Raw genomic sequence first — 57,671 nt, 5'->3', positions numbered from 1 at the left:
GAATACGGGTTGGCAACACCGAAACCATTATTGTTCCTAAGGGCGTTTCGCTGTGTGTTACCGCGATTTGCGCGATTTTCTCCCGTACTTCCCAGTGAGCGGCCACGGCTGCTATCCCAGTTCCCGGCAACGCTGCCAGTCGTTCGCGCGCTATCGCTTGTCCAGCTACGGCTGCGTTTAAGGGCGACGCTCGGGGTGTTCCGGGATACATCGCCCGTGCCGGCCCGCGGCTTGAATCGAGGCTCAAGGCCCGGCACCACGTGCGAAACGATGCGCTGGCCGGTGAAGCGTTCAATCTTTTTCAGGTTAACCCCATCCTTGCCTGAGGCAAAGGATACCGCGATTCCCGATGCACCCGCACGGCCAGTGCGTCCGATCCGATGCACATAATCCTCGGCGAATTTGGGTAAATCGAAATTGATGACATGTGTGATACCGGCCACATCTATTCCACGTGCGGCGACGTCAGTTGCCACCAATACCCGCAGCCCACCATGGCGGAGCTTCGTGAGTGTTCGGTTACGGTCGCGCTGGTTCATATCGCCATGCAATGCCGCAGCTTCGTGCCCCTGGGCGGCAAGACTATCGGCCAACATATCCGCGTCACGCTTGGTGGCAGTAAAAACGATCGCCTGTTTCAATGCTATGTCGCGCAGCAGATGATCCAGAAGCCGGCTTTTATGGGACATATCATCTACATAATGCAACCGCTGCTCGATGTTATCAAGCCTTGCTTGCGCTGTTGCGATCTGGATGCGCTTGGGTGATTTCAGCAGACGCGCCGCTACATTGGCGATTGCGCTATCCAGCGTGGCTGAAAACAGCAAGGTCTGGCGATTCGCAGGTGTGGCTGCCGCGATTTTTTCCACATCGTCGATGAAACCCATGTCGAGCATACGGTCGGCTTCGTCCAGCACCAGCATTTCCAGGCGCGAGAAATCGATGCGTCCTCGCTGGATATGATCGATCAAACGGCCAGGGGTTGCGACGAGAATTTCTACCGGTTGCGAAAGCAATTTGTTTTGCAACGGATAAGGCATCCCGCCAAGGATGCTCACGACTCTGACTCGGGCCAGATGTTTACCATATTTTCCGGCTGCTTCGGATACCTGGAGCGCGAGCTCCCGTGTCGGCGTTAATACCAGAACACGCGGCCCGCGGCCGGACACTTTGGAAGGAGAGGCGAGCCGATGCAGCGCGGGCAACATGAACGCGGCGGTTTTACCTGTACCTGTCTGGGCCGATGCCATGATATCGTGGCCGGCCAACAATTCGGGAATGGCTTGTTCCTGGACGGGTGTGGGTGAGGTATAGCCTGAGTCGATAATAGCTTTAAGAATAAGGGGATGCAGGTTCAGTTTTTCGAAGGACATGTTTTTCCTTTAATGAGAACATGGCGACACATAAGTCCGGGTTGCAGGATGGCTCAAAGGGATTCGCTGCTGAATGCTAAAAAACATCCACATTCCATTTAGCGACCACCTCTCGCTGCCCGCGGCTGCTAGTCCGCGTCGAGCGCTGCTTTCCTGAGATTGCTGAACTTAGAAGCGCCTAAAATGCGCGCAAGCCTGATAAGGCTGCTGGAACTGACGGATATGACGGATATACCGCTAGCGCGCTCGTAAAACATCGCCGCTAACCACGGTGCCGCACAATTTCCGCTGGAGACTTGAAATCGAAGGGAGATCAGAAACGGTCAGGAACGATGAATCGGCAAAAAGCAAAAGACCTGTACCAGGCAAAACTTGCACTTTCACCGAAGGGGGCAGTATACAGGAAATTAAGGTTCTTTTAAAAATATTTATGCAATGAAAGGCACCCTTGCGGTCAAGGCATCAGTACGGTCCGCACTATCTCATGGTCCACCGCTATTAGACACTATCAGACGTCAAGCTGTCGCCGCCGTTGCCGTCTCAGCCGGAAGCGCGGGCCCTGAGATGATCTCGCGCTTCAACGCTTCGATCTGAGGCGGGTTCAGCGTTTCGGTCTTGAGCAACTCTTCCGCTGTTCGACCCAGCAGTGCGCGGTTAATTTTCAGGATGCCGGTGGCGCGCTCCAAAGCGTGATCTACGAGGGCACGCACTGCGCTGTCGACCGCATTTGCGGTTTTCTCGCTATAGTCCCGGGTCTGCATCATGGGTATGCCGGGTTGCAGAAAGGCAGCACGCTCGCGGTCGTAGGCAACGTTGCCCAGCGCTTCACTCATCCCGTAGCGCAGCACCATGGCCCGGGCCAAATCGGTAGCGCGGACGAGATCATCGGTGGCGCCTGTCGAGACCTCGTTGAATACCACTTGCTCCGCCGCGCGTCCGCCCATCATTACAGCCATTTTATTTTCCAGCTCCTCCCGCTTCATGAGAAAACGGTCCTCGGTCGGGCGCTGAATCGTATAGCCCAAGGCGCCAACGCCGCGTGGAATGATCGAGACCTTATGTACTTCATCAGTGCCCGGCAGGGCCAGCGCCACCACGGCGTGTCCCAACTCATGAAAGGCCACAACGCGGCGTTCGAAGGGGTTAAGCAGGCGGTTGCGTTTTTCAAGCCCGGCCACGACGCGCTCAATTGCGTTATTGAAATCCGCCATTGTCACTGAATCACCACGTCGCCTGGTCGCAAGAAGGGCCGCCTCGTTGACCAGATTTGCCAGATCCGCGCCGGTGAAGCCCGGCGTTAGCGCCGCGATCTGTTCCGACTTGACATCCGCGCTGAGTTTCACTTTTTTCAGGTGCACAGCCAGAATCTGTTCTCGCCCCAGCTTGTCCGGCCGGTCTACCAACACCTGGCGGTCAAACCTTCCCGCGCGCAGCAGAGCTGGATCGAGAATTTCCGGACGGTTGGTCGCACCCAGCAGCACAACACCTGTTTTTGGGTCGAAACCATCCAATTCAGCCAGCAATTGGTTCAGCGTCTGTTCCTTTTCATCATGTCCACCAAGCGCATAGGCACCACGGGCTCGACCGAGCGAATCCAGTTCATCGATAAAAATGATGGCGGGGGCTATTTGACGGGCCTGCTCGAACAGATCGCGTACCCTTGCGGCACCGACCCCGACAAACATCTCGACAAATTCCGATCCGGAGATTGAGAAAAACGGGACGCTCGCCTCTCCCGCAACCGCACGCGCCAGTAATGTCTTGCCAGTCCCCGGAGGCCCGATCAGCAGAATACCCTTGGGCGCACGTCCGCCCAGGCGGCTATACCCCTGCGGATCCTTCAGAAAATTGATGACTTCGACCAGCTCTTCCTTCGCTTCATCAACCCCGGCCACATCGGCAAAAGTTACTTTAGTCTCTTTCTCCACGAAAACCTTGGCGCGGCTCTTGCCGATCGACATCAGTCCTCCCGTCATCCCGCCAGGATTCATGCGCCGAATGAGAAATAACCATATCCCGAAGAAGAGGGCGGTCGGCAGCACCCAGGACAGTAGATCGCGTACCCAGGTGCTCTGCACTACGCCGGTATACGTCACATTGTGCTTGTCCAGCTTGTCAGCCAGTTCGGGTTCGACGCGCGTAGTGACAAAATCCTTTAACCCATCCGGGCTCTTTTCCTTCAGAGTGCCATAAATATGATTCTCGGTAATAGCGATCTCTCCAATCTTGTCCTGCTCCAGTAGCGTGTGAAAGCGGCTGTAGGGAATGGGCTCAACCTTCGTGTATTCTTTATACAGGTTCTGCACCATCAAAATGCCGAGGATCGCAATAATGATGTACCAGAGGTTGATTTGAAATTTTTTATCCATCGTGCCTTCCCGTTGGCATTGTGCCCATGCATTTAAAAAGACAGTTCAGCGGGGGATCTGTTTCAGCATAGCATATGGCAAGCGCAGCATGGAGCTTGCGGGCGCCATGCATACTATTAGCTGCTTCCCATTCGCCTCATGGGACGAGAGAGCCCATTTCTCGCCGGCGAGTCATGAATTAACTATATTATAGGGACGGGGCCACAGTGGATCCGGCGAACCCTGACTTCATGGCCGGCGTCAGAATTATCCGAAAAAGACCAACACCCAATCAATTAACCATGCAAGAAGTGCCTGACCTCGTTGCTTGTGAAGAATGCGATGCGATCTACCGCAGGCCGACGCTGGGCCGTAAGGAAGTGGCGCGCTGCCGCTGTTGTGGTGCTGAATTGGACCGCGATACGGGTGGTCTCGGCAGGCATGTTCTGCCACTGGCGATTGCTGGTTTGATTATGTACATCATTGCCAATGCTTTTCCGATTGCTGAAATGGAGCTCCGGGGTTTTGTCAGCCGGACTACGCTCATAGGCTCGGTCTTTTCCTTGTACACCGAAGGAATGCCTTTGGTAGCGTTTCTGGTACTGGCGACCACAATTCTGTTTCCATTGATTCAACTTCTGGCTCTGATTTATTTGCTTACCTCGCTGAGCGTGTCCGAAAAGAGATCCGGATATCCCATCGCTGTCAATGTGCTGGGGCGCCTGATTCAATCGTTGCGGCCATGGGTGATGGTGGAAGTGTTTCTACTGGGCGCCATTGTTGCATTTGTCAAAATGACGAGTATAGCAACAGTACTGCCTGGCGTTGCGCTATGGGCATTTGGCGCTCTTACTTTCCTCCTGACATCGGTGCTGTCATTTAATCCTCGCCATATCTGGCGGACATCTTTACCGGAAAGGGGGAATAAAGCATGACAACGGATAGAACCGTTCTGTCAGCAGACCAACCCGTAGAGGCTGAGCCAACCGTCAACGCCTCGCCTATAAGGACTGCGGGGAGGCTAGGTATGGTGTCATGTCATCATTGCGCCATCTTGTGGAAAGACGTGAACGCGCATGGGCGCTGTGGCTGCTGCGGTGCAAAGCTGTATATGCGCAAGCCTGGCAGTCTCTACCGAACCTGGGCTTTACTGATTGCCGCCTGCATAATGTATATTCCGGCGAATACCCTGCCCGTAATGATTACCCTCTCTTTCCCGCGGGCGGAACAGCAAGACACCATCATGAGCGGCATCGTTTATTTCTGGAATTCCGGTTCATGGGTATTGGCGCTTATTGTTTTTATTGCCAGCTTTCTGGTGCCTCTGTTCAAGCTGGCGGTCATCATCCTGCTATTGATAACGACACAGCGGCGCAGTAGCTGGCGCCTCCTTGAACGAGCAAAACTTTATCGCATTGTCGACGTGATAGGCCGTTGGTCTATGCTGGATGTTTTTGTGGTAACGCTATTGACCGGACTTGTACAGATTGAAGGTTTCGCAGTGGTGCATCCCGGGCCGGGCATAGCTGCCTTCGCCGCGGTAGTGGTATTGACCATGTCAGCTTCGATCAGTTTTGATCCCCGTTTGATGTGGGACGTGACTGAACATGAGTCCGAAGACCTATATGAATGAAGATCAAACACGTGATTTCCCGGAATCGATCCCTCAACCCGAGAAGGCGCGCCAGCGAAACTGGATCCCCTCATTAATCTGGCTGATTCCGATACTTGCCGCGATTATCGGAATTTCGCTTGCGGTTAAGACCTGGATTCAGCGTGGCCCCGAAATCACCATTACGTTTCGCTCTGGCGAAGGACTTGAGGCTGGCAAGACCAAGGTTAAGTATAAAGAAGTCGAGATTGGCACGGTACAGTCGATAACGCTTAGCGAAGACCGCTCTCTCGTTCTGGTAACTGCGCAATTGAAGAAGGAAGCCAAAAGTTTTACCGCAGCCGACAGCCGTTTCTGGGTCGTGCGTCCACGTGTGGCAGGTTCCGGTGTGTCCGGGTTTAGCACGTTGTTGTTTGGAGCCTACATTGGGGCCGATGCTGGTGTTTCGACGGAGCAAACAGACAAGTTTACAGGGCTGGAGACGCCGCCAATAGTCACGCGCGATGCTTCCGGAAAGCAGTATATTTTACATGCGGCCGATATGGGCTCGCTGGATATCGGTTCCCCTGTCTATTTCCGTCGGATCAAAGCGGGGCAGGTCACCGCGTATGATCTGGATGACAATGGTGAAGGCATTACCATGCGAATATTTATTAATTCGCCCTACGATAGATTTGTCGGTATCAATACACGCTTCTGGCACGCCAGTGGCTTTGATATGCACCTTAGTGCCGATGGTCTTAAGTTAAAGACCCAATCACTTGCTACTGTTGTGCTTGGTGGCTTGTCGTTTCAATCGCCTGATGGTAATTCCGGCCCCCGCGCCAAAGAGGACACCGCTTTCATCCTGGCGGAAAACGAGACTGAAGCGTTAAAGGAACAGGATGGCGAAGCGGAAATAATATTGCTCAATTTCAAACAATCCCTGCGTGGTTTGAGGCCCGGTGCTGAAGTCAGTTTCCGCGGACTGGTTTTAGGACAGGTTAAATCGATAGGAATTGAATATGATCCCAAGCAGCAAGAATTCAGTATGCCGGTCCTGGTGCAAATTTATCCGGAGCGTCTGGGGCGGAGATTTTCAGAATATCGAAAAGAATCCAAGTACACAGCACAACAGCGTTTGCAGTTTATGATCAATCGTGGCTTGCGTGCGCAGTTACGACACGCCAATCTGCTTACCGGACAACTTTATGTTGCTTTCGATTTCTTTCCTAAAATCGTCGCGGTGAAAAGAGATGTTTCAAGAAGTAAAGCCGATGTGGATGCTTCCCATGCATTGTTGGAGTTGCCCACTATTCCCAGTAGCGCTGAGGAAATTCAAACGCAGGTGTCCGAGATCGCGCTCAAGTTGAGTAAGGTTCCCTTCGATCAAATCGGCGACGAGTTACAGGAATCGTTAAAATTGCTTCAGGGAACGCTGAACAGCGCCGGACAGCTGGCAGAGAAATTGAATAATGATGTGGCGCCCGAAATTACCATGGCAATGAAAGATGTGAGCAAGACCCTAGATGCGGCAGGGAGAGTCTTGTCTGACGATGCCCCGCTGCAGCAGGATTTACGTCAGACACTACAGGAATTAACGCGCGCGGCGGCTTCTCTCCGGGTATTGACCGATTATCTGGAGCGTCATCCTGAATCGGTCATTCGAGGTAGGCGGGGAGATAAATAATGACGCCCCTGGCGCGCGGCATACTGGGCATGATAACAGCATTATTGGCGGCTGGCTGTGCATCCGTTCCGGAAACACGGTTTTATACGCTATCGGTTCCATCCGAGTCCCCGGAGAGAAAAGTCATATCGCGGGATTCGTCTACGCCGATTTTTATTGACATATTGCCCATCAGTGTTCCAGAACGGCTTGCCCGTCCACAGCTGGTTGTACGTTCAACAGGTGCACGGCCGGAAGCACAGCTTTTTATCCTGGAACAGGATCGCTGGTCATCTGCATTCAACTACGAACTGCGGGATGCGTTTGCCGCTGGCATTGCCCGTCAAACTGGAGCTGTAAACGAGGCACGCTCACTTCGTACACCCGGTCAGCCTGGCTACCGGATTGCGATTGAGCTTAGCCAGTTTGATGCAATAGTCGGCGATCGGGTACAGGCGAGATTTGGCTGGACGATTACGCGTTCCACTGATGGACGCAGTGCTATATGTTCTGCAAGGATTACAGAACCGGTTACTGGAGGCATCGAGGGCGTCGTAAAAGGTACGCAACGCGCAGTCGCCAGTGTAACCGCAGACATATCGAAGAATTTGATTGAGCTGGATATGGGCCGTGCTGCAAGCTGTATACGGCCCATGAATCATTGATACGGTTAGCTCACACCATACTCGGCAGAATTTCGCTCAGTGCATCCGTTTAGTGCGTGTATTGAACATAACCTCGCATTTTCTCGATCTGCATCGCATCGGTAGCGGATTATTTTGGAGTCATTCGGAGAATTCTCAACCCTGCCGTGCATCGTCCACGCGACAAGGTCGTGCGGGTATCAGAGAGCGTAGCGTGCCAATCAAGGTAAGAGACCAGATCAGCAGGGCAAACCAGCCCCAGTAACCTGAGATAACCTCAAGAAATCCATAACCGCTCGCCTTGGCCAGGGAAAGCGTACAGGCCGTATACATCCCCATGGGAAAGACTCTGCTCCATGAAGGAGGATTAAAAAAATGGTACTGCCTGCCGAACGCCAATCTCGACCATGGAAAAATTTTTATCCACAACGGTGCTGGACCGGGGACATGGGTAAATTTAAGGATATCCATGACCAATAGGTAGGGTATCCAAAACGTACCCAGGACCCATGCAAAAAAGGTCATCCAAAGTGTAATGGCCCGCATGCTATCCCATAGCGGTATGGCAGGCATATACATAGTTAATTCAGAACCCGTCAGGGTAAGGATAGCCGGGGCGCCCATGCAGATCCAGTAAGGGGCGTCCCAGTCATCCTGTTTAAAACGGCTGAAAAACAATCGGTAAATGATTCGTGCTGCGATAAACAGATACAGGATAAAACCGGCGGCCCAGAAAGACCATATCGCAAAATAGCCATAATCGGCGTGTGCGTCTGCTGGATCCAGCAGACGGACTCCCAGCAGGGCTACGGATACCGTACTTACAACGATGAGCAGGGTAGTGCCATTCAAGGAGTCCCGGATGGATTTTTCGGACATGCCGACGAGATTGAAAATAATAAAACACATGCATATGAGCCAGCCCATCAGCGCTATCAGCCATAACAGGCCCGCTAAGGCGCCGGCCTGAAGGAATATGACAAGCTGCATTCCTACGGTATTGGTTCCAACTACGAATGTCAGAAAAAGCCAGCTACGGGGCAGGGTTCGAAGGTCCGCCAGGAGGTTTGCCGAAAAGAGCAACGCCCTGGCAATCAGCATGATGCAGAACAGCACATAAAATACCGCATTCAGCGTAAACAGAACCTTTGCTATGCCCGGGAAAGCCATCGCCTCAAGGGCAATGGACACAATGCCCGTAGCCATGACCATTGCAAAATATACTGGATGAAAATCCCTGATACCACTGGCGATAACGGCGCCGCACTGCTTCATACAGATGCCATTCGTTATGCGATTGAAAACCCATTCAGGATAGAATATCCGACTTTACGCTTCCCAGCATGACGGAACAATGTGCTCATGGCTCTTTGTTGCTGAATCATGTCTGCTGGCACTGATTGGTCCGGGTGCATCGCTTTGGCATTTTTAGTGATCGCGGGCATTTTAATGGTCATAACCGTGCGGGTCGGTGGATGACACCTTGCGGGCCGCTGGTATTGATCACTCTTTAGATGTGCCTTACACTCTTTGTTTCGACTGAGTCGACTGCTCCTTTTTTTAATCCTTCACTCAGCGGAGGAAATATGGCCACGATCGATCAGATTGTTGATACCGCGGTTGAACTCGGCGAGCGGACATCATGGGAGGCTGTGCGTTTGCACGACATAGCGGCTGCGCTGGGAATCAACCCTGATGATGTGCGCGCTCATTTTCAAAAAAAAGACGACATCGTTGATGCCTGGTTTGAGCATGCGGATAGCATCATGCTCAAAGCGGCGCAAGCATCGGATTTTCCTTATCTGACGCCCCGCCAGCGTTTGCACCGTTTAATCATGACGTGGCTTGGCGCATTTAATCCTTATCGAAAAACGACCAGGCAGATGATTTACGGCAAACTGGAGCCGGGGCATATTCAGGCTCAAGCCGCCGGATTGATGCGCGTTAGACGCACCGTCGAGTGGATGCGCGCCGCCGCCGTACGCGAGGCAACTTACATTCACCGAATGCTGGAGGATTCAGGGCTTGCCGCGATCTATCTGGCGGCATTCTTCTACTGGATGAATGATGACTCTCCTGGATCAACAAGAACCAGCCGGTTTCTTGAGGGATGTCTGATGGTGGCGGATAAACTGGGCCGCATGGTTCGGTTCACCCCGGCAGTCTTGCAGAACGAATAGGTAACGAGCGTCCAAAGCATCCTGACGCATTCTCAATAAGATCTCCTAGATCTCCTCCCCTCCATCGCGGCGGCTAATCCAGAGCTCGTGAATCCGCTTTGCGCAATTTATCCTGCGGCGGTCACCTGCGATATCGGCCCCATCGGGCTTGACAGGCCTTTTGTTGAGCCGGTCGTCGCTCGCGTCATCCTGTCGCTATCCGTCTTCCTCCATCCTCCGTCTTGCCGATCGCCTCCTGCTTCAAATTTCGAGCCCTACCGGTCTCATCGCTGTTGCGCCAACAATTGAGGAAAAAGCCTACCCTGAGCGATCAATCGCTTCCTGTCGGTCTCCAATGCAACAATGAGGAAGATTTTGAGTGGGAAAATGGCGAATTGCTGTTATTCTCCTGTGGCAATTCTATTGCTCCCATCAGCTCATTTGATGAGACGTTTTATATTATGAAATTTTATGTTGCTCGTGCTCTCACTTAAAAGGAAAATCCATGAAGAAGTTGTTTATCGCCGTTGCCACAACGTTAGCGATCGCCAACCCGGCTTTTGCAGCTGTCAACATTAACACTGCTACCCAGGCCGAGCTTGAAACTCTCAAAGGCATTAATGCGGCCAAGGCCAAGGCGATCATTGACTATCGCAAAAAGGCGGGCGCGTTCAGGTCCACCGACGAACTGGAAAATGTTGAGGGCATCAGCCCCGTCACCGTGGACCTCCATGAACTTCGGAAGGATATCTCGCTGACAGGCCCAACGACTCTTAAGAAGGAAGCCAAGCCGGCAGCCAAGTAAGACAAGCAATAAGTCGTCGTCCAATAAAAACTCCCGTTAATCCGGGGGTTTTATTATTTCTGCGCTTACTTCTATTTCTACGCCTTCCATTCCTTGCCCATTTTCGTGTTTTGACACACGACTGAAACCCCGGGCAGATAGCATTGTGTGCTCGTCCGTCTTCTGCGCGCAGGGGGGGCGGCTAAAGAGAGGGAGATCAGCAAAACCGTTCTCATGATTGGCTTTTGCTTTTTTTTATTGAACCAACCAACAAATCGTTCGTCCGTATATGGTGCGGGCGGACTTTCCGGCTACCTGATATAATGCCGCCCTTTTGTTGTTCCGACCGAGGTTTTATCCATGTCACGTCCCATACGCAATATTGCAATTATCGCCCACGTCGATCACGGCAAGACGACACTGGTTGATAAGCTGCTGCATCAGGCGGGTTCTTTTGCTGCGCATCAGCATATTGCCGAGCGTGTAATGGACTCCAACGATATCGAGCGTGAGCGCGGCATCACCATACTCGCCAAGAACTGCGCTGTCGACTACGAAGGCATACATATCAATATTGTGGATACACCCGGTCATGCCGATTTTGGCGGTGAGGTGGAACGCGTGTTATCGATGGTGGACGGCGTGCTGCTGCTTGTTGATGCGGTGGAAGGTCCGATGCCACAAACGCGCTTTGTCACGAAAAAAGCGCTGGCGCTGGGGTTGCGCCCGATTGTGGTGGTCAACAAAATTGATCGCCCCGGTGCGCGCCCTGACTGGGTAGTGAATCATACCTTCGATCTCTTCGATAAGTTGGGGGCGAATGAAGAACAGTTGGATTTTCCCGTGGTATACGCCTCGGCGCTCAACGGGTACGCCACATTGGACCTGAAACAGACGAGTACGGACATGCGCCCGTTATTCGACATCATACTTAAGCACGTCCATGCCCCGGCGGGAAATGCAGACGAGCCGCTGCAACTCCAGATCAGCGCCCTGGATTATTCCAGTTTTGTCGGACGAATCGGTATCGGACGGATCAGTCGCGGCCGACTCAAGCCCGGCCAGGATGTAATGGTAATGGCTGGGGCGAACGTACCCAAAAAGGCCAGGGTCAACCAGGTGCTGGGCTTTCGCGGCATCGAGCGTGTGCAGCTCGATGAGGCACTGGCGGGAGACATCGTGCTGATCAATGGCGTTGAAGAACTCTGTATCGGTGCGACGCTGGCCGATATCAATCAGCCCGAGGCTTTACCGATGCCGGCCGTGGATGAGCCCACGCTGACCATGAACTTTCAGGTGAACACGTCACCTTTTGCAGGAAAGGAAGGCAAATTTGTTACCAGCCGGCAACTGCGCGAGCGCCTGGAAAAAGAACTGCTTACCAATGTTGCAATGAAGCTGGAGGAAACCGGCGACACCGATTCATTCCTGGTTTCCGGCCGGGGCGAATTACATCTCACCATTTTGCTTGAGAGCATGCGGCGTGAAGGGTATGAGCTTGCGGTATCGCGTCCGCACGTGGTGATCCGGGAAATTGACAGTGTCAGATGCGAACCGTTCGAAATGCTTACCGTGGATGTGGAGGAGGTTCATCAAGGCGCCGTGATGGAGGCTCTGGGTGCGCGCCGGGGCGATTTACAAGACATGGTTTCGGACGAGCGCGGTCGGGTAAGGCTGGATTACCGCATTCCCGCGCGGGGGTTGATTGGCTTCCAGTCCGAATTTATGACCATGACGCGAGGGACAGGTCTCATGAGCCATGTATTCGATGAATATGCGCCCATGCGACCGGAAATTGCCGCGCGCCGAAACGGGGTGCTCATTTCCGCCGAGCAGGGTGAAGCCGTAGCGTATGCGCTCTGGAAATTGCAAGAGCGTGGGCGCATGTTTGTCAGTCCCGGAGACCGCTTGTACGAAGGAATGGTGATCGGCATCCACAGCCGCGATAACGATCTGGTGGTCAACCCCATCAAGGGCAAGCAGCTGACGAATATCCGTGCATCAGGAACCGATGAGGCGGTAACCCTGACTCCGCCGATTCAGCTTACGCTGGAATCCGCCATCGAATTCATCGCTGATGACGAGCTGGTCGAGATCACCCCAAAGACTATTCGCATACGCAAGCGTTTTCTACAGGAACACGAGCGCAGAAAAGCTTCGCGAGCCGCCGCATAATACCTGACTTTTCGAAATCGCGGCGCATTACGGCAGTCACGGCCTAGTCTAACCCTAGTTCCTTATTTCGTTCCTTGCATGGATGCTGCATCATAGCAGCTGCTGTGCTTTTCAGCCTGAATGTAAGGAACGGAAGAGGCTTCACATGAGTGAAAAAATCCTGTGGTACATCGCCGATCCCATGTGTTCGTGGTGCTGGGGCTTCATGCCAGTGATCGAAAAAATCCACGCCGAATATGGCGACCGGTTGAAGCTGGAATTGCTGCTGGGCGGTTTGCGGCCCGGCACAAAAGACCCCATGGGCCGCGCGCAACGTCAAGAAATTCTCCATCATTGGGAAGCAGTGCATCGGATGACGGGACAGCCATTCCGGTTTGCAGGGGCGCTGCCCGAGGGATTTATTTATAACACCGAGCCCGCCAGCCGTGGTGTCGTTGCGGTATCCCTGATCGATCGCGGCGCCGTGTTCCCCTTTTTCAGGGCGGTGCAGTCCGCCTTTTATACCGAACAGCAAGACGTGACCAGTTCCCTCGTTCTGGCACAGTTGGCCGGCGGTATGGGATTGGATAGTCAGCGTTTCGCATTGATATTCGAATCCGATATGGCGAAGAACCTGACTCGGGAAAATTTTAATCGCTCACGTTGGTTAGGTGTAAGCGGTTTCCCTACCCTGCTCCTGGACAACGGCGCAAATTATCGCTTTCTTGCCCGAGGTTACCGACCGTCTCAGGAATTATGTTCAGAAATCGATGAGTGGCTTCAGTCATAGCTGGCTTGGAATAGCGTCACCGGGAATTCATGGCTGGCGGAATACTTGCTCATGGCAAACAATGTAAACGCTCAGGCAGCGGCCGCGTTAATAACGCTGTACCGGGTGTGCAGAAATCAGAGCTTCCGCTTCTTTCAAACCCGGCTTATTGAATAAGCTTATTTATATGTTGTTCAGGGGGCTCGATTGTCATTACAAGGTAACTCATGCACAAATCTTCTTTAAATTTTTCTCTTTTTGTTGTTGCACTTTCTCTCTGTATCTCCGCGCCCGCTTTCGCTGACAAGCCCGCGTGGGCTGGCAATCGCGAAGGCGAATATGACAAGGATGGCGACAAACACGAAGGCAAGGGTAAAAATCACAAGAATTACCGCGGGTACCAGAATCACCAGGACGGAAATTGGAATTACCAAGGTGGAAACCGGAATTATCGAGGTAATAATCATTACGCGACGCGCAATTTTGACGATCGTCAGCGAGGCATTATCTATGATTATTTCGGACCCAGATTCCGAAGTGGCCGCTGTCCGCCGGGCCTGGCAAAAAAGTACAACGGCTGCCTGCCCCCAGGGCAGGCCAAACAATGGAGAATGGGATATCCGTTGCCACCGAGTGTGACTTTTTATACCTTGCCTCCCGCGCTGATCGGGCAATTGGGTTATCCGGGCCCAAGATACCGTTACGTACGCGTTGCCGCGGATATCCTTCTGATCGCAGCCGGTACCGGAATGGTTATCGCCGCAATCGAAGATCTAAACTCAATGTGAACCACTACGCCTTGAATACGGCCTGGAAGGCATAGGGAAGGTCAGCAATGATTTAACAGTCTGAATCCAGGCTAAGGCGCGGATACTGAGCGCGAGCCCTGTGAGCGGAAACCTATCCATATTAATGGCGGGACTCGGTGTTCCCGGTTTCATGGTAAGGCGACAACCAAATGTCAGTAGATTTTTGCTATGTTGGATTCAGCGCCTTGCTTCAAGAACTGAATGACCCGTGGGTGACTCACTGCGGGGTTTATTCGAAGGCTCAAAGGCCAGTTCCGCTTGACCAGCCCAGACGCTCCAATAATCCCCGGAATGTATCGCTTGCGATAATAAATGCGATGAGATAAGAAGTTAAGCTTAACAAGACGATTGTGCCAATGGATCTCCATGGGCTCAAGGTGGAATAACGCCGCCATTGCGAGAGGAAGCTCGTATCCTCCAGTGTGTCGGGCCGATTGTATCGCTCCAATTCGGCAACGATATTATGCCGGGCTCTGCGCAGCGCGCTCACGATACCCGTCCGGTACGTGGCATCGATAAGATCGAGCCTCTTGGCTTGGACATCGAAGGAAGACGCATACAAGGCTGCCTTTCTGGCTGCTTCTCTGTAGAAGTCCTGCATCCGTTCCAGATACCGGTCATCCGCGAATAACTCATCAACCGCTTCTTCGATAGTGGAGATATCTTCCTTGCCCGGAACTGGAGGTTTGACAGCACTTTTTCCAGCTGATTTTGGCTTGAGTAGTCTTTCTATCTCTTGTATAAACTCATGTTCCTTTCTTGCGATGAGCTTGAGCCAAATTGCCTCGGCGGCTTGAGGAGAGGGAGGCCGGAAATTTGTTCCGCCATTGCGTGCATCCTCAAAAAGCTTATCAAGTTCAATCTTCGCCGCCCTTTCACACTCGTCGTCTACTGCCTTAAGCCTTACATTGAAAATGCTCATCGTTGTTCTGAAGCGCCTCGAAACCTTAATTGATACAGTGTAGCGTAATTCGCAAAGGCGTTCATGCTGATATGAGTGATAATCTCGTAGGACGCATCTATGTGAAGTTCCCTTAGAAATGCTTCCAGACAAGGGAATCCTATAACAGCTTATATCCGGATTGCGGCGAAAGCATCGTGTTCTTCGACAGCGGCTGCCGCACGACGGATGAGTTCGTAATTGCTCTCCGGTTTCATCATGCCGCCTACGGCGAGGGATATGACCATTGCTTCAAACGGGTAGGTAAGGTGGGCGCGATATCTTTGCATGAGGCTTTCATTATCGATTTGGGTGACCCCGTAATCTCTGAGTTTCTGCGCATAATCAGCAACCAGCCGTGCTTCATGAGCTCGCCGGACCTCAGGGTTAAGAGCGGTAGCCAGGAAATAGGCGATATCTCCGATTCCCTCGCCAAAACGTACCAATTGCCAGTCCAGAAGGCCGGGTTGAGACTGGTTCCAGAATAAATTACCGGGATGACAGTCATGGTGGATAAGCGTCAGTGGGGCGTCCGACAGGAAGCGCATGATGCGGGAGCGATGCCGTGCATAGTGGACCGCCAGCGCATGAATAGCGGACGGCACGGTCTGTCCCGCCCTGCGTAACCCTCGCTTCATCAATGGAACCGCCAAGGCTGTGCCCAAGCAGTCTTCGAGGCGACGTACGGGGCGCGCAAGCCAGCGATAGGTTTGCACGAGATCCGGTTTGTCCCAAAAATGGGCGTGAAAGCGGGCAAGTTGTTCAATAACAAGCGTGGCTTGCTCCGGCTCGAGGATATCGCCGGGGCTGCCGGCAGTCGCCCCGGATTCAGTTACGTCTTGTAAAACCAGGGTTGCGCCTCTGCCGGAATCGCTCTGCGCTGCAAGGAAATCGGGGATGGAAGCCGGCACGGCCCGAGCCGCTTCATTATAGAAGCGCACCTCTGTATGCAACAATCTTGGCAAAGCTGTAATCAGTCTGGCACGCCAGGCCAGGGAGGGAAGTTTCACGAACCACCGCCGAGGCAGGTTTGATGGGCCGTCATGCCCGACTGTCAGGCGAACTCTTGTTGTGGTGCCGATATCGAGCGAGGTAATGCTTACATTCGATACGATAACACCGTCGAGGCGATTATCAACGACTCGTTGAGCCCAGCCTACAGTCAAATCGCTGGGCCGTTGTGCAACAATATTATGCTTATCATGCTTATTATTCTTAATCACTTCTGTATTCACAGAATGCCGTCTATGTGGCAACTGCACTTATAAAATAGCGTTTATTTGGTACAAGTAATGGTTGGGACATGGAAAGGGGAGCCATAGGGCTCCCCTCGGGACCGGCAAACGGAAAGCCTGTACTCAGCGCTACTGCAGCTTCCAGTCCGGATGATAGTGTGTTTCCTTGTCGAAATCCTTCCAGATAAAGTCTGGATAGATGATCGGTTTGGTTGGAATAGGAAACGTCACCAGATCCACGACTCCGGTTAACGTACGCCCGATCCCTTGTACAATTCCAGTAAAGAATCCCACCGGAATACCGTAAGCGGGACCTTTTTTGTTGCTTTCTAGAATCATGTTCTTGGGAACTTCCACTATACCGGTGACGGTATTGGCAACGCCGTGGGCAAGTTTGTTACCAACTTTCTCCGGGTAACTTTCATTTGCTGCCATTGCCGCGTGAGGCGAGAAGAATAGCAATGCGGATACTAACAGCAACGGTTTCAACATGTTTTTCATGGATACCTCCCTAAAGTAGATTAACAAATAAATCCATTGTAATACTAGCATACTGTCGAGATTTATATGTATGGCATCTAACAAATTCAGTTTTTTCAATTTGAAACGGCGATGCATGGTCGAAAATCATCTCCAGAGAAAAAGGGTTGAACTTCATTATATGACGCATTGACGGGATTTTCGCGCAAATTATAGCTAAAGCAGAACGGGAAAATGAAGGGCCTGGGTTATTAGGGCTATTAATTCTGAATAAATGCTTTCGTTAAGAAGAAGAGTCTCAGGAAGATGGCTGGGAGGATCAACATATTTATCGATCGTGCGGGAACATCTTGCTAAGAAAAAGCCCGCGCGGATACCGACACCGAGCTGTCCCCCTTTTTTAGAAGGCTCCTCATTAATCAACAGGCAGAACTCGTGCCAGGGTTGTGACTGCAACCCAATGTCATTATATTGCAGAGCGTTATATACTTTTTTATTTTCCGGTGCTTACCGTCATCGTTACAACTGTAAAGATTTCCGTCGCAGAGGTTTATCGATATTTCTGAAAATTTTATCTGTTTGGCTGGGGATGGCCCTGTTTTCGTGCCTCGATGCGCTTCAGAAAGACACCCATGACTTCACGGTAAAGCGCATCCTTGAGGACGCCGTCTTCGTTGCCCGCATCAACATTGGGGTTGTCATTGATCTCTATAACATAAAACCGGTTACCCACCTGCTTGATGTCAACGCCATAGAATCCATCCCCAATGAGATTGGCTGATTTGAGTGCAATCTCCACCATTTCTTGCGGGGCGTCACCTACCGCGATTGCTTCGGTGGGACCTTCGCTCAGCTTGCGCTGCTGATCGTCGCGCTTGATGACTTGCCAATGCCCAGCGGGAAAGCGATATCTCGCGACAAACAAGATTCGCCGATCCAGTATGCCAACCCGCCAGTCAAAGTCGGTAAACAACCATTCCTGCGCGATGATCAGCACCGATTTCGACATGAGTTCGGTTACCTTGGCAGGCAACTCGGCTTCTGCTTCGACCTTTACCACTCCGCGCGAGAATGAGCTGTCCGGTTGTTTCAGGACGCAGGGAAGGGCGAGCTCGGGGATAATTCGAGCAATATTGTCCCGGTGTACCAATAGCGTTTTCGGGATCGGTATATTGCGCAGCGAGAGAAGCTCAGCCAGATATACCTTATTGTTGCACTTGAGGATGGAATCGGGGTCATCGATGACCACCAGCCTCTCCGCGAGCGCCCGGCGCGAGAAACGATAAGTGTAGTGATTAACAAAAGTCGTGTCGCGAATGAATAGCGCATCGAATTGGGGAATGCGCCCGATGTCGTTGCGCGTGATGAATTCCACCCGCATGCTCAGTTCTTCAGCAGCCCTTTTAAATTTCTCCAGCGCTTTCGCGTTAGAAGGGGGCTCAGGATTACTGGGATCGTGGAGAATGGCCAGATCGAAGCGGAACGGATGCTTCCTCGGTGCCTGACTTCGCCCGGTAAAATAGTCCATCGCCGCACGTACCGCGAATTCGTGATGTTCGGTGGGAATGTCGCTCGCGGCAATCGCCCGCACGTTGCGTACGCTCCATTGATCGCGATGACGCTCGAAGCGGGCGGACAGCAGCGGCGCTTGTAACAGGTTGAAGAGCTGATGGCTGAGCGAATCGTAGTGGCTGCTTATACTTCGGCCGAAGTAGATGCCCAGTACAAAATCGTCCGCCGCGAGCGGCGCCAGCAGGCGCTGGATCATTGCGTTCAGGTCTTCGGTGAGATAACGCACCAGATTTTGCGATTGCAAATCTTCTATGGTTCCCACTTTCGGCAACGGCTTGTGACCGCGCGCTTCGGCAAGCAGCGATACATAATAACCGGAGCTCTGGTACCGATACGATTTGCAAAGGTTGAATACCTTGACAGAGCGGCTTGTGGTTTGATCGGGGAGACGGCTGATACCATTGGCATAAAATGGATCGATCAGGTAGGTCCGGGCCGCAACGACGCTTACACCAGGAATATCCAGAGGCCATTCTGCGGGCTCATCGACAATGATGAGTATATTCATCAGGATAGTCTGCTGCCGGTTTCCGCTGAGCAATCTATCCTCCACGGCCGTCACCGGATAGCGGTCGGCTTATGCCACGCAACACGCGCTAACTTATCAGGTAGGCTGAGGAGCACTTTTTTTAGTTTCGCCCGGAGGCGTGCCGGCGCTGCGCACATTAACGAATTTGCTTAGTGTATCGAACCAGAAGGGAGCTCCTAGCGAAACTGCAAATATAGAAATAGCCAATCCGAACAGTTTATAAAGTGCCCAGCTCGCAAATTCCAGTGATAGCCGGGGTGGCTGAAAATAACCCGGATCAGTTGGGTTACCTGACCATCCGACCGGCAATTGGAGGTTGCGGGCTTTTTCGAGGACAAACTGTATGCGGGTATCTTCACTTTCACCTGCGGGTATAGCTCCGGGGGAGGCGGATTCGGCGCTTTTCGGGCTCGGCTGTGACTTGACCGCATCCTGTGCGGCAGCGACGAGCGAGGCGCGCAGGGCATTATCTTGCGAAAGACGTTGAATGAGCATCACTGTATCGGCATTCGAGGCTACGACAACAATAATCGCCAGGCCAAACAGTACCTGCTGAGTCCATCGCTTATACCAGCCGCCGACCCTGTTCATGGCATCGTTGAACCAGCCCTCCAGGTTTTTTCGGAAGGCTTCTGCCTGATGTTCTATAGCCTTGACCTCGCGCCGCGTCTTATCCACGAGGACGAGAAGCGATTCTTTGGTATTACCTTCGGGCAACCGCTTGAGTCCCTCCTGGATATTGCCCAGCGGATCGGGATACTGGGCCGCGATGGTGCGGCCGAACTCAAGCGCCTCCCTCAAGGTAGCGCCCGCATTCAGGAGAAGAGCTGCTTCTCTGGGATTTTTGGCTGATGCGATAGCTGCGCGCCGTGCGTCCAGCATTTTTAGCGTCGCATTGATTTGATCCGCTTTCATTTTCGCATCTGTTGCGGCGGCTGCAAGTTCGGTATTGCCGTCGGCCTGGTTTGCGGCTTGCAATGCCGCTTCGTACGCGGCCTTCGCCTTGTCCGCAATGGTTTCCAGGGCGGCTCGGGCCTGCGCCTGAGCTTGCCTTGCGAGCTCGGCCGCTTGGGCAAGCTGCGAATTGCCGGGCATGGCAGCGGCTGCCTGCCGGGCTGTCTCGTAGGCGTCATCCGCCTTTTCAGCCTGGGCCAGAAGATCCCCATATCGCGCGGCGATAACCCCCCGTATTCCCAGAATGTCGAGCAGGGCCAGCGAAAAATTTTCCGGCGACATATAAGAGGGCTTGCGGGTCGGCTTATTGGGGTCGACCGCGTGCTGCGAAATACTGCTTATCAGTCCGTGATTGTAGAGCTGCTGTGCCAGCCCGGTGAACGTTGGATCATTGAGAAGGTTTTTGATTCCTTCGAAGAGGTTCTTTCCCCTTTTTTGCAGCAGCGACGCGATGGCCTCATTAATAGCCGTGCAAATAAGGCTGAGGAGCAGGTAGACGAAAATGACGCCAATGGCTACTTCCAATATACTGGAACCGAACATTAGACCTCCGCCAAAAGAGATAATGCATACAATGCATAACCCAGTCTAGTCAATATGGTTATTTGTGGCAAGTGGGTATTCCGGACAGAGAGCGTGCGAGCCAGGCGACATGGACCGTTGCCGTGGACAACATGAGCTGCGCATGGGCTCGCAATTTAATTCCAAAATTGCGATATCTCATGCACAACTTCGGTGCAACTTTGAACAGTGATGCGCAGTCTCATTAGCGCTACCACATCCGTAAATAAAACCTGCGCGGAGCTCACGCGAGACTGATTCGGATGTTTCCCATGTAGAGAATCAACCCGAACCATGACACGACTTTTTGTTGCTGCATTAATTTACGTTGCTGGATTGGCCAGTGCCCCAGGTGTTGCTATTGCCGCCAATTCGGTTGACGCCCCCGATACCATGGCAGAGCGAATGAAACCTTGTACCATTTGCCACGGCCGGGACGAAAAGACTGGCAGAGATGCCTATTATCCCCGCATCGCGGGGAAGCCGGAGGGCTATCTTTTCAATCAGTTGCGAAATTTTCGCGATGGCCGGCGCTACTATCGACCCATGGCTTTATTGCTTGAGAATCTGTCGGACCAATATCTGAGGGACATGGCGCATTACTTTTCCACCCTTAAGCAGCCTTATCCGCCGCCCGAGCCGATGGCTTCCACACCTGAAGAAATCAAACTGGCGCGCAAACTGATCGACGTGGGAGATGCCGCGCGTAAAATTCCGCCATGCCGAGAATGCCATGGCAGAGAACTCATGGGGACGCAGCCTTTTATTCCGGGTTTGTTGGGATTGCCGCGCGCTTATATGATTGCGCAGTTTGGTGCCTGGCGCAGCGGCGGATTGATGCGGCGCCAGTCGATGGACTGCATGTCTGAAATCGCAAAAGAGCTTACCGTCAAAGAAGCCAACGCGGTTGCGGCATGGCTCGCTGCCCAGCCGGTCCCGGCGCATACCGGATCCGGCGTAGGACTTTCCGCCGAGATGTCCAGGCGCTGCAACATCGCTCAGTTGGAAGAAGCGTTGCCGTGAAGCCAAGCCTTTTCATCGTGGTTTCCTTTCTGCTGACGGGCCTGGGCGTTCCTCCCGATCTCTCCAGCGCTCCCGCCGTGCAGGAAAAGGCGGTGAGCGCGGCACCAGCTCCTCAAACAGGTGCAAAACCTGTTGCCAAAGCCGCGGGTGCGGGCCTGCTCGAGGCTCGCGGGGCATATCTTGCGCGCGCGGGCAATTGCATGGGATGCCATACGGCTCAGGGTGGTCGGCCTTATGCCGGCGGCCGGAGTCTTTCCACACCGTTCGGCACGTTTGTTACCCCTAATATAACGCCCGATAAGACAACCGGTATCGGCCGCTGGAGCGCGGACGATTTCTGGAAAGCGATGCACGAAGGCAAGTCGCGCGATGGCCGCCCCTTATACCCCGCTTTTCCTTACACCGAATATACCAAAGTTACGCGCCAGGATTCCGACGCGATTTTTAGCCATCTTCAAGCTCTCCCGCCTGTCACACAAAACAATCCGCCGAGCCGAATCAAGGCTCCCTACAATTTACAGCCGCTGTTAAGCTTATGGCGTACCGTGTATTTCAAGCCGGGCGTTTATCAGGCGGAGCCGGCGAAAAGCGCCGAGTGGAATCGCGGTGCCTATCTGGTGCAGGGGTTGGGGCATTGCAGCGCCTGCCACGAGGAAAGAAATCCGCTTACCGGTACCTGGAGCATCGAGGGCGGCGAGACTCTGGAGGGAGGGCAGATAATGGGCTCAAACTGGTACGCGCCCGCTTTAACCTCGAGCCTCGAAGCCGGTTTGACCGAGTGGCCGGTCGAGGAAATCGTTCAATTGCTCACCACCGGCGTTTCCCCTCGGGCGACTACATCCGGGCCCATGGCTGAAGTCGTCAGACATAGCCTCCAGCATTTGACTAAGGAAGACGCGCGGGCAATGGCGGTCTATCTGAAATCGTTGCCCGAGAGCAAGCCTCGTCCTAAAGCGAACGCTCCTGCCCTTACAGAGCAGGTACGCGGTTGGCTTCAGCAAGGGGCAGATATTTACAAGCAGCATTGCCAGGATTGCCACGGAGACCTGGGTCAGGGCGTGCCCGGTATTTATCCGCCATTGGCGGGTAATCGAAGCGTTACCATGACTCCACCCGTTAATGTAATCCGAAGTGTACTCAACGGGGGGTACCCTCCCTCCACGGCAGGCAATCAGCGCCCATACGGGATGCCGCCATTTGCACAAGTTCTACACGACGGTGAGGTGGCGCTCGTCCTATCGTATGTTCGCAACGCATGGGGTAATCGTGCCAGCCTTGTCACGACGGCACAAGTTGACAGAAGCCGCGAAGGCATGCACTGAAATAACGTCTTCTAATTGATCAGTGATTGTGTCAGGCTTTGGGCAACATTCTCGCGGCTGTAATGAATCTTGCCGACATAGACCGGGATCGAGCGGTCCAGGGATTTTCCGATTTGCACGGATCGAATGATTGAAGACCTTCTCAGTGGTTTACGGAGGTTGATGGAACGAGGTAGGATTTATACAGGTTTATTGGAGAATGGGCCGGACCGGGTTTGACTGGGCTTAAGCCCGGGTCGGCAGGTCTGCCTAGAAAGTATTCGTCACAATAAGGACGGCTTTCGCCGTCTGCTGACGCCTCTACAAGGATAGAGGAGGGTCTTTGGATTTAAGGCGAGGGTCACCCGGACCTGGCGGGCCGGGCGATGCCTCCAGACCGTTCGGTCAGCGTTTCAGTTGACCGCGAATCTCCCCACTTTTGTGCGCATCGCTATGAACATTGACGTAAAGATTCCCCGCCTTGAAAGCATCGTATTGCGCATCGGTCAACTTTGCATCGTCTGGAACGGACCACTCATTATCGGAGGTCTTTTTGAGCGTAATAATATCAGGCCCATTTTTACCTGGCGCGCCCTCATGAATATGGGCGCCCGTCGCCTTGATATTGGAAGTGGTTATCTTGCCTTTGATGGATTTATCGTCGTTGACCGTTATCGTGCCGCTGCCCGACGCGGAAGTTTTGACGGGGGGCACCTCCTGATCGCCGCTCAGGTTAACCTTGACGTCACTAGCGGCCGCTATTCCGACGCCGCCAGCCAGCATGCTGGCCACTAGCGCAACAATGGCCAGTTTGAATCGCGAATTGCGAAAAATTGTTTCCATTTATTTGCCTCCTTCGGGGACCTGATTTGATTTGGATTTTGATTACTTTCGGCTGGCGCCGCGACGCACTATGCAATTGCACCGCTTCTCCGATACGATTGCACAACTTACTTACTGCGTAGCATGGTTACGGCGTCAACGAAGCAGTGTATTGAGTGCCTTGTAATCAGTCCGTACGGTAGCGTACGCAAGTTAACGATTCTCATTCCGTATTCCATTTGCCCGCCAGTGTTTCCCGGCGATAGAATCCCAGGTTGCGCTGTAATAATCACTTTGAAGAGTTGGAGTCGGATCCCGGATGGAGTCAGACCCCATGTTCTCCTGATCCCATTCCTTTGGCCTGATGCTATTTCATCACTACATCCGATTCCTTCGCCCAAACATGATACGCCTCGCTCCACCTCGATCGAAACTCATCCTTACGCCTACCAGCGTCGCAGGCGCCATGAGATATGGCCTCCACAATCGAGCGATTTCAATAAATGGGTTGCTATTTGATGGGGATAGGGTTCGCCTGTGACAGGGGAACGGCGGTGATGCTGTTCTTCGGGCTTCCTTCTATTAATCTATCGGAATAAGTCAGGTATATAAGCGCATTGCGCTTGGAATCAACTACGCGTACCACATGCAGACGCTTGAACAAAATGGACATGCGCTCGGTAAACACATCTTCCTGACGAGGGATTTTTTCGGAAAAATGGATGACTTCCGATACCTGGCGACAAGCAATGGAAGCTTCCGCTTTATCTTCCGCCAAGCCTACCGTACCTTTTATACCGCCTGTCCTGGCGCGGGACACATAGCAGGTAACCCCGTGCACCTTGGGATCGTCATAGGCTTCCACCACTACCCGGTCATCCTTACCCAGCACCCGGAAAGCGGTATCCACCTCACCGATGAGTTCGGCTTTTACCGCAGCAGGGGACACCGTGCAAATAAATGCCAGAACCACCCATCCATCCGTAATTCTGATTCGTGTCATCAGCAGCCTCCTTGTCTAGCAATGAAAATTTAAGTGAATCGTAGATCCCCCGCGGCGCTACAGAATACTTGTTGATTGGCGCATGGGCCGGAACCCAGGGCGTCAGGACTGCGAGGGTAAATCAGCAATATAACGGATTGCGGTGGCGCTTGGGAGGAAGCAGTATGCTGCGCCGCGGCAGGTCACGAAACGCGACAGTCCGGTAAGTTCGATGGGGCGCTTCTGACCTTCCACGGGGATAAGAAATGTGCCGCCCGGGTCCAAGTTATTCGAATTATTCCCGAGAATGGGATCTTTGGTATTGCGCAGGCCGGGTGCGAAGCTTCCTTTATTGGCCCAGTCCGCCATCAGGAATTCGAACTGATCCTTGAGGCTGATCCCGATGAACAGGCCGAGCAAACCTCGCTCGATGCCGTCATGGGGATTGGCCGGGTCATAGGGAGGGCCGTAGGGAAGGCCGCGGCGAATAATGCGGTGTTTCAGGCCGCCGTTGCCCGCCACAATGGAGTTACGCGGATTCATTCGCCGGATGTGCGATCCCAAAGGGCACCGGTATCCGCGGGCATCATCGAAGGCATCGGGTACACTGGTGCTCGGCACATAATCGAAGCTGTTGCGTTTTTCCAGAGGAATTTCTTCGCCCGGCGAAGACGGCGAAAGAGAAAGGGGAACGCCATTGCGCCAGCGGCCGCAAAGCTTGGCGGCAATCAGTTCGCGGTCCAGTCCTGTCTGGCGGGCTGCCTGCGTCAGGAATTGCTCGAAACCATGACAGTCCTGTGCCAGAATGCGAAATGCAACGAAGCTTCCGTTCCGGCCTAGCGCGACAGGGGCGGGGACCGGATAGCTGAAGCCGGAGTATTGGCTTGCATAGCCGAATAGAAATTCCCCTGCGGGCGCCTTGGGCAGCATGTCCGGCATCACCGGCGGAAGCCCGCCATCAATTGTTGGCTGCGCGAAGCCATCCCGGTAACCGAAGTGCGCTTTATTCTCCGGCAGGCTGCGCGCATCATGGGCCGAGAGCTCGGACATTGCGCCATTTGGGATATACATGGCTCTGACCCGGCTGCTTACCCGCTCGAGAATGTCGTCGGCCTGCGCGAAGAGAAAAAGCAGAACATGAAGATCGGAGCTGGCGAAATGGTCTTTCCATTTCTCGGGACTGCTTTCGCCGGTATCTCCTATCCACTCGGCACGGGTAGCTGCGCCTGATGCAAATTCCTCAGGGAAAGTCGCCAGCGAGGAAGCCGGAAGCCCGAGCGCGGCAAGTCCTGCATAGGTAAGCCCGACGTTCAGGCAATACTGCGGCTTTATCGTCCAATCGGTAGCGGTAGCGAGCTGGGGTGCATCGTCGCCGTGGCCATCCGGGTCGCAGTTGCCATCCTCGACGCCATTGACAAGCCGCCCCAGAAATTGTCTGGCCATCCCGGGTTGCGTGACGCTCAAGGCAAATACGCGCAGGACCGGCATCGCGTATGTACGAAGAATGAGGCCCTGAATGTCTGCGTACTGCAAGTCAGGCATAGGTAAATTCAATCGCAACTATCCAGGTGAATTGCTCCCTTGATCCTATCAACGCCCTGGTACCGATGAGCTCACTTGGACCTTCGAATTATTGGATCTCATCGAAGCCCTGCTGATCGGTATTGTCAGATGATCGGCATCTTCACATCTGGCTGAGTGCCGCTTGAACGTCCAACACCGTTGCCTGCGGATAGGCGCTGTAAAATGGCTCAATGCTGCCCAGATCGTTGGCCTTGATGTAGTCACGGAAGGCGCTGCGGTTCTGCTGAATGGGTAAAGGTGGAGCGCCATCCATGTGTTGGAGAAGCGCGTTGAAAACATCGCCAATCTCATCAATAAACTCGTTGAGGTAGTCGTCGAATGACCCGTCATACGTAGTGATTATGGCGAGCTTGGTATTATTTTCGAGGAATACAAAGCGTGCGAAGTGTACGATCTTGAGCTTATCGAGGGCAGCCCAGATGAGGTTTTGTTCTAGCGGTGCCGATTGAATTTTTTGTATCTTGGCATTGAGTGCGTCGAAGTCTTCGGGTGATCGGATGGTCATGACCAAGGTAAGCGGACTCTGGACTGTTTTTCGTCCGGGAGTGGGCGTGTCGGCCCGGCTGGGGATATCTGCGACACGATGGAATAGTCCCATAATTCCTCCCGAAAATAATATGCGTGTTCAATTGTTCAGCCTGGAACGGTTCCATATTATCATTTTATTTATATAAAGATATATGCTGACCGAAATGTTAAAGCCATACAATGAGGCCATAAAATGAGGCTGCAAATGCATCAGGATGTAGTTCGGGCAACGTAGCGTAACCCGACAATTCTTCTTGATTTAAAGTCCTCTCGCAAATTCATGGCCCTACAAGCACCTTCGCCAGAACCCGCAGTGGCACGCGTAGGACGTGGTAAATTGTGCTATTGATTGAGGGTATCGGAAACCGGCTGACTGTATGCCACTTGCCCACCGGGATTGGAGGTTGTGAAAGCGCTATTTCTTTGCCAGACTCCTGGCGAAAGGAGCGTGCAATTCGTATCCGCGCCTCATTCGTTTTTTGGACATCCCTTCCGAAAAACATTCTCGCCCCACGGGGGAATTATTAAAGCTTCATTAGCCTCAGTCTCGGAAACGGAATCTTGATGAAAAAAATTCAGATCACGTTCGCCACCATTCTGTTAAATCTGCTTCTTTTCGATTCACCTTTGGCCGAAGAGGAAACGCTGCCGAAGAAAACATCCGTGAATACAGCCAAACAGTCTGTCGAGCCTCGCGATCAAAATATTCATATCAAAGTTCGCAATGACGGTGAACAAATTATTGTGGATGCAAACTTCATTGTTCCGGTTGTGCCCAAGCAGGCCTGGGCTGTGCTGACCGATTTCGAAAACATCCCTCGCTTTAATTCAGGTGTCCTGTCGAGTAAGGTTACCGGCCGGACAGGCAACAGGCTGCAAGTCTGGCAAAAAGGCATTTCCAAGTATGGTTTCATGAGCTTTTCATATGAATCGGTGCGAGAGATTAATCTAATTCCCTTTAAAAAAATTCAGGAACGCATGATTAGCGGCAGCATGAAGAAAATGGAGGAGGCGACCGAGCTATCACCAGAAGAAAACCAAACGCGCATTACTTATCATGCAATTTTTATTCCTGGCATGTGGGTACCCCCCATGGTGGGGAATGTGTTCATAAAGCACGAAGCGCGAGAGCAATTTCAGCAATTAATCGACGAGATCAGGCGGCGACAGATGAACATTGCTGGACATGAGCCATGATTTGGCGCAAGCGAGGTCCGCAGTAGTCTGATCTCGTCCGCTCAGTCGGGTAAGAGCTGCGGCCGGCCTTTAAACAAAACGATTCACGAGCGGACTACCCGGACGCAATTTTTCAAGAATTTTTTTGTTTTTTTGCATTCCGCAAGGGGCGAGGATTTCTTCGCAGAGTTTTCCAGATTCCTAGGATTCGCCCGCAGCATCCCGAGGTTTCGCAGCGGTCGATGCACGGAGCGGTTCGTTCATTGACTTGCTATCAGGTTCGCGCTCCCCTGTCTGCTCGCGCAGCAAAACCGGAATCTCCACCACCTTATCCGTTACCTTATCTTCAGCCCTGCCGGATACCGTCCCGTTTAAGCCGTCACGGTGTAAATGATAGGCTTTGATCAGCAGCGAAACTCCAATCCAGCCGGCAATCAGAGAAAAAGGGATCACCGTAAGCAAGGGCTGAACCAACGAGAGCACGGCCAGACTTAACAATACAGCGCCCCCAAACAACATGATTTTGGCCTCCGCAGCGCCAAGGACAAGCCTGCTGGTAATGGCAGCCCCGACGGTATTGCCGACGCGGATGGCGCCAGCGGTCAGCCTGCCAGCGCTGCCACCCTTGCGATGGCCCAAACTTTTGTATGATGAGCGCCCAGGCTTTGGTTGTGCCACTGGACGAACGCGGTTCTTTTCACTGAGCACAATTTCCGTAGCGTTATCCAGATCCTTCAGATACATCTGCTCCATTTGATGTGCAAATTCCAAATTTTCCACTGCCACATCCAATTCCCAATTGCCGAGCCAGCTGGACAAATTGAGATTACTTGAGCCGACACGTGCCCAGCGGCCATCCGCGACGGCTGTCTTGGCATGTAACATTGATCCGTTCCATTCGAATACACGCACCCCTGCTTCCAGCAAAGGGCGATAGCCGGCTCGCGAAACGGGTCGAAGAAACTTGAGATCGCCGCTCGATCCGGGAACCAGCAACCGGACATCGACGCCATCCCTTGCCGCGCCCCTCAAAGCCTGTACGTAGCTTGTGGTACCGACGAAGTACGCATCGGTGAGCCAAAGTGTTTTTTGCGCCAGCACCGCTATCAGTTGCTCCAGGCGATAAAGTCCGGCGGTCGCGGCGCTGTCGCCCAGGACGCGCATATCGATCGCCCCGGCCAGGGGAATCGAACCCCGCGACGGCAGCTCGTCCGAAGCCATTTTAGGGCCGACCTCAGCCCAGGCGCGAGAAAAAGACTGTATCACGTCGGCAACGATAGGTCCGCTCACCTCGACGCCCGTGTCGCGCCAGGGGGGAATGCCTCGTTCGGGATAGCCGACCCACATTTGGCCGACGCACAATCCGCTGACAAACGCCACGCGGGTGTCCACACAGAGCGATTTTCGGTGGAGTCGGCTCAACCAGCCCAAGGGACTATCGAATCGCGGTGGATTAAAGCAACGGACCTCGACGCCGCCCTCACGCAGGCGCCGCCAGAAACCGGACGATGTTTCGGTCAGTGCGCCCATCCAGTCGTACAGCAATCTTACCCGGACGCCTTCTTTTGCTTTTGCGATAAGTGAGTCGGAGAACTGCCGGCCTATGTTATCGTCGCGGATAATATAGTTTTCGAAATAAATATTTTTTTCCGCTGAATGGATAGCTGTAAACCATGCCGGATAGTTTTCGTCCGCATCCTTGAGAAGTCGAATGCTGTTACCGTGCACGAGAGGGGCTCCCGCCGCCCTGGAGAACGCTTGCGCAGCCATAATACGCGTAGCGTGTGTCGCTTCGGGGGGATGCCCTTTCAGTTTGGCCATAGGTTATCGCGGTGCGACTCATCGCATCGCAAGGCTGTAGCGGATTGGTTCGGAAATTCTTTAGTCCGTGACAGCATCACCGAACTTGAAGTCGACATAACAGCGCATGGCGGCAATCAGCGGGGTGAGCCCCTTTTGCCGGTGCCTGCCTGATCGCATATATGCTGTGCAATGCTCTGATCCGGGTTCCAGGCTATGACTCAGATTTATTCCCTCCCGTTCTATAATCGGCCCACCTTGAGCCCAGTCGACCGATGGTTTCCATCGGCTACCATTGACAAGACAATTCGAATCCACGACATGCACCTCTGCTATATCGCTCGCTTTCGCAACCCAGTAATCGAGCAGTTCGTCTTTAAGTTCCGATACTTTCATGGTGGCTGCTTCTTTCTATGGACTCCCCACGGGGATTTGTTCAGAAATTTTCTTAATATACTCCAAATGATTCACCGCAAATGTTTGGAACCGTACAGAGCTGTACAATTGAGCGCAATATAGTGATTTCTTCAGTCCAAGGTAAAAAGCCTTTATCGACTTCTTCCCGTTTTTAATAAATTAAACAACTTGAAGAGGGGTTCATGAAAAAACGGTTGCTGCTTTATGTGGGAATGCTCTTGCTCGTGAGCCCGCTTCTGTCGGGCTGCTGGCTGCTCGCGGTGGGCGGAGCAGGTGCGTATGGCGGCTATAAAGCCAAAGAAGAGGGGTATACGCTGCGAAATCCGGTTGCAAAGGAAAAGCCCGAGAATCAGGAACGCAAGGAATAACCTTCAGGGAGACTGAGCAATCGTCCGGGCTCATTTTTCGTTTGTCTGACTCGCACCCGGTCTGCTCGCCCGCGCGTGCAACTGCCATGCTGTGACCCATGCTTCAAATTCGCTGGTAGTCATGGGCCACGCGTAGAGATAGCCCTGGCCTTCCTTGCACGATATGCGTTGCAGAAATTCCTCCTGTGCTTCCGTCTCCACACCTTCGGCAATGACGCGCAAGCCCAGGCTGCTCCCCATTGCTACAATAGCGGTCGCAATGGCTTCCGCATCGGCATTTCCGGGCAAGTCGTGGACAAATGATTGATCGATTTTTAACCGGTCGACCGTAAATTGCCGCAAAGAGGAAAGGCGTGAATAACCGGTTCCGAAATCGTCGATTGCCACCTTGACCCCAAGCGTATCCAGGCGGCGCAATTTCTCCAGGGCAGGTTCAACATCCTGCATTACCACACTTTCCGTAAGTTCCAGTTCCAGTTTATCGGGCGGCAGGCCCGCTTCCGCAAGCGCCCGCTCGATGACCTCCACGAAGTCGGTTTGGCGGAATTGCACCGCCGAAATATTCACCGAAATGCGCATGTCCAGCAGACCCTGCTCACGCCACACCTGGGCCTGCCGGCATGATTCGCGCAGAGCCCGTTCGCCAATCCCAAGGATCAGCCCACTGTCTTCTGCCACAGGAATAAAACGCAACGGGGAAATAAACCCCCGCACCGGGTGCTTCCAGCGCAACAGGACTTCCGCTCCAATGATGTATCCATTTGTAAGCTCGATTTGCGGCTGATACACCAGGAACAACTCGTTACGCTCAGCCGCGCCGCGCAGATCGCGTTCGAGGCTGAGCCGTTCAATGGCTCGCGCTGTCATGTCGTCCGAATAAAACTGATATCGGTTCCGGCCGGCTTCCTTGGCGATGTACATCGAAGCGTCCGCGTTTCTTAACAGAACACTGGGCTCGGTACCGTTATCGGGATAAATACAGATGCCCACGCTTGCGGTCAACGTCAACTCATGTTCGTCAATGTTGTACGGCTGTGATAGCTCTGTAATGAGCTTTTCCGCAACACGCGCGGCATCCTCCGAGCTCTCGATTTCACTGAGGAGAACAACGAACTCATCGCCCCCAACCCGGCTTACCGTATCGACGCTCCGCACCGAATCCTGCATACGCGCAGCGACGACTTTCAGCAATTTGTCTCCAACCTCATGGCCAAGTGAATCATTGATCGGCTTGAAGCGGTCGAGGTCTACAAACAATACGGCTAGCCGTTTGGATTGCCGGGCCGCGCGTTTAATGGCTACCTTCATGCGGTCCGCCAGCAACGCTCGGTTGGGAAGCCCGGTCAGGGCATCATAGTGTGCAAGATTGGTGATGCGTTGTTCCGCCGCCTTACGCTCAGTCACGTCGCGGGCGATGACAATGAAACGAGGTTCGGATCCAGGATCAACATGTTTGCGGGAAACGGAGAGTTCGTACCAGAATGTTCCATATGAAAGCTCCAGCTCCAGCTGTTTACCCGTCGACAAGCCTTTTTCCTGAGCCTCTTGCAATGCCGACGCTATAACATCGGCCGCGCCAGGAGGAAGGATGTCTGTAATTTTCCTGCCAAGCAAATCTTTGACGGGCAAAGCCGGCAAATCGGTATGCGCGGAATGATAGGCATGACAGCATCCATCCAGATCAAGCTCGAACAGCAAGTCAGGTATGGCGTCCAGCGTTGCCTCCAATTGACGCCGCGCCGCGAGGATTTCAGCTTTTTGACTTTCCTGCTCAGTGACGTCCCGGATCATGGCGATAAGATAGTCCACTTTTCCATCATTTCTGCGCACGCATTTGACATCGATATTAGCGATGACAACGGAACCGTCCTTCCGGATGAAGCGCTTGTCCATGGCATAGCCTTCAGACTCTCCACTCCGGGCACGCTCGAACTCGGCTATATCCTTTGCGATATCTTCCGGATGTGTCATCTCCGTCCAGGTCTTCTCGGCGAGCTCTTCACGAGAATAACCGAGGATCTGGCATAGCTGATCGTTGAATCGCAGCCAGCGCATGGTATCGGGAGAAATGATGGCCATGCCGATGAATGGTAATTCATAAAAATATTTAAGAAGTCGATCCTGTTCCGCAGTGCGGACTATCAACGCCAGATGATGAGCTCGTCGCTGCTGGCGCCATAGCATGACCAACACCATGCTGACCGCCGCGACAGCAAGCAAAATCACTATACTGACCCAGAATACCAAGGTCCACAGCTGCGCCAGCACTTCGTTACGGTCGATTTTGGCGATCAGGCGCCATTCGCTGCCTGTTATTGGGCGGTAGGCGGCGAAGACCGCCTGGTCGCGATAGTCGCGTCCCTGGGCGATGCCATGGCCTTCTTCGCTGGTTGCAATGGCGGCCACCAGATTTTCGCCGGTGGTCTGTGCCGTACCTTGGAAAGTTTTGGCTTTCGAGCGGCGCAATTTGTTTAGGGAACTGATAGTATTATTTTTTCGACGTACCAACAGGGTTTCGGCACTGGGACTGTTGCCCGGCCATTTCTCGATCAGAGGGATCAAGAATTCCTCGAGATTCGCTCGTAAAATTACCGCCGCAACAGCTTGTTCGTTTATCGTTTCCGGGACCAGAGGGACCAGAATATCCAGTCGCGCTTTTCCACTTTCATCCACGAACAGATCACTGCTCTGTATCCGGTTGGTTTGCAAAGCAACGGGCAGCAATGCTTCGGTAACGGCTGGGAGTTTATGCTGCTCGCCCAACGTAAGCAGAGGTTGGCCTTGGGTGTCCAGCAGCAGCACAGACTCGTAGCTATAAGCATTTCGCACGGCATCCAGCCGGTTGCGGATAAGTTGGCGGTGATGTCCGTCTTTTTTATGCTGCATATTCGCAACCCGTTCGATGAATGCCTGGCTCACCGCTATGGCTTCCGCGTCACCATGACGTTCGGTCAGCCAAAGCTCGATCTGTTCCGCTTTAAGGTCAACGATGGTTTGCAGGTCGGCATAGGCTGCGCGTTCCATCTCAGGACCATACACCTTGATTATGCCAAGGCTCACCAGGGGCGCGACCATTGCCAGCGACAGGAACATAAGCAACAACCGACTCAGTCGAGACTGGCCAGGAACCGCATCAACCACGGGTGGAATTACCGCTTCCCGGCCGAACTTAAGCAGGATATAAAACAGTCCGCTGCTGACCGCGACAAGAATCAGTTCTTTCGCCAGGTAGGCACGGCTCCGCAAAACCGGGTCATCCAAGGTAAGCGAAATCAGATAGCCTGCAGCTATTATCCACAGTACGGAAAAGGCGGCATACATCAAAACGATGAGCCAGGTGGGAGGACGGCTCATCAATTAACGGTTGAACTGACGTAAAACCTTATTAATCGGATTTTTAAAAAGCCTATTCACAAGTGATAGATCCTGGGGATTGTTCGGATGCTTGCCGTTCGCGGGACCCTTTTGTCAAGCCTGGGCCTCGGGCTTTCATCTTCCAGCCCCGCTTGAATGGAAAATATAGCTGTTTCCATCTTCTGTCTGTATGATCGCGAACAATAAGGCAGTGCCGGTTACCGCTATCTTATATTGCATACCGCGGAGGAATATCGATGAAACCATTGGTAATTTTTGCTTCTGTCCTGCCTTGTTTGCTCGTCCCGCTGTCATCTCCCACGGTTGCGGCCGAAGAGGCCTGCCGCAATATTCTCGTGGATGGGTTTTACAATAAATATTCCAAAATCAACCCCCGGGTTAGAGACCGGGCTATGTATGCGGAGCTGTGCTCATTAGAATTTGAACAAGCCCGCAATGCAATAAAGCGCGCACGGCAATCGGGCGACGACGGATCGCTGGGCCTCTCCTATGGATTGTTTAATCTCGACGACCTCGGACCGGGCAGTAGCGCGAATGGGGGCAAGGGCACATCTAACCTTCCGATCACAGAAGATCGATTCAGGCAGTGGAAGGCCGGTTATTGCTCGAAAGTTTCGGAACCAGATTCCTCGCAAGCGGCCGAATTTTTTATGCAGAAGGCGGCGATGGAAAATACGGACTCCGGGAAGATTGTGGAAAGTTGGGCGGCATGCGCGAGGAAGCGCGAAGGGCTAGCGTGTGGCGCGTCGCCTCATGTGAAAAGCGGTGAAGACGCTATGCTGAACATCAATTGGACAGGGCCCGTCGCATCGCAATCTCAGGCGCAGCCTGAAGTCCAGTACTCTTTTTTGACCCGGGGTGCTGTCTCGAAATTTGATGGTGCCCCAGCCAAGCGGATACTACCGGATGGCTACAAGTTAAAAGCGGGCAGCATGCAGATTCCCATCACACGGCCAGCGGATACGACGGTACTTGCCAATCTCAAGGTGAATTACAGTGGAACGGAACACAGCTGCAAAGTGTTTATGCCGGGCGACCGAGACTTCACCCTATCCGAACCTTTCGTTAATCGGATGAAGTTGAGATATCCCGGATAGCAATTGAGTAATTTCTGACGGGTTGCGTAATGGCACGGCATATCAATAGTATGCGCTACAGTCTTCTCGGGCGGCGTTCAGCGCCGGTCGCTTCTTGATGGCGCTGATACGGTTTACCTTGGCCGCGGGGCAGAATTTGCTTAGCGCGAGTTTATACTCCGCCTCAAAAACCGGTTTATTGAGTCTTAGGAAGTCCGAGAAGAAGTTGCATTCGTTGTATTGGAAGCATTGCTCGCTCACCACGAAGTCGAAGGTATTATAAATCCTCTCATCATGCGCCTGGTTGATGTCATTCTTGAGTCCGACTAGCATCCCCCGGGCATGGGCTCTATTTGCAACCCACAGATTGAAGTAGATCTGGTCCTCGTAGGTGAGCGGGAAGCCGCTCGATCCATGAGCGGCCTTGTCGTATCCGTCAATGTTGTCTGGCTCGATAGCGTCGCAGCCCATCCGTTGTGCGCGATCAAAGCGTCTCCCAAGGATTTCCGCAAGCTTGATGCCGGTCTTCGACTTTTGCGGGTTCACATCGCGAATATCCAGCCACCGCTCGTCGGGGAAACCCGAGTACTTTGCGCCGAGGATGCTCTGCGGGAAATCGGTTGCGTCATCCCGCCAATTCTCCCAGGAGCCGACATCGAGGTAGCAGATAACCTTGTATCCCTTGCTATGCAGCATCTGAATCGCTCCGCTGTTTTCGTTCTCGAACATATCAATGTCGTAGATCTTGATGGTCGGATCGGGATTTTCCTTGACCGGCACGGCGAGTTGCCAGTCCCATTTGGGCGGTTGAACTGCCGGATTCGGGTCGAGGGTCGGCGGCCATTCGCTCCCCATCGCTGGAAAGGATGAGAATGCCAGGGAAGCAAGCAATGTTGTTCCAATTCTGTAAGCCTTTGCAACCGACGAATATGTGTTCATAGCTGCTTTCTCCCTTTGCACAATAGCGGTTGGACGGAAGACCCCCATGTGGTGAAATATAGAACATGTGAGATACAAAAAATAGGAATCCTGATCCTCTGACCTAAAAAACCAACTGATTCCTCATGCCACAGCTACCGCTTGTTCGTTCGGCGAAGCGGGCAAAGGCCGCCAAACAAGCCTTCAATTTCAATGCAACATCCGTCGTTCACGTCCTATGCTGTCCGTCATATCTCTCACCCTGCAACTTGTACGCCATGGGCTGGCTGCTTTCCTACCCCCGTGAGCTTAACGCGCGCTTGCGCGCCTGCGTGATGATTACCCAGTCCTGCAACTTCAAGGGGAGACAATCAGACTCCATTTTCTTTTTATTCTGGGCCAGCTTGACTCCGGCGCTATTTAGCTCAACGCCGCGATGCCCTTAAGCACGTCATCAAATTGCGTGACCCGATAGTCCGGAACCACGTCCTTGTACGTTTTAGTGCCCTGGTTGGAATCGATGAAGAGGCTTCTGATGCCAAGCCGCTTCGCCGCATAAATGTCCCGGAACATGTCGTTTCCTATTCCGATCACCTCGTGTGGTTCCAGCTCCATTCTTTCGAGCGCTTTTTTAAAAAGCCGTGAATCGGGCTTCCTGAAACCGAAATGACTCGAAATAATGATCGGGTCGAAGTAGTTGTCCAGCCCGACGGCCCGGATTTCGGGCATTGCGTAGCAGGACTGAGCGTCCGAAATGAGCGCCAGCCGGTAACGGATTTGCAGCTCGTTGAGTACCCTTTTGACGTTGGGATATAGCTGCAAGCGATTGCGGGATACCCCACGGTAAATATGGGCAATAACCTTGGATAACTGTCCTCGAATAGGATCCGATTTTATCCCTTCCTGCATGAGGAACTCATTCCATATGGCTTCCACGTCAATTTCCGGATATTCCTCGCCCCGCGCATCTTTCTGCTGTTTCATGATTTCGTAATAGCGTTCGCGGACTTCCCATCGGTGTAAATTTACATAGTGGTAGGTCAAATAGTGAGCAATGGCGCGGTAAATTTCATCCATAGCTTCATTGGTTTCAATATCGATCAGCGTGCCATAGAGATCGAACAAAATACCTTTTATCATCATCGTTACCTCAACATTTTTTTTGCATCATCCAGTAGCAGACGGCTGTAATGATCATTTATCCACGAATTACGCGCGATACGCAGGAGCGTGAGTCCCGCGTAGAATGGAATCCGCCGGGTAATGGATGCAAAAGCGGCGTCGCGGTTAGGAAAATGGCAGGCATACTCCCAAAGGAAGTGCCCGATGAAAGGCTCCGCCAGCCATCTGTCGTGGGCATGCTTCAGAAAGTAATGCTGCAATTCGCCCACCACCCTCCCAACGTCCAGGACCCTGTCCGCCAATTTCATCCGTTCCAGATCAATAACGATGACCCAGAGGCCGTCGCCGAAGAGAACATTAGCAGGAGTAACATCACTATGGGCCAGGACCTCGCGGTCTTCCCACATGCAGGGCTTCTCTCGCCAACGATCCCTGAATCCGTGAAACTCGCGAACCTCGTCCTGACCCAGGCGTCCGGTACCGGCCAGATGTTCCAGAAGTCTGTCGAAATATTCACAGTCCTTATTGAAGTCCACTGTGCTATCGCGCGCCGTGCGGTTGTGCAACGTGGCGAGAAAATAGGCGAGCGACCCGAGTTTCTGAAAAAGCGCGTCCCGCTCTCCTTCTGAGATAGCCCTGACAATGAATTCAGCAAGCGATGTGCCGTAACAGTATTCCTCGACCAGTACCTTATTGAGGTGCGCGTTTCGGCCAAGGGGACGAACGACGTAATGCGGGTAACCGGCAAAGCCAATGCTGCGCAGATAATTGAGATTGTTGTATTCGCGCTCCATGTGATGAAGTGCCGCTTCTGGACCAAAAAGGGGAACGCCGCCAAAAAACTTCCCGATAATCCGGAGTTGACTATGACTGTCTTCGTAGAGGTAGACATGATTGGAGGAGGGAAGTCGGTATACGCGAAAGTCAGGCGAGTTCAGGTTGACTCCAAGCACCGGGATAATATCGTGCTGCAGATATCCATAGAAGGGGTCGTCCTGCGAAAGATGGCCTAGGTATTTGTAGTTCATGACCTATCAGAAGTGGCGGCAGGCAGGGCGCCCGGACAGTCAACACATCCAGAACATCAAGCCAATCTGTTGTCAGCAATGCTCATAAAGCGCATACGGCATTTATTCGGAATATCCAGTCAGCCCCTGAATACGATATCGAAAACCGCGACCATAAAATCAGGTTCTTCCGCAACAGGCCGATCCAGTTTGACTATCAGTGCGCCTGGATCGAACGCGCTCTGAAGAAACGGATCATTTTCATTATATGGGTCGCCTTCAAAATACATCTGAGTGATGAGTTCATCATGGCTGCCTCTGACATTAAAATGGATATGTGCCGGGCGCATTCTGGTCGGCATAATAGGGTAGGCTGACGGTTTTATGGTTTTAAATCGATAATATCCATCGGCTCCGGTGGTTATTGCACCGAAGCCCTGGAAGTCCGGATCGAGGGGCGCAGGATTGGTGTCGTCGGGATGCGCATACCGTCCTGCAGCATTGGCTTGCCAAATTTCTATGTCCGCACCCGCAACCGGCTTGCCCGCTGGAGACCGTACGCGGCCTGTCACAATCAGCGGCTGTCCCTTCGCGCGGCCCGATCCTCCGTGCACACGAGTCAGATCGCCGCTGCGATCGGGCTTGCTCATGACGGGATAAAAAGGCCCCAGAATCTGGTCTTGGGTCCGATTCAGGGCTGCCAGCGCAAAAATTGCGCCCGTCGGCAACAGGCTTGTTGCAAGCGCTGCGGCGGATGCCTTTAAAACGCCACGGCGGCTTGGTGCCCGGTTCATCTTTTCCTGTCGTGGCTCATGGATTATTGCTTTTCCAAAGATCGGACTGTGCTCGACTTTGTTCTGATATGCCTTGTCCGCTGCAGAAGGCATCTCAGGCTCCCTAACCACATTAGTACAGAATATGGATAGTTGCCAGCGCATGCTGGTGCGTTACCATTGCCCAAGAGGGAAATGATCGGGATGACTGACCGGATACCAGCATTGTTCAAGTCGTCTAAATCATCGATGAGTTCGACAGGGCGAGCATAATGACTCAACTTAGGAGTGGCATGCGGCGGATGGATATCGCGGTGGTTGGCGGAGGGCCGGCCGGTGCCATATGCGCCCTTACACTTGCTCGGGGCGGCGTGCCCGTCGGCCTCGTGCATTGGGACGGATACGCGCCCGACGGTGTTGAGCTTGTATCTGGCCATGCTCGGAGGATGATCGAACAATTTTGTCCAGACTTCTTTCAGCGCGTTTCCGGAGTGGAAATCCATGAGACGATATCGTTGTGGGGGACACCGGAGCCTGTCACCTTCAACGCGATGTTCAACCCGTGGGGTGCGGGCGTCGCGCTGGAACGCTCAATTCTCGACCATGGACTACGCGATCTGGCACGCGCCGCGGGCGTATCAATCGCCCTCGATACCAAAGTCGTGAGCGCCGAGCGCAAAGATGGCAACTGGCAGCTTCTGGTTCGCGAAGGGAACGCCGGAACCCATCTTTTGAGTGCGCGATTTCTGATCGTTGCGACCGGGCGCGTGGCGGCGAGTATTGCCGGCTGCCCGCCTGTAGCTGAATCGCCGCAAATTGCTCTGATGACGCAGCTATCCGCCGAAAGCGATATCAATTCCCCTCAGGGGCATACGCTATACTTAGAAGCCGTGGACAACGGCTGGTGGTATGCTTTACCCACTCCGGATGGGGGTTACTTTACCGTTTTTTGCACAGATCGGGATGAGGTGAAGAAACGGCGGACAACCCTGAGAGAATTCCTTATCCAGGAGATGCGCCGCACGCATTTGCTCGGTCCCCTATTGTCGAGCGCTGCCGGCAACTCGCGCATCTCCGGCCGAACGGCTGGCGCCCGCGGGTTCGGGGGAGCGGCCGGAGACGGCTGGATTGCCGTCGGCGATGCAGCCTGCGCACCTGATCCCCTCAGCGGTATGGGCATCGAATTAGCGATACAATCCGCCCGGCTTGGGGCCGATGCAGTGCTGGAGGTTATGGAAGGGCGCAGCGCATCCGTCAAATTTGCGGAGTATGAGGACGAAATTCGGAAGGGTGCCAGTCGTTCCGGTCAGACTGCGGCTTATCATTACGGCCGTCTCTGAATTGCTCGCGGACCAGTCAGATGGACGATAGCAAAAAACCTGGGCTTTTTGCAGCCAGTCCATCAGCCTATCGTGATTCCGAGCATGGAAATTGAACCATCGTCGAATCCTTCCACCGGAAAGCTGATTTTCTCCTTGCTCCGGCGCTGGGCAAGAATATAGAGAAAAGGCAGATAGTGGTCGGGGGTCGGTATCGACAATAATGCGTCCCGCCCAAGTTTCTCATAATCGATGAGTGGCTCAATATTCCCCGAGCTTAATGCTTCCCTTACCCGATTTTCGAATCTGATAGCCCAATCGTAGGGTTCCGCGTTATGCTTCCCCCATGCGTAGGTGTGGAGGTTGTGCACGATGTTTCCGCTGCCCAGGATAAGTATGCCCTTTTCGCGCAGCGGCGCCAAGCGCCTGGCTATTTGGTAATGCCAGGTTGCCTCCCGGGTTTCGTCGATACTTAACTGAACGACAGGGATATCGGCATCCGGAAAGATGTGCTTGAGAACGGACCAGGTCCCGTGGTCCAGGCCCCACTCGGTATCCCACACTGCGAACGGGGAAAGCAGGTCTGCGGTTTCCGCAGCCAGTTCAGGCGAACCCGGCGCTGGATACTGCACTTCATAGAGTTCCTGGGGAAAACCACCAAAATCATGAATGGTTCGTGGTTTCGCGGCAGACATGACCGCGGTTTTCGGAATATACCAGTGTGCGGAGATGCAAAGGATGGCTTTGGGCCTGGGAAGCGCTGTGCCGATGGCGGACCACGCAGCCGTATAGGCGTTATGGGACAGCGCATTCATCGGATTGCCGTGTCCTACAAATACCGCCGGCATGAGAACGGGGGAAGTTGAGGAAGGAGCAGCGCTCATTAAATATTATCTATGCTACCTATTTCTCATTTATTCATTTACCGTTGCAGCGACGTTCCGTGTGCGGTCCATATATATTTGGCCCCTGGGAGAAATCGACCTGCCCTACCCATGGGATTTTTGGAAGACTCCGGGATTCAGGAAGATTATGAAGAGTTTAGCCGACCGCCGGACTTACTCATTCATCCCCTCTAGATGGCTAATCGGCTCGTTCCTTTTCCTTCCCGGGATCTTCTCCACATCGGTCCATAGCCTGCGGCCGGTTGACTGGAAATGTTTGAACATTTTTTGCCGAAACGCTTCCGATCTGTGATCGAGCAACGCAAAAGCGAAGTCGAACAGGTCATGATCATACTTTTTCATTTTCTGAATTCCTGTAAAAGGGCTGAAAAGGGGCTGAGAATTTAAAACGCTGAATAATCGTCACGCAATCCCATCTGATTCACAAACAAACGTGGACAAACGCGGCAGAAAGCGGAAGCCTCTGAATAGCCTTCTGTCCGCATGCGACTTATTCGGAGCCCTAATCTTCGAAAAGCGGCGATATACCGTTCAAATTCAGTTGTCTTAACATGTTTACTGCAGCCCTCACCTTAGAACAAAACCTTTACAGGAATATGAAAAGCAACTTATCTTTGAGTTATACGTATATTGTCATGAGGCGGGGCATCATTGTTTGTACGCAACCGAACAGAAGCTCCGTTTTTAGCATGGCATATACCCGGAAGTGGCAGGGAACGGTTGTGGGTGATCGCCGGTTCGGTAAGCGCCGCTGACGTTTGCCCGGTTTTCAGGCAAGCAAAATGCTTACGGCGTCATGCGGCGTCATGTATTCAACGGTTGGCCGGTTTATGAAAAATAAGATCAATCAGCGTTTCGCGAGCAATTTCTACTCCTCTGCCGGCACCAGTGACCAGCCATGGTACCGGTCGCGCAGGCTGAGCATTTTTCTTGTTGTGTTTTTGGTCAGCGTTACCATAGGTCTGGCCTACAATTACAGCCGTCCGGCCATTTATCGCAGTAGTGCCACATTGTTGACTTCGGCAATGACGCCGGTTGACCGTGGAAGCAACGATGCCGATATTCAGCATGTAGCCATTCAACGGCAAATTTTGCTGGGACATGAGTTGATTGCCGAGACTTTGTCACGGCTCAAGGCATCAGACGCGCATCAATTTTTGGCTCGGTTGACCACATCCGATATTCAGAATCTGCTGAATGTGGAACCGGTCGCAGACACCAATCTCGTCGAAATAAAGGCTGAGGGCGGCGACCCGAAGTTTTTGCCACTACTCATCAATACCTGGATAGACGTATACCTCGATGCGCGTGCTGAGGAAGTCAGAAAGCAGACAAACGACACGACTCGTATTCTGGAAGACGAACTGAAAGGATTGAGCGTGAAAATCGATTCTGCCCGGGCGGAGCTGGAGTCTTTCCGAAAAAGCCACGATATTTCCTCGACCGAGCGCAATGAGAATGAAGCACTGGCCCGCCTCAAAGGCTTGACTGATTCCCTCAACAAGGCCAGCGAGGAGGAAGTCAAGGCGAAGTCCACTCTGAATGCGATCAGGACCGCCATATCCCGCGGGCAGGCAGTGGTTCCAGAGGATGAGAAGGGGAGTTTGCTCGACCTGGAGAAACGGTTACATGATTTGCGCGAGAAACTGGCAGACCTCGATAAAAAATTTACACGCGAGTACCTGAATCTGCAGCCGGATTTAAAATCCATCCCACAGCAAATCAAGGAGCTGGAGTCCGCGGTTAACAATAAGCGTCAGTACGGGAAAAATGTCGTGTTAACCGATGCCGAAATGAATTACGCTGCGGCGCAACAAACCATTCGTGAACTTCGCGTACAGTTGGATGAGCACAAAAAGCAGGCCTCGGCATTTACGTCGAAATTTACCCAACATGATGCATTGAAAACCGATCTGGAAGGTCTGGAAAAGCTCTACCGTGACGCGCAAGAACGGTTGGTGCAGGTCAAGACCAGCCATCGGGAGAAGTATCCGCAAGTTACAGTAATTAGCAGGGCCTATGAAACGCGCGAGCCGGTGAGACCGGAATATAGTCGCGATGCTCTGATAGTGATTGCGGGTTCCCTACTCTTGGGCCTCTTCGGTGTGTGGATTTCAGAGTATCTGACTCAAAAAAAGGAGCAGCAGCCTTCCATCGCTGTTTTTGGAATGCAGGGATACCCCGCGGCGGCTTCACCGGCGGTCGGGAGTTTGCCTGATTATCCGCGAAGCGCGCTCGGTTCCTCGGATCAGAAACTGCCAGAACAAAAAGCCAATAGCTTACTGCCCGGCCCTTTACACCGCGAACTGTCCAGTCATCAGCTCAGGATTCTTCTCAATGCCGCCAACCTCAAAGGGAAGCAACTGATCGGCTTATTGCTTAGTGGTTTGGATATAGATGAAGCCGTGTCTTTGGAACCGGATCAAATCGATCTGGAGACAGGAACAATCACTCTTGCGGGCAAAACGGCGAGAACCGTTCCCATCAGTGGTTTTCTCCAGTCACTGTTCAAGCAGTCCGAGGGCCAGCCTTTATGGGACCCGGATGATCCACGTTCGCGCGTCGATCTTTCCGCGGCTTTGGTCTGCGCGGCGGTGGACTCAGGCCTGCCCGATGCGGAAGGAATTACTGCGGAAGCAATCCGGCATAGCTACATTGCGTATCTTGTCCGGCAGGGCCTGAGATTATCGGACCTGGAACACGTCGCAGGACACCTGGAGCCCGACGTCGTTTCCAGTTACCGGACTTATTCACCGCCACAGCAAGGCCGGTATCTTTACGAGATAGAGCTGCTTCATCCTGCGCTGAGCGCGGCGCCGATCATCAAATAGAAGCATCAGCTTAACAAAAATACTACCTTTCCGCGCCAAAGCAGGTCATAACCGGCGCATAAAATATTGAGAATTCGCCGTTCCGGTTGACCCGGAATCCGGTGCAATAAACAATGAAGTGGTTTTGCATGCTACTGGACAGCGCCGCCGGTATGACATTGGTATTATCAAGCGCGATTATTAATGAGGTATCGAATCACGCGAGCTACGTTTGCACTCCTCGCCTGCTAATCCTGTCTGCTGTTCCAGCCCGCTTTCCCGCCCGCTATCCCCGCTTGCTATTCCTGTGGGTCCGTATTGCTGGCGGAAAGGGTGCGTCCATCCGTGCTGTGGAGGAGGGTAGTCCGCTCCGCTTTTGGAAGCCGGCTTAGTTCTCTCACGGTTTCGTAAAATTGGCCGATATCTCCCTCGTGCCGGGCAAGAAGCGCATGAAATGCAGGCACCCAATGCGTATAGGTCGAGACGGAAGCCAGAAAGGCATTATTGAGATGCAGCGTCAGCCATTTATCATAACTGGCGGACCGGGCCTTATCGGTTTCCAGGCTCGATAGTTTTTCGCGCAACTCGCCGAGGATACGCGCCTTGCCCACCCGCTTTTCGGCCAGGCTCTGACTCGAGGCATACAGCTCTTCCAGGCGCTTGCGATAATCCAGCATTATTGCGGTGGAAGCAGCTTTCCTTTTTTGAGAAGCGTCAAACGCGGCACGTTGATCCTCCGCACCATGCTGGCCCAGCCAGCGGGCTATGCCTTCCAGTTCAACCGCAGTGGCAAACGATTCGTTGAAAGTGCTGTCATCCTGCACATAGACCATCTGGTGGGCAAGCTCGTGAAATATCAATTGCGCAAGCTCCGCGTCAGAATAGCCAAGGAAGGTATTGAGTATGGGGTCCTTAAACCACCCGAGCGTGGAGTAGGTGCGAACGCCGCCTACGCTTACATCATAACCTTTAGCCCTGAGTTCTTCAGCAAAGCGCTGGGCTTCAGCCTCTGAAAAAAAGCCACGATAACTGACACAGCCGGCCGCTACGAAACACCATTTTTCCGGTTCTATGGATAGCTCGGGCGCGGCGGACACATTCCAGATCGCATAGCGCCGACCCAGGTCGGCATAGGTGGTAAAACTCTGGTTGTCCGGGAGTTTGAGTTCGCGACTCGCGAATTCGCGCAGTCTCGCCACAAGCGTCAGGGTGCGTTTCAATCCTGGATCGGCTTCAGGATCGGCAATGATCGAATGGATCGGACGGACCCTGTTCTGGATGTTCATGTGGCCGTCCACGGCTTGGGCGTAATAGCCGAGATTAGCGCAACCGCCCAGCCAAACGATAAAACCAACAGCGGCGAGCCGTGGCGCGTGCAAAATTCTGGTTATCATGCTGGCTCCCCGTCCTCCCGGTTATGTAAAAAATGACCATATCGCAAGAATGAACATGCCTGGCGAGCCAGCTCGGCAGATACAAGCATCCCGGAATGGGTTACGTCGAGCACTATCCGGTCGTTTACGTTCGAAATCCGTGTTTCCTCAACCGTGACCACACCATCATTTGGCACTGCCAAACGAGAGATCAGTTTGCCACCGCCTATGCTCCTGCAACCGGCAATCACGCCGAGTTCGTGTTGGTCGTCGCACAGCGGGGGCTTCTGGCCCAACCACTGCAGCATGCTGCGCCCTAGAATATAGCGTCCTGGATCGCGGCGGGAAAGTTTTGTTGCCACGCAACTCGCATTGTAGGGGCTCCCCGCCAGGATGATGCGGCCAATCCGGCTCTGGGGAAATTCATTAAGCATCTGTAGTATTAAAAGGCCACCCAGGCTATGGCCGATAAAATGTATGCGGGGCGCATCGATATCCGCTACAAAACGCGACAATACTAACGCATTCTGCGATAACGAGTCGCGCATGGAAGGGTAGGAGAAGAAAACCGTATCGAAACCGCAGCGCCCCAGCCGCAAGCCCATTAACTTCATGACCCAGCCATGCATCCAAAGACCATGCACCAGCACCACCGTCTCCTTAGCCGCTGGCGTACCGGACACTGGCGCTCCTGAAATTGGATCCACACACTTTGGGATAAAAAAAATGGGAAAAGAAAAGGTGGATACGAAAAGGCGGCATCGCGCGGGCGCACACAGCCATGATTGGCCCCTCGCGGTGAAACGGGGGCCAATGGGAAGGGCTATGGGAAGCGGCCTGCGGGAAGGGCCTATGGGAAAATTCCGCTCAAACTATCCGGATCAAGCGATCGCTTGGCCCAAGCCGCTTCGACCAACGCTTTTTGTCAGGCTACTTTTACGGGGCCATGATCATCGCAATGACCGTCATGGGGATAATGCAAATGACCGCCGACCAGGTAGTCAATATGATCTCCGTGCGGTACGGCCTCGTGGCCGCATCCGGGGCCGTGCACATGTTCCTGCTTATGCATGGCGCATTCGTGCCCAGGCGTGCAGTTTTCCGGATTTGCTTCCGTCACGGCTACGACGTGCTCATCAACATGGCTGCCGTGCGGGTAGTGCAGGTGGCCATCGTGCAAATAGTCGATGTGATCGTCATGAATGATACCCGTGTGGCCGCACTCCGGTCCATGTGGATGAGTATGATCTTCATGCTGTGGCAGGTTACAATTGGTCATTCTCGTTTCCTCTTAAAAAGAAATGGGTAAACTGCGCGCGCTGCGCATGTATAAATAACACCACTTAGATAAGCAGATAAGCGCGCCAACCCGCCTTGCCCCTTGCCCCAACAGCGAAAGAAAAACGACACGGCAGCGGTATCCGCAATTCAGAGTATTTGACCCAACCGGGGGCACACAGTTCCGCCGGCGCGCGCCCCTCGGTTGCGTGTGTGCAAAGGCGAGCACAGGTGACAGGATTCGTTGCGGTTTAAGGGAACGGTAAGTTTGTTGAGCAAGCGAAAAGAACATGAGAAGACCAATAAAGCCAGTATATTTTGCAAGCCGGGAAAATCGAAGCATGGAAACTAAAGCATATACCAAGCACGCGCAGCTGGCGGGTTCTCTAATAATAGTTGGTTTTGGCAGCATAGCGCAGGCCGCTCTCCCGCTGATATTGCGTCACCTTGAAATACGACCGGGACAAATCACCGTTATTTCTGCTGATGAGAACGGGAAGCTTATCGCGCAGGAATTCGGCGTCACTTTCATACTTCACCCACTTACCGAGGAAAATTACGCAGCGGTGCTGGAACCGTACCTGAACAAGGGGGATTTCCTGCTCAACCTGTCGGTTGATGTCTCCAGTATAGCGCTGATGGAGCTATGCTGGCACCGCGGCGCACTTTATCTGGATACGTGTATCGAACCTTGGCTCGGAGGTTATACCGACAGATCGATCCCGGCGTCGCTTCGCTCCAATTATGCGCTCCGCGAAAAGGCGCTCGCCTTTGGGCGCGAAAAGCCAAAGGGAGCCACCGCCATTATCGCTCAAGGCGCGAATCCGGGCCTTGCTTCCACTTTCGTCAAGAGGGCGCTGCTCGATATTGCCGCCGATATCGGCCTTCCGGTAGAAAAACCGGCAAGTCACACCGAATGGGCCGAGCTGGCTTTCCGTCTTAATATAAAGGCTATCCATATTGCCGAGCGCGACACCCAGGTTGCTGAACACCGCAAGCGCCGCGATGAATTTATCAATACCTGGTCAGTCGATGGCTTTGTTGGCGAGGCTCTTCAGCCCTCCGAACTGGGGTGGGGGACCCACGAGCGGCATTGGCCGGAGGGAGGAGCGCGTCATAAATTTGGCTGTGACGCGGCCATATACCTCAACCGTCCTGGCGCCGCTACGCGCATACGCAGTTGGACACCTCTCACCGGTCCTTATCATGGTTTCCTGATCACGCACGGCGAGTCGATTTCAATAGCCGATCATCTGACTCTGCGGCGAAATGAGAAGGTCGTTTACCGTCCAACGGTGCATTATGCCTACCATCCCTGCGATGACGCCGTGCTCTCGTTGCATGAATTGGCGGGAAGGAACTGGCATTTGCAGGCGAACAAGAGAATTCTACGGGACGATATAACTGATGGTATGGACGAGCTGGGTGTACTGCTGATGGGGCACGCAAAGGGTGCCTATTGGTATGGGTCGCGCTTGTCGATCCGCGAAGTGCGTCAGCTCGCACCGTATAATAATGCGACCAGCCTGCAAGTCGCGGCAGGGGTTCTGGCCGGAATGGCGTGGGCGCTTCAGCACCCCTATGAAGGCGTAATAGAACCCGATGACATAGATTATGAGACCGCTCTCGAAATTGCCCGGCCTTATCTGGGGGAAATTACAGGGATTTATAGCGACTGGACCCCATTACGCGACAGAGGATGGCTGTTCAGCGAGGATGTGGATAGCGAAGACCCCTGGCAGTTCAAGAACATACGTGTAACCTAGGGAACCACCGAATAAATCCCACGCGAGCGCGATAGCGGCCGTGAGGGAAGGGACACGCGAGAGGCTCAACGCGACGGCGCAACCTCGAAGCCAACCTGAAGTGGCGCTCACTGCTGTGTGCTCATTGGCATTGTAAGCCTGGCTACGACCTACTTGGCCACGACCTGTCGTGCGCTGTGATCACCCTGGATTTTACGGGCACGCACTCCGTGGTAGCTAAAGATACGGACATACTACGGACATACGGACGCCGCCGGGTGACATCGAGAAAATATTTCCAGAACCAGACCTGAGCTGCCCTTGGCCGCTCGCAGCCCGCTCTAGGCCGCTCTAGGCCGCTCTCAGGCCGCCTTATCGGTTCCTCAGACCGCGTCAGTCCCGTTCTCCAAAGCCCAAAGTTGTTCCATCATTTCAGGTGGAACCAATCCCTCCGCGTGATCCACCTTGGCAGTGGCTTAACCGCTGGCTCAATCCCTAACTCAACCCTTGGCTCAACCTCTGTGGTCGCTATGGTTTTCCGGCTTATCGCTTGTGCAGTACTTCCCAAAGTTGCGCATATCCCCAAGTTACGCGCCCCGAAGTCAATCAGATGATCAAAAGCACCCCGCCAGTAAAACCGCTGTTATATTGCTTATTCAGGGATATTCCGCACCTGCCGCCCGCCCTTCAGTTCGGCTAGACCTGGGAGCCCACCCTTCTCGACCGTGACCTGATGGCAAACATTTTTTTTTCTTGCCGCTCTTTTTTCATTTCACCCCAGTTTTCCTGAGCTTTTGCTTGAGAGTGCCTGAACATTTTCTTCGTAAAAACCTCGGCCCCCTGGTCAAACAGACCCGAATATGGTTCTACTTCGTCATCGTAAAAATAATTACTCACTTTTATCTCCTTCTGAATCTGAAAAGAATTTAATAATGGAAAGAGCCAGAACGAAACTCGCAACCTGTGTATCGAGCTTTGCTCGATAAGATAGTCGATTCAGAATGAAATACTGTGCGATACCGAACTTAGTAAATACCTCCGCATTTTACTGATGCTGGCACGACGACCTCCTCTCAAGAAGGCTTTGAATTTTCGAGCAAAAGCTCCTCGATCCGAATTTTTCCAAAAGAAAGAAAAAAATGCGCCAAGTCGTTGTGACCCAGCTTCGCAATGCGGGATAATGTGGGGGACCTCGCCTATACTGGAACACAACTGAATAGAAAAGTTGAAGCCGTTTTACTGCAATATATTTTATTGCCTATATCGAGGAGTTTGAATAATGGATATCGAATGGAAAATCGTCGACGAAAGTCATCAGGAGGTATTTGTGGAAAAGCATGTCAGAGGTCTCCTGTGGATCACTAGTGCCGGTATTTCCTTCTGGCACAGCTATCCCAACCCGGGGGTGGATCTCTCCAATGCGAAAACCATTGAAGAAGCAAAAAAAGTCGTGGAAGCCGCGCTTCGTTTAGAGGAGTACGAAGATCCCTCTGCGGTAAAAAAGCTGGTCAAGTGAACATCCCCGGGCAGGGCCCAGCCGAACGTTTGATAGTAACGGGATGGTCCATTACGAGGATGGACTGCGTAAATTGACGGCTGAGCTAGTTCAGTCAGGCTGAGGCTGGGCTTGGCAGATTAGCGAATCGCGCATGCGAATCGAGTATGCCACTTGGACGTTTATAGTCGGCACTTCATCGCGTTTGTTCGACTGCTGTCGTATTTTATTGTCCACAATTACTGTGGATAAGTTTGTTGATAAGCTATGAACGTGGCGGATAACTTGTCTCTCCTTGAGGACATTTTCGCTTTGTCTATTTTTTAAACATTTAAAATAGCTTTTATTTATCAAATAGCAAATAGATAATTCGTAAATCCAGTATCCGTGCGCAATTGCCCGGCCTCATTTTGATCCATCGCGCAATTCCGCATCGAATGTGGATTACTAGTAAATGTCAAGCAAAATTTTTGGCGTACCGGCAGGCTTACCTGAAGAAACGCATGGCTTGTTCTTGAGTTCATGCAAAACGAATTAATAGCCCCCGGCATTATTACCCCGGCTCGCCAATCCGGTTGCCATAGCAGTGCCACTTCCGCCGCGGTGCCTACGGTAGGCACGTCGTTATCATGCATACACTGGCCCATGCTCCTGCGTGAAGTCATCGACTGATAAAGTTATCAACTTTTTTCCAGCTTGTTCATGGAGCCAGTGCCACTTGGGGTCGGTCTTACCCGCAGCGAAACCTTCAGACAGTAGCATTATATAAGCTGAAGCTAAGGCCGGGAATAAGCAAGCAAGCGGGCGCCAATAGCGTTCGGGAGCGCATGGTCCGTGACCGTTTGGCAAGTTATGCTGCGACCGATCTGGCGGATAGCCAGTAGGGATTATCGCGGAGCCATTTCACGTTTGTATTGCCCCGTTTGGCCGGGTTTTTGTTGTCCACAATTGCTGTGGATAAGTTTGTTGATAACCTATGAACACAGCGGGTAAGTCGCCTTTTCATAACAATATTTTCTCTTTTGGCTATTTTTTGACCTGTGTAAATATCCATTTATTATCAGATACATATGCTTAAAGCTAGGATTCATGCGGGTTTGCGGCGGGCTGCTTTGGGCAATCGTGCCATTTTTGTGACGGATGTGGATTACTGTGAAATGTCAAGCAAAAATTCCCGCTGAGTTTCAGAGAAATTTTCCCGAGGAGCTCATTCACCACCTCAGGAATGACCCTCAAGCCGTTGAGGAAATTGATAAACAAGCCTTTGGAAAGTTTATCGCAAAACGGTTTGGCGCGACCTCAGCAGGACGTTCGGACCCGGAACCGATACATTCCATTTAACGTTTCCGGATTCACGCTCTCGAATGTAGCTCAATTGTCGAGATCTGTTTGGGATGGTAGCGTGGAAACGGTTTCCCATATCGCTTATCGATTTCAAGATCGATTTCAATATCGATATCAAGCTCAAGAGTGAACCCCCACTCAAAGCGAAATCCACTTCACGAGGTTGTCTTTGAGCTGGCCGAGCCATCATCCTGTGCGCTGATGTTCACGGTCTGGCTCTGCCCGGATCCCTGGTACAGGAGAGGCAGAAGGAGAGACAGAAGATTTGATTATCGAGAGTGGCGCTACGTTGCACCGACCTCTTCATGCTTGAGGTAGGATTACCGCCGCGCTTTATTGAATTGAGGGGCTGGGATGAGGGGCTTGTTTGGGTTTTTCCAGCCCGGCCAAGCGGCGCATCGCTTTGATCCATTCATCGCCCGCTTTGACAGCAGCATCGCGATGACGGCCATCCGGAACGATAAGCAATGATTTCGGTTCAAGAGATAAGGCAAAAAGCCGTTTCCCCATCTCTACCGGGATTACCTCATCCGATGAGCCATGAATGAAAAGTTTTGGAATCCGAATATTCCTGATCTTCTCGTCGGATGTATATTTCTGGGTAAGAATCAGCGATAAGGGAAGCCATCCGTATGAGGTGGTTTCCACCACTTCAGAGAATGACGTGTACGTTCCCTCGACAACCAATGCATCGAGGTGAGTTGCCGTTAATGCCAGATTGATGGCTACCGCTCCACCTAACGAGTGGCCATAGATCAAGCGTTTCTTTGAATGCGGTGCAAGGTTCAGCATTCGCTCCCAAGCCGCTTGCGCGTCCGCATAGAGCGCGGATTCATTGGGGAGGGCCGGGCTACTGCGACCATACCCCCGGTAATCGATTGCCAATACGGCGAACCCAGCCCTGTGGAGGCTGTGAATTAAACTTATATTTCGGTTTGAGGAAATGTTTCCCGCATTGCCATGCAAGTACAGAACTGCCGGAGCGTCACTTGATGAATTAGGAATCCACCAACCGTGTAACAAACCTGCGGCAACCCCATCCACAGCCGGACTTTCGATCCACTGATCGGTAAAAGCGAGGGACTCCAATTCGGGAAGTCCCATCATTTCCCGTGAGGGAGCATAGGCAAGCCCGCGCTGCCACTCATCCACAGATGTGCATCCGCCAAAACACATGGCGACAAGCATCCAAAAAGCGCTCTTCACAATGAATGAACCGGTTTTCAATTTAGAAGGGACGATCAACAGGGAGACGATGATTGTGATAGCCTTGGGTCTGGACAGCTTCTTTAGTCTGGGACTGCTTCAACACGCAGGAAACCCCCGCAGCGGACTGTCTAAACCTGCCTGTTCCGCGCCTGGGTTCCGCATTCGGGTTCCGCATTCGGGTTCCGTATTCGGGTTCCGTATTCGGGTTCCGCATTCGGGTTCCGCATTCGGGTTCCGCGCCTTTATTCTGGTTTGCCCTACTTTGCACAAAGCAATAGTGGCGCCCGTGGGTCGATAATTATACTCATCCGACCTCTCCAACAGAAGTAGCTCAATGAAAGAGGCTTTTTCCTCCGAGCGGTCGAAGTATGCCAATTGTAGTTTCAACCCTAACAGCAACAAAAGGGGGGGTCTGGATGAAACTTAACCAAATTTGTGATTGAAATTGAGGATTGTTTTGGCAATGAATACCTTTCAGATTCGGGCGGCGAGACATGATGAACTGTTTTCGATAAGTTGAGCCTTGCGTGGTTATATATGTAAACGTGACAGAGCGACCGTGGGATCGGCAGAGTGCCAGCCAGGGCTGAGGATCCGATATCCGAAGAGTAGAGAGCTGCGGGTCGCCGTCACAGGCGAACATAATAATGTGAATGTGCGGTAACAGACGGTCTCAGCTACAGTTTTGAGGTATAAATGAGATGTAGTCGATTGATTTCAATTAACTATTAATAAGAGGAATAATTATATGAAAACTCTCAAGCTGTTCGCGACCATCATGGCGCTCGCCAGTCTAGCCGGCTGCATTTCGCTTGGTTCAAGAGAACCCGGTCCTCAAGGCCCGCCAGGACCTAAAGGAGAACCTGGAACCAGCAGCGAGAAAATTATCGTTGTTCCTGAAAAACAGTATTGATATCAAACGGAAATATTTCGCTACTTGAATTGGTAGCAGGGCATCAGGCCCGGATAGTGCAGCCTGATGCTCGTCTCCGGCCACAGGTTCAGCCACAGGTCGATCAATCCCAGCGAGGGTGCAGTGACACTCGCAATTTTATTTTATAGCGGAGTTAGATTGTCTTGTACGGGCGAAGTGCGGCGTAAAACTCTTTTTCCCTTACACCCGCCTGGTTGGCCAGGGACGCTATCACGTCCGGGCTGAATGCAGACTGCGGGCAATCCAGGAACACCTTAAGCCGACAACCGGAAACCGTCTTTACCCACTGCTCATGCGCATTTTCTTTCTGAGGCCTGGGAGAAAATCCCAAAGTGGTGAGGATCTGTTTGACGCGTTTATAGGTGAGAGGCGGGCGTTTCTCGCTCATACATGTCCATCGGTACTCGGAGTAAGGGGAATAAGTTTCCTGAACAGAATCCGATCAGTACCGTATTTTATATGTAAGGCCTGCATGACAAAATAAAGGTAGTATTTCACCCACTGGTATAACGGAGCCTTCCGGGTCAGGAAATATTCGGCATATTCACGATCTTCGCCTGCCAGTGCGTCGTGTAAATATTCGCGGATCATCGCGTTGAGCTTGCCGCAAGCTTCCGCATCACTCTCGCCTTGGGCCGCAAGGCCCAGGTCGAGGCAGAAAGCCTGCCACTGCCCCATTCTCTCTTCGGCATAACAGCGTAGAAGTAATTCGCCCGGTCTCATGAGATAGAGTATAGACCAAAAAAAAATGGAGGCACAAACTAAACGTTTGCCCGCTCAGTTGAGCAACCGAGCTTTTCAAATGGATAGGGTTCGGAGAGGCGAAATCTCCCGAAATTCAAGGTAGTTCGGACCGTTTCGATTGACCGGGGAAACTCAAACTATTAGTATATGCACCTCTCCAATTCCCCGATAGCTCAGTCGGTAGAGCGACGGACTGTTAATCCGCAGGTCCCAGGTTCGAGCCCTGGTCGGGGAGCCATAAAAACAAAGACTTACGCCAATTACGGCGTCTTTGTTCCCTCTTAGTAGCCTCATAGTAGGTTAAAATATAAACGCGCGAGCGGTAGAGCGTGCTTGAAACACTGCGATTATCGCCCCCGAAACGTTGGCTTGAGCATAATTTGTAATCGGAAGGGTGCCATTCGACTCTAATACAAATTTGTGAATAAAAAGACTCACTAGACCGCTCAACGTATGGCGGCGAACCTACACAGAAAGACGGTGGAGGTTTCAAAACGGGGATCGCTCAAATAGTGACGAGTGGTAACGCGGCTCAGTCTTCGTCTGCCTCGCTATTTAGGCAAATTTGATCTGATTCCAAACCAATGAGTGGGGAGTTTAGTATTGCTACTTTGTCGTGCGGGCTCCATAAATGGTGAAACTTAATGGAAGAATCTGAGATTGACCTCGACCATTCGACAACCGCACTTTTAATGGTTTGTATTTCCGCTCGCGCAGGTACCGGAATCAGAACATTCTTTATCTGATCCAGCGTTAATTTCCCGTAACTTGTGCCGCCCGACTCAGTCCAGAACTGAATTCTGCACATTTCGGTTCTGAGTGCGTGGAAGACCCATTCAATGGGAAAACGATTCTTATTTTCCGGCCGTTCGCGAACAATTGCGACGCCGTCTGTACTCGCATACACATGCTTGTCCGCGTGTATGTAAAAGCCTATATTCCGCCGTTCGGGTCGTACTAAGCCGATCACTATATCTCGTTGCATTACAAGATACCCTTTGCTGGTCTTCCTAACCTCAATCTGCCATCGCTTCTCTCTGTCCTTAAGGATGACTACACCTTCGACGGCTCTGATATCCTGTCCCTCGATCAAGTGTAAGAGCTCGTTCTCTTTATGAACGCTCTTGAACTCCACTGTCTCTTCTACCACCTCTGCAGCATCTTCAAGTCGGACGTAGGAACCATTCTTTATAGTTCGAATATTTGAAAGTGCCTTAAAGTTTATTCGCCTCGGTTTCATATCGAGCAGGGGATGTGTGCTGATATCTCGTAACCTCGCTCCAGTCCACGAGGACGCAGCGGAGCTGTCGCGTTGCGAAAGGAACATGAGAAAGTTATTCTTGACCCTTCTAAAATCTGTATCGATCATGACCCTATTCATCTCATCGCGCATTTCAAGTCCAGTCTCGCCGTCGCGAAGAGGTATCGAGAAGAATCCCTTTCCAAGCTTATACCCCACCTTTCTCACTAGTTCAGAATGAACTGCGTAGTCGTTATTCTCCGGCACTAACTTTTCGGCAAACAAAATATTTGATCGCAGGTCCGCTTCTGATTTAAGAAATATTCTTCGGGGCAACTCAACCAGCCCTATAATCTTGAAGTTGTCGATGACCCATTGACGAACGTATCCGTAGCTTGCAGTGCACAGATACCCTTCCGGCAGGATAATTCCCATCCTCCCTCCTTCCGCTAATAACTTGAAACATCTCTCGATGAATAAGATGCCGAGTTGTTGCGAATCAAGTACCGTACCTGTTCTTTGCCACCTACCTTCCTTCCTTTTCCACTCGTGGCCAAGATCATAGTTTTTAAGAATTGCTTGCCGCGTTTCGATTGTCCGAGAACCAAAAGGCGGATTGCATAACGCAACATCCATTTGGCCTTCCCATAGAGAGAAGTTTTCAATGGAATCGACGTTGTGGAGATTGGTTTGGCCATCCTTATTCAATATCATATTGATGACGGCGAGTTCATACGCTTGTTTATCCTTGTCCGCGCCATAGACCCGATTGACAATTTGACCGTCGTTTCTCTTGAGACGATATTGCAGTGCTGCGGTAAGAAAATCTGCAGTGCCCATAGCTGGATCGACGACTTTATCATTAGGTCCTGGGCGCAGTATTTCGACCATACAGTTCACAAGAGTCAGCGGTGTAAAGTACTGGTCCAAGTCCTTCTTGAAAACAACCGGCACGAATGTCATGAACACCTGTTGCATTGAGTCACTCGACGAGTCAAGCAGATTTAGGCCTTGGACTTTCTCTATGATTTCTCGCAGCACCTTTTCGTCGAGGCCAGTAGTGTCTTTAGCGAAGACGGATTTTGCTTTGGAATAGATTCTGGCTGTTCGCTTGTACAGAGCTTCTATGCGGCTAGCGAATGTAACATCCGTTCCTGGTACAACTTGAAGAATGAGGTCATTACCGGTTTCCTTTGCTTCTCGTTCATCTATGTACTTCGCGAGCAGCAACTTCACAGTTTCCCGATATCGGACGGAATCGTCGTTGATGTGGTTTGAGCGCAGTGTATTTGCGATATCCATCAAGGTCGCGGATATATCCTCCGGCTGAATGAGGTCTAAGTACTTTAGTTTTTTATATTGGTATTGATTTCCAAAGTCTGGAATATTTCCTAGCTCATCCTTGGTAATTGATACTTCGTTATTTACGGTTTTCTTAACGTAAAGATGTCGGTTGATGTCATCCCAATACACACCAAAGACGGATGGTCTATCAATCTGACGAAGGGCGGGTTCAAGTTGAAAATTAACTGCACTCTTCTTGGATTTGCTTTCGCGCTTAATTTCAGCGATGAGAATTATGTGTTTGTTTCTTTCAGAGGGGGGAAGATCATTAGCGTCCGCAATGGGGATGTCATATATAACAATGTCGGCGCGTAAAGAATTACGCCTCTCATTCCCAACCCATTTAATAACGACGGTTTCGCATTCGAAATTGGTTGTTGGATAATTCTTACCTAGAAGGTACTTGATGCAATCGATTCGCCTCGCTTCTTCTGAGACGGTCATACAATCTTTTGCAAAATATGAGACTCCTAGTTGACCTCGGATAGGACAAATAAGGCTTACGCTTGATTCCAAAGGTACTCCGAATGATGGGATGAATTCGAACGTGTCAAATTACGCTGAGTAACAGAACAGAGCGGTGAAGGCAGCAGACCGAAGAGACGGTCCCGAATTGAAATTTATAGGAATCGCGGTAATGGGTAGGAAGACACGATCTTCAATGCGAACCCCCGCGTCGAAAAAAATGCCCGGAGGACCCTGCCAGCCATATTTGCCGTCGTGACAAATGAAATCAGCGACTGCGGTAAACGTGAAAATGCGTCCCAAGATCGAAGCAGACATTCACGTTGCACCTAACTAAGCTTTACCAATTTTTTTCCTATCCATTAGCCTTTGGCCTTGAATTGGTATTTCCAATAATTCTGCCAGCTGCTGTTTTTCTTTGTAGTCAACAGGAAACATGTAGGTATGCTGAATAATCATTTCTTTCAAAATGCGGATACAAACGGGATTGTTTTTTAACTTAGCGGCAGTTCGCGATACTGAGTGAATTGAGGTTCCCTTGGTTTTTCGTCTTCCAACAGGTGTGATTTACGCTGACAGTTGTTTCTTCCGCTGAGCAGCCAGCCAGTCATCAAGGAACTGCA

At 52.4% G+C, this 57,671-nt stretch carries 50 protein-coding genes and 1 tRNA gene (1 of these 51 running past the window's edge); 21 read left to right on the top strand and 30 right to left on the bottom strand.

What is annotated here, in order from left to right:
• Nucleotides 1-1,373: the 5' portion of a DEAD/DEAH box helicase gene (locus BMX00_RS08070; RefSeq protein ID WP_090828520.1), read on the bottom strand. It extends 13 nt beyond the left edge of the window; 1,373 of the gene's 1,386 nt are visible here — the first part of the coding sequence; it begins with the start codon at nucleotides 1,371-1,373; its stop codon lies beyond the left edge, outside the window.
• Between the two features lie 515 nt (nucleotides 1,374-1,888).
• The gene (gene ftsH, locus BMX00_RS08065; RefSeq protein WP_090828519.1) at nucleotides 1,889-3,742 is read right to left on the bottom strand and encodes an ATP-dependent zinc metalloprotease FtsH; all 1,854 of its coding nucleotides are present in this window, start codon (nucleotides 3,740-3,742) and stop codon (nucleotides 1,889-1,891) included.
• Nucleotides 3,743-4,023: 281 nt separating this feature from the next.
• On the opposite strand from ftsH, the gene BMX00_RS08060 reads away from it, so the two are divergent.
• The 4 genes from BMX00_RS08060 to BMX00_RS08045 are packed head-to-tail and all read left to right on the top strand — an operon-like array spanning nucleotide 4,024 to nucleotide 7,646.
• Nucleotides 4,024-4,656: a paraquat-inducible protein A gene (locus BMX00_RS08060; protein ID WP_090828652.1), complete on the top strand. Its 633-nt coding sequence runs from the start codon at nucleotides 4,024-4,026 to the stop codon at nucleotides 4,654-4,656.
• Nucleotides 4,653-5,354 carry a paraquat-inducible protein A gene (locus BMX00_RS08055; protein ID WP_090828518.1) on the top strand — a complete coding sequence of 234 codons (702 nt, stop codon included), beginning with the start codon at nucleotides 4,653-4,655 and terminating at the stop codon, nucleotides 5,352-5,354. The genes BMX00_RS08060 and BMX00_RS08055 overlap by 4 nt, the downstream gene beginning before the upstream one ends.
• Nucleotides 5,347-7,002 carry a PqiB family protein gene (locus BMX00_RS08050; protein WP_090828517.1) on the top strand — a complete coding sequence of 552 codons (1,656 nt, stop codon included), beginning with the start codon at nucleotides 5,347-5,349 and terminating at the stop codon, nucleotides 7,000-7,002. The genes BMX00_RS08055 and BMX00_RS08050 overlap by 8 nt, the downstream gene beginning before the upstream one ends.
• Nucleotides 7,002-7,646: a PqiC family protein gene (locus tag BMX00_RS08045; RefSeq protein ID WP_090828516.1), complete on the top strand. Its 645-nt coding sequence runs from the start codon at nucleotides 7,002-7,004 to the stop codon at nucleotides 7,644-7,646. The genes BMX00_RS08050 and BMX00_RS08045 overlap by 1 nt, the downstream gene beginning before the upstream one ends.
• Before the next feature lie 135 nt (nucleotides 7,647-7,781).
• Here the strand turns inward: BMX00_RS08045 and BMX00_RS08040 are convergent, their stop codons facing one another.
• The gene (locus BMX00_RS08040) at nucleotides 7,782-8,900 is read right to left on the bottom strand and encodes a tellurite resistance/C4-dicarboxylate transporter family protein (RefSeq protein ID WP_090828515.1); all 1,119 of its coding nucleotides are present in this window, start codon (nucleotides 8,898-8,900) and stop codon (nucleotides 7,782-7,784) included.
• Nucleotides 8,901-9,211: 311 nt separating this feature from the next.
• On the opposite strand from BMX00_RS08040, the gene BMX00_RS08035 reads away from it, so the two are divergent.
• The 5 genes from BMX00_RS08035 (at nucleotide 9,212) to BMX00_RS08010 (ending at nucleotide 14,279) form a co-directional block, all read left to right on the top strand.
• A complete protein-coding gene (locus tag BMX00_RS08035) occupies nucleotides 9,212-9,805 on the top strand; it encodes a TetR/AcrR family transcriptional regulator (RefSeq protein ID WP_090828514.1) in 594 nt (197 codons plus the stop codon).
• 484 nt (nucleotides 9,806-10,289) lie between these two features.
• The gene (locus BMX00_RS08025; RefSeq protein ID WP_090828512.1) at nucleotides 10,290-10,589 is read left to right on the top strand and encodes a ComEA family DNA-binding protein; all 300 of its coding nucleotides are present in this window, start codon (nucleotides 10,290-10,292) and stop codon (nucleotides 10,587-10,589) included.
• A gap of 339 nt (nucleotides 10,590-10,928) precedes the next feature.
• On the top strand, nucleotides 10,929-12,743 hold the full coding sequence (typA, locus tag BMX00_RS08020) for a translational GTPase TypA (protein WP_090828511.1): 1,815 nt from the start codon (nucleotides 10,929-10,931) through the stop codon (nucleotides 12,741-12,743).
• 145 nt (nucleotides 12,744-12,888) lie between these two features.
• Nucleotides 12,889-13,512 (top strand): DsbA family protein, encoded by a 624-nt coding sequence (locus tag BMX00_RS08015; RefSeq protein ID WP_090828510.1) that lies wholly within the window; start codon nucleotides 12,889-12,891, stop codon nucleotides 13,510-13,512.
• A 206-nt stretch (nucleotides 13,513-13,718) separates the two neighbouring features.
• Nucleotides 13,719-14,279, top strand: coding sequence for a hypothetical protein (locus tag BMX00_RS08010; protein WP_090828509.1), 561 nt, complete (start codon nucleotides 13,719-13,721; stop codon nucleotides 14,277-14,279).
• Between the two features lie 262 nt (nucleotides 14,280-14,541).
• Here BMX00_RS08010 and BMX00_RS08005 read toward each other — a convergent pair whose 3' ends face one another.
• The 5 genes from BMX00_RS08005 to BMX00_RS07985 form a co-directional block, all read right to left on the bottom strand.
• Entirely contained in the window at nucleotides 14,542-15,222 is a 681-nt protein-coding gene (locus tag BMX00_RS08005; RefSeq protein ID WP_090828508.1) for a hypothetical protein, read from the bottom strand.
• A 149-nt stretch (nucleotides 15,223-15,371) separates the two neighbouring features.
• Nucleotides 15,372-16,463 carry a phosphotransferase gene (locus BMX00_RS08000; protein WP_245727940.1) on the bottom strand — a complete coding sequence of 364 codons (1,092 nt, stop codon included), beginning with the start codon at nucleotides 16,461-16,463 and terminating at the stop codon, nucleotides 15,372-15,374.
• Nucleotides 16,464-16,604: 141 nt separating this feature from the next.
• Nucleotides 16,605-16,976, bottom strand: a complete 372-nt coding sequence (locus tag BMX00_RS07995; protein WP_090828650.1) for an exosortase system-associated protein, TIGR04073 family — start codon at nucleotides 16,974-16,976, stop codon at nucleotides 16,605-16,607.
• 550 nt (nucleotides 16,977-17,526) lie between these two features.
• Nucleotides 17,527-19,035, bottom strand: a complete 1,509-nt coding sequence (locus BMX00_RS07990) for a RimK family protein (protein WP_090828649.1) — start codon at nucleotides 19,033-19,035, stop codon at nucleotides 17,527-17,529.
• Between the two features lie 96 nt (nucleotides 19,036-19,131).
• Nucleotides 19,132-20,553, bottom strand: a complete 1,422-nt coding sequence (locus BMX00_RS07985) for a hypothetical protein (RefSeq protein ID WP_090828507.1) — start codon at nucleotides 20,551-20,553, stop codon at nucleotides 19,132-19,134.
• Nucleotides 20,554-20,865: 312 nt separating this feature from the next.
• On the opposite strand from BMX00_RS07985, the gene BMX00_RS07980 reads away from it, so the two are divergent.
• Nucleotides 20,866-21,594 (top strand): c-type cytochrome, encoded by a 729-nt coding sequence (locus BMX00_RS07980; RefSeq protein WP_090828506.1) that lies wholly within the window; start codon nucleotides 20,866-20,868, stop codon nucleotides 21,592-21,594.
• Entirely contained in the window at nucleotides 21,591-22,916 is a 1,326-nt protein-coding gene (locus tag BMX00_RS07975) for a c-type cytochrome (protein WP_245727937.1), read from the top strand. Before BMX00_RS07980 ends, BMX00_RS07975 begins: the two co-directional genes overlap by 4 nt.
• Nucleotides 22,917-23,300: 384 nt before the next feature.
• Here the strand turns inward: BMX00_RS07975 and BMX00_RS07970 are convergent, their stop codons facing one another.
• The 4 genes from BMX00_RS07970 to BMX00_RS07955 all read right to left on the bottom strand — a co-directional run bounded on the left by BMX00_RS07970 (nucleotide 23,301) and on the right by BMX00_RS07955 (nucleotide 26,881).
• Nucleotides 23,301-23,738, bottom strand: a complete 438-nt coding sequence (locus tag BMX00_RS07970) for a CHRD domain-containing protein (protein ID WP_090828504.1) — start codon at nucleotides 23,736-23,738, stop codon at nucleotides 23,301-23,303.
• A gap of 490 nt (nucleotides 23,739-24,228) precedes the next feature.
• Complete coding sequence (locus BMX00_RS07965) at nucleotides 24,229-24,720, bottom strand: CreA family protein (RefSeq protein WP_090828503.1); 492 nt, start codon at nucleotides 24,718-24,720, stop codon at nucleotides 24,229-24,231.
• Between the two features lie 102 nt (nucleotides 24,721-24,822).
• Nucleotides 24,823-26,241, bottom strand: coding sequence for a Dyp-type peroxidase (locus tag BMX00_RS07960; protein ID WP_090828502.1), 1,419 nt, complete (start codon nucleotides 26,239-26,241; stop codon nucleotides 24,823-24,825).
• A 142-nt stretch (nucleotides 26,242-26,383) separates the two neighbouring features.
• The gene (locus BMX00_RS07955) at nucleotides 26,384-26,881 is read right to left on the bottom strand and encodes a hypothetical protein (RefSeq protein WP_090828501.1); all 498 of its coding nucleotides are present in this window, start codon (nucleotides 26,879-26,881) and stop codon (nucleotides 26,384-26,386) included.
• A gap of 494 nt (nucleotides 26,882-27,375) precedes the next feature.
• Here BMX00_RS07955 and BMX00_RS07950 point away from each other — a divergent pair, with 494 nt between their 5' ends.
• Nucleotides 27,376-28,008 (top strand): SRPBCC family protein, encoded by a 633-nt coding sequence (locus BMX00_RS07950; protein ID WP_090828500.1) that lies wholly within the window; start codon nucleotides 27,376-27,378, stop codon nucleotides 28,006-28,008.
• A gap of 180 nt (nucleotides 28,009-28,188) precedes the next feature.
• On the opposite strand, the gene BMX00_RS07945 is transcribed toward BMX00_RS07950, so the two are convergent.
• A complete protein-coding gene (locus BMX00_RS07945) occupies nucleotides 28,189-29,808 on the bottom strand; it encodes a phospholipase D-like domain-containing protein (RefSeq protein ID WP_090828499.1) in 1,620 nt (539 codons plus the stop codon).
• Between the two features lie 60 nt (nucleotides 29,809-29,868).
• Complete coding sequence (locus BMX00_RS07940) at nucleotides 29,869-30,183, bottom strand: phage protein NinX family protein (RefSeq protein ID WP_090828498.1); 315 nt, start codon at nucleotides 30,181-30,183, stop codon at nucleotides 29,869-29,871.
• 203 nt (nucleotides 30,184-30,386) lie between these two features.
• Between BMX00_RS07940 and BMX00_RS07935 the strand changes: the two genes are divergently transcribed.
• Nucleotides 30,387-30,572, top strand: a complete 186-nt coding sequence (locus BMX00_RS07935) for a hypothetical protein (protein ID WP_090828497.1) — start codon at nucleotides 30,387-30,389, stop codon at nucleotides 30,570-30,572.
• Nucleotides 30,573-30,602: 30 nt separating this feature from the next.
• Here the strand turns inward: BMX00_RS07935 and BMX00_RS07930 are convergent, their stop codons facing one another.
• Complete coding sequence (locus BMX00_RS07930; protein ID WP_090828496.1) at nucleotides 30,603-33,926, bottom strand: bifunctional diguanylate cyclase/phosphodiesterase; 3,324 nt, start codon at nucleotides 33,924-33,926, stop codon at nucleotides 30,603-30,605.
• A 257-nt stretch (nucleotides 33,927-34,183) separates the two neighbouring features.
• Between BMX00_RS07930 and BMX00_RS07925 the strand changes: the two genes are divergently transcribed.
• On the top strand, nucleotides 34,184-35,044 hold the full coding sequence (locus tag BMX00_RS07925) for a hypothetical protein (protein WP_090828495.1): 861 nt from the start codon (nucleotides 34,184-34,186) through the stop codon (nucleotides 35,042-35,044).
• Between the two features lie 42 nt (nucleotides 35,045-35,086).
• Here the strand turns inward: BMX00_RS07925 and BMX00_RS07920 are convergent, their stop codons facing one another.
• The 4 genes from BMX00_RS07920 to BMX00_RS07905 form a co-directional block, all read right to left on the bottom strand.
• Nucleotides 35,087-35,962 carry an endo alpha-1,4 polygalactosaminidase gene (locus BMX00_RS07920; protein ID WP_177171803.1) on the bottom strand — a complete coding sequence of 292 codons (876 nt, stop codon included), beginning with the start codon at nucleotides 35,960-35,962 and terminating at the stop codon, nucleotides 35,087-35,089.
• 399 nt (nucleotides 35,963-36,361) lie between these two features.
• The gene (locus BMX00_RS07915; RefSeq protein WP_090828493.1) at nucleotides 36,362-37,084 is read right to left on the bottom strand and encodes an HAD family hydrolase; all 723 of its coding nucleotides are present in this window, start codon (nucleotides 37,082-37,084) and stop codon (nucleotides 36,362-36,364) included.
• A gap of 2 nt (nucleotides 37,085-37,086) precedes the next feature.
• A complete protein-coding gene (locus BMX00_RS07910; RefSeq protein ID WP_090828492.1) occupies nucleotides 37,087-38,091 on the bottom strand; it encodes a phosphotransferase family protein in 1,005 nt (334 codons plus the stop codon).
• 119 nt (nucleotides 38,092-38,210) lie between these two features.
• A complete protein-coding gene (locus tag BMX00_RS07905; protein ID WP_218141517.1) occupies nucleotides 38,211-38,957 on the bottom strand; it encodes a dioxygenase family protein in 747 nt (248 codons plus the stop codon).
• A 158-nt stretch (nucleotides 38,958-39,115) separates the two neighbouring features.
• Between BMX00_RS07905 and BMX00_RS07900 the strand changes: the two genes are divergently transcribed.
• Entirely contained in the window at nucleotides 39,116-40,183 is a 1,068-nt protein-coding gene (locus BMX00_RS07900) for an NAD(P)/FAD-dependent oxidoreductase (RefSeq protein ID WP_090828491.1), read from the top strand.
• Nucleotides 40,184-40,245: 62 nt separating this feature from the next.
• On the opposite strand, the gene ygiD is transcribed toward BMX00_RS07900, so the two are convergent.
• Together ygiD and BMX00_RS07890 are read right to left on the bottom strand one after the other, a co-directional pair.
• The gene (ygiD, locus tag BMX00_RS07895) at nucleotides 40,246-41,010 is read right to left on the bottom strand and encodes a 4,5-DOPA-extradiol-dioxygenase (RefSeq protein ID WP_090828647.1); all 765 of its coding nucleotides are present in this window, start codon (nucleotides 41,008-41,010) and stop codon (nucleotides 40,246-40,248) included.
• 210 nt (nucleotides 41,011-41,220) lie between these two features.
• Complete coding sequence (locus BMX00_RS07890; protein ID WP_090828490.1) at nucleotides 41,221-41,409, bottom strand: hypothetical protein; 189 nt, start codon at nucleotides 41,407-41,409, stop codon at nucleotides 41,221-41,223.
• A gap of 488 nt (nucleotides 41,410-41,897) precedes the next feature.
• On the opposite strand from BMX00_RS07890, the gene BMX00_RS07885 reads away from it, so the two are divergent.
• The gene (locus BMX00_RS07885) at nucleotides 41,898-43,898 is read left to right on the top strand and encodes a GumC family protein (RefSeq protein WP_090828646.1); all 2,001 of its coding nucleotides are present in this window, start codon (nucleotides 41,898-41,900) and stop codon (nucleotides 43,896-43,898) included.
• A gap of 278 nt (nucleotides 43,899-44,176) precedes the next feature.
• Here the strand turns inward: BMX00_RS07885 and BMX00_RS07880 are convergent, their stop codons facing one another.
• From BMX00_RS07880 to BMX00_RS07870, 3 genes are all read right to left on the bottom strand, one after another.
• Nucleotides 44,177-45,271, bottom strand: coding sequence for an aminopeptidase (locus tag BMX00_RS07880; protein WP_090828489.1), 1,095 nt, complete (start codon nucleotides 45,269-45,271; stop codon nucleotides 44,177-44,179).
• Nucleotides 45,268-45,933, bottom strand: coding sequence for an esterase/lipase family protein (locus tag BMX00_RS07875; protein ID WP_090828488.1), 666 nt, complete (start codon nucleotides 45,931-45,933; stop codon nucleotides 45,268-45,270). Before BMX00_RS07875 ends, BMX00_RS07880 begins: the two co-directional genes overlap by 4 nt.
• Before the next feature lie 242 nt (nucleotides 45,934-46,175).
• Entirely contained in the window at nucleotides 46,176-46,529 is a 354-nt protein-coding gene (locus tag BMX00_RS07870; protein WP_090828487.1) for a hypothetical protein, read from the bottom strand.
• Nucleotides 46,530-46,869: 340 nt separating this feature from the next.
• On the opposite strand from BMX00_RS07870, the gene BMX00_RS07865 reads away from it, so the two are divergent.
• Nucleotides 46,870-48,294 (top strand): homospermidine synthase, encoded by a 1,425-nt coding sequence (locus BMX00_RS07865; protein ID WP_090828486.1) that lies wholly within the window; start codon nucleotides 46,870-46,872, stop codon nucleotides 48,292-48,294.
• A 675-nt stretch (nucleotides 48,295-48,969) separates the two neighbouring features.
• Here BMX00_RS07865 and BMX00_RS07860 read toward each other — a convergent pair.
• Nucleotides 48,970-49,170 carry a hypothetical protein gene (locus BMX00_RS07860; RefSeq protein WP_090828485.1) on the bottom strand — a complete coding sequence of 67 codons (201 nt, stop codon included), beginning with the start codon at nucleotides 49,168-49,170 and terminating at the stop codon, nucleotides 48,970-48,972.
• Nucleotides 49,171-49,552: 382 nt separating this feature from the next.
• Between BMX00_RS07860 and BMX00_RS07855 the strand changes: the two genes are divergently transcribed.
• Both BMX00_RS07855 and BMX00_RS14565 read left to right on the top strand, forming a co-directional pair.
• The gene (locus tag BMX00_RS07855; RefSeq protein ID WP_090828484.1) at nucleotides 49,553-49,789 is read left to right on the top strand and encodes a hypothetical protein; all 237 of its coding nucleotides are present in this window, start codon (nucleotides 49,553-49,555) and stop codon (nucleotides 49,787-49,789) included.
• A gap of 501 nt (nucleotides 49,790-50,290) precedes the next feature.
• Entirely contained in the window at nucleotides 50,291-50,440 is a 150-nt protein-coding gene (locus BMX00_RS14565) for a hypothetical protein (RefSeq protein ID WP_177171802.1), read from the top strand.
• 1,005 nt (nucleotides 50,441-51,445) lie between these two features.
• On the opposite strand, the gene BMX00_RS07840 is transcribed toward BMX00_RS14565, so the two are convergent.
• Nucleotides 51,446-52,318 carry an alpha/beta hydrolase gene (locus tag BMX00_RS07840; protein WP_143053061.1) on the bottom strand — a complete coding sequence of 291 codons (873 nt, stop codon included), beginning with the start codon at nucleotides 52,316-52,318 and terminating at the stop codon, nucleotides 51,446-51,448.
• Between the two features lie 751 nt (nucleotides 52,319-53,069).
• Here BMX00_RS07840 and BMX00_RS14560 point away from each other — a divergent pair.
• Nucleotides 53,070-53,234: a hypothetical protein gene (locus BMX00_RS14560; RefSeq protein ID WP_177171801.1), complete on the top strand. Its 165-nt coding sequence runs from the start codon at nucleotides 53,070-53,072 to the stop codon at nucleotides 53,232-53,234.
• 154 nt (nucleotides 53,235-53,388) lie between these two features.
• On the opposite strand, the gene BMX00_RS07830 is transcribed toward BMX00_RS14560, so the two are convergent.
• Together BMX00_RS07830 and BMX00_RS07825 are read right to left on the bottom strand one after the other, a co-directional pair.
• On the bottom strand, nucleotides 53,389-53,643 hold the full coding sequence (locus tag BMX00_RS07830; protein ID WP_090828479.1) for a hypothetical protein: 255 nt from the start codon (nucleotides 53,641-53,643) through the stop codon (nucleotides 53,389-53,391).
• Nucleotides 53,640-53,978, bottom strand: a complete 339-nt coding sequence (locus BMX00_RS07825) for a hypothetical protein (RefSeq protein ID WP_218141516.1) — start codon at nucleotides 53,976-53,978, stop codon at nucleotides 53,640-53,642. Before BMX00_RS07825 ends, BMX00_RS07830 begins: the two co-directional genes overlap by 4 nt.
• A gap of 183 nt (nucleotides 53,979-54,161) precedes the next feature.
• Between BMX00_RS07825 and BMX00_RS07820 the strand changes: the two genes are divergently transcribed.
• Nucleotides 54,162-54,237 (top strand) — tRNA-Asn (locus BMX00_RS07820).
• A gap of 294 nt (nucleotides 54,238-54,531) precedes the next feature.
• On the opposite strand, the gene BMX00_RS07815 is transcribed toward BMX00_RS07820, so the two are convergent.
• Nucleotides 54,532-57,027 (bottom strand): N-6 DNA methylase, encoded by a 2,496-nt coding sequence (locus tag BMX00_RS07815; protein ID WP_090828478.1) that lies wholly within the window; start codon nucleotides 57,025-57,027, stop codon nucleotides 54,532-54,534.
• 354 nt (nucleotides 57,028-57,381) lie between these two features.
• Nucleotides 57,382-57,516 carry a hypothetical protein gene (locus BMX00_RS14985; protein ID WP_281245901.1) on the bottom strand — a complete coding sequence of 45 codons (135 nt, stop codon included), beginning with the start codon at nucleotides 57,514-57,516 and terminating at the stop codon, nucleotides 57,382-57,384.
• Between the last annotated feature and the right edge of the window lie 155 nt (nucleotides 57,517-57,671).

The organism is Nitrosovibrio tenuis, assembly GCF_900109785.1.
GTDB lineage: Bacteria > Pseudomonadota > Gammaproteobacteria > Burkholderiales > Nitrosomonadaceae > Nitrosospira > Nitrosospira tenuis_A.
This window is presented reverse-complemented; position numbering and strand designations above follow the sequence as displayed.

Bases quoted from the DNA above. Each gene is read 5' to 3' on its own strand.
- BMX00_RS07890 (WP_090828490.1), bottom strand. From the start codon at position 41,409: ATGAAAAAGTATGATCATGACCTGTTCGACTTCGCTTTTGCGTTGCTC.
- BMX00_RS07985 (WP_090828507.1), bottom strand. From the start codon at position 20,553: ATGTTCGGTTCCAGTATATTGGAAGTAGCCATTGGCGTCATTTTCGTC.
- BMX00_RS08050 (WP_090828517.1), top strand. From the start codon at position 5,347: ATGAATGAAGATCAAACACGTGATTTCCCGGAATCGATCCCTCAACCC.
- BMX00_RS07970 (WP_090828504.1), bottom strand. From the start codon at position 23,738: ATGGAAACAATTTTTCGCAATTCGCGATTCAAACTGGCCATTGTTGCG.
- BMX00_RS14565 (WP_177171802.1), top strand. From the start codon at position 50,291: ATGCAAAACGAATTAATAGCCCCCGGCATTATTACCCCGGCTCGCCAA.
- BMX00_RS07880 (WP_090828489.1), bottom strand. From the start codon at position 45,271: ATGATAACCAGAATTTTGCACGCGCCACGGCTCGCCGCTGTTGGTTTT.
- BMX00_RS07995 (WP_090828650.1), bottom strand. From the start codon at position 16,976: ATGAAAAACATGTTGAAACCGTTGCTGTTAGTATCCGCATTGCTATTC.
- BMX00_RS07980 (WP_090828506.1), top strand. From the start codon at position 20,866: ATGACACGACTTTTTGTTGCTGCATTAATTTACGTTGCTGGATTGGCC.
- BMX00_RS07945 (WP_090828499.1), bottom strand. From the start codon at position 29,808: ATGGCCAAACTGAAAGGGCATCCCCCCGAAGCGACACACGCTACGCGT.
- ygiD (WP_090828647.1), bottom strand. From the start codon at position 41,010: ATGCCGGCGGTATTTGTAGGACACGGCAATCCGATGAATGCGCTGTCC.
- BMX00_RS08045 (WP_090828516.1), top strand. From the start codon at position 7,002: ATGACGCCCCTGGCGCGCGGCATACTGGGCATGATAACAGCATTATTG.
- BMX00_RS08005 (WP_090828508.1), bottom strand. From the start codon at position 15,222: ATGAGCATTTTCAATGTAAGGCTTAAGGCAGTAGACGACGAGTGTGAA.
- BMX00_RS07910 (WP_090828492.1), bottom strand. From the start codon at position 38,091: ATGAACTACAAATACCTAGGCCATCTTTCGCAGGACGACCCCTTCTAT.
- BMX00_RS07940 (WP_090828498.1), bottom strand. From the start codon at position 30,183: ATGAAAGTATCGGAACTTAAAGACGAACTGCTCGATTACTGGGTTGCG.
- BMX00_RS07925 (WP_090828495.1), top strand. From the start codon at position 34,184: ATGAAACCATTGGTAATTTTTGCTTCTGTCCTGCCTTGTTTGCTCGTC.
- BMX00_RS08015 (WP_090828510.1), top strand. From the start codon at position 12,889: ATGAGTGAAAAAATCCTGTGGTACATCGCCGATCCCATGTGTTCGTGG.
- BMX00_RS14560 (WP_177171801.1), top strand. From the start codon at position 53,070: ATGAAAACTCTCAAGCTGTTCGCGACCATCATGGCGCTCGCCAGTCTA.
- BMX00_RS07825 (WP_218141516.1), bottom strand. From the start codon at position 53,978: ATGAGACCGGGCGAATTACTTCTACGCTGTTATGCCGAAGAGAGAATG.
- BMX00_RS07905 (WP_218141517.1), bottom strand. From the start codon at position 38,957: ATGCCTTCTGCAGCGGACAAGGCATATCAGAACAAAGTCGAGCACAGT.
- BMX00_RS07815 (WP_090828478.1), bottom strand. From the start codon at position 57,027: ATGACCGTCTCAGAAGAAGCGAGGCGAATCGATTGCATCAAGTACCTT.
- BMX00_RS08010 (WP_090828509.1), top strand. From the start codon at position 13,719: ATGCACAAATCTTCTTTAAATTTTTCTCTTTTTGTTGTTGCACTTTCT.
- BMX00_RS08060 (WP_090828652.1), top strand. From the start codon at position 4,024: ATGCAAGAAGTGCCTGACCTCGTTGCTTGTGAAGAATGCGATGCGATC.
- BMX00_RS08035 (WP_090828514.1), top strand. From the start codon at position 9,212: ATGGCCACGATCGATCAGATTGTTGATACCGCGGTTGAACTCGGCGAG.
- BMX00_RS07855 (WP_090828484.1), top strand. From the start codon at position 49,553: ATGGATATCGAATGGAAAATCGTCGACGAAAGTCATCAGGAGGTATTT.
- BMX00_RS07915 (WP_090828493.1), bottom strand. From the start codon at position 37,084: ATGATGATAAAAGGTATTTTGTTCGATCTCTATGGCACGCTGATCGAT.
- BMX00_RS07990 (WP_090828649.1), bottom strand. From the start codon at position 19,035: ATGAATATACTCATCATTGTCGATGAGCCCGCAGAATGGCCTCTGGAT.
- BMX00_RS07865 (WP_090828486.1), top strand. From the start codon at position 46,870: ATGGAAACTAAAGCATATACCAAGCACGCGCAGCTGGCGGGTTCTCTA.
- BMX00_RS08040 (WP_090828515.1), bottom strand. From the start codon at position 8,900: ATGAAGCAGTGCGGCGCCGTTATCGCCAGTGGTATCAGGGATTTTCAT.
- BMX00_RS08055 (WP_090828518.1), top strand. From the start codon at position 4,653: ATGACAACGGATAGAACCGTTCTGTCAGCAGACCAACCCGTAGAGGCT.
- BMX00_RS07900 (WP_090828491.1), top strand. From the start codon at position 39,116: ATGACTCAACTTAGGAGTGGCATGCGGCGGATGGATATCGCGGTGGTT.
- BMX00_RS07960 (WP_090828502.1), bottom strand. From the start codon at position 26,241: ATGCCTGACTTGCAGTACGCAGACATTCAGGGCCTCATTCTTCGTACA.
- typA (WP_090828511.1), top strand. From the start codon at position 10,929: ATGTCACGTCCCATACGCAATATTGCAATTATCGCCCACGTCGATCAC.
- BMX00_RS07965 (WP_090828503.1), bottom strand. From the start codon at position 24,720: ATGACACGAATCAGAATTACGGATGGATGGGTGGTTCTGGCATTTATT.
- ftsH (WP_090828519.1), bottom strand. From the start codon at position 3,742: ATGGATAAAAAATTTCAAATCAACCTCTGGTACATCATTATTGCGATC.
- BMX00_RS07935 (WP_090828497.1), top strand. From the start codon at position 30,387: ATGAAAAAACGGTTGCTGCTTTATGTGGGAATGCTCTTGCTCGTGAGC.
- BMX00_RS08025 (WP_090828512.1), top strand. From the start codon at position 10,290: ATGAAGAAGTTGTTTATCGCCGTTGCCACAACGTTAGCGATCGCCAAC.
- BMX00_RS07830 (WP_090828479.1), bottom strand. From the start codon at position 53,643: ATGAGCGAGAAACGCCCGCCTCTCACCTATAAACGCGTCAAACAGATC.
- BMX00_RS07920 (WP_177171803.1), bottom strand. From the start codon at position 35,962: ATGAACACATATTCGTCGGTTGCAAAGGCTTACAGAATTGGAACAACA.
- BMX00_RS07930 (WP_090828496.1), bottom strand. From the start codon at position 33,926: ATGAGCCGTCCTCCCACCTGGCTCATCGTTTTGATGTATGCCGCCTTT.
- BMX00_RS07885 (WP_090828646.1), top strand. From the start codon at position 41,898: ATGAAAAATAAGATCAATCAGCGTTTCGCGAGCAATTTCTACTCCTCT.
- BMX00_RS07950 (WP_090828500.1), top strand. From the start codon at position 27,376: ATGAAAAAAATTCAGATCACGTTCGCCACCATTCTGTTAAATCTGCTT.
- BMX00_RS07870 (WP_090828487.1), bottom strand. From the start codon at position 46,529: ATGACCAATTGTAACCTGCCACAGCATGAAGATCATACTCATCCACAT.
- BMX00_RS07955 (WP_090828501.1), bottom strand. From the start codon at position 26,881: ATGGGACTATTCCATCGTGTCGCAGATATCCCCAGCCGGGCCGACACG.